The organism is Bradyrhizobium sp. CW1 (genome assembly GCF_023100665.1).
Lineage (GTDB): Bacteria > Pseudomonadota > Alphaproteobacteria > Rhizobiales > Xanthobacteraceae > Bradyrhizobium > Bradyrhizobium canariense_D.
The window spans coordinates 1,896,080-1,952,738 of sequence record NZ_CP064684.1; the positions used below are offsets into that span (position 1 = coordinate 1,896,080).

Here is a 56,659-nt window from a genome sequence, read left to right on the forward strand (position 1 = left end):
AGATGCTCGGCCGCCAGATTGTAGAGCGATGGCATCACCAGCCGATGGGTGAGGTCGCCGGTGACACCAAAGATGACGAAGGCGCAATTTTCCGGCTTGCGCTTGGCTTGCGGGTCTTTTGTCACGAACTATTGGCCTTCGTTCTGCTAATTGCTATTTCGGCTTCGAAGCAGTCGGCTGCTTCGGCTCCTTGTGGCCGCCAAAACCGGCTCGCATCGCTGAGAGAATTTTCTCGGCGAAAGTGTGTTCCTTGCGGGAACGGAAACGTGCGAACAGCGCCGCGGTCAGGACTTCGGCCGGCACGGCCTCGTCGATCGCCGCGTTCACGGTCCAGCGTCCTTCGCCGGAATCCTCCACGAAACCCGAATACTCCGCCAGTGCAGGGCTATCCGCGAGCGCGGTCGAGGTAAGGTCGAGCAGCCAGGACGGGATCACGCTGCCACGCCGCCACACCTCGGCGATATCGGCGAGATCGAAATCGTAACGATGATCCGCCGGCAAGGCCTCGATGTTGGCGTTCTTGAGGATGTCAAAACCTTCGGCGTAGGCCTGCATCAGGCCGTATTCGATACCGTTGTGGATCATCTTGACGAAATGACCGGCGCCGACGGGGCCGGCATGGATGTAGCCCTGCTCGATGCGGGGATCGCGCCCCTCACGTCCCTCCGTGCGCGGAATGTCGCCGGCGCCGGGCGCGAGCGCGGCGAAGATCGGATCGAGCCGATCGACCACCTGTTTCTCGCCGCCGATCATCATGCAATAGCCGCGGTCGAGGCCCCAGACGCCGCCGGAGGTGCCGACGTCGACATAGTGGATGCCGCGCTCCTTCAGCGCCTTGCCGCGGCGGACGTCGTCCTGCCAGAACGTGTTGCCGCCGTCGATGATGACGTCGCCGTCCTGCATCGCAGCCGCGATCGTGTCGATCGTGGTCTCGGTGATGTGGCCGGCCGGCAGCATCACCCAAGCCGTGCGCGGCCGCTCCAGTTTCGCAATGAACTCTTCGAGCGTCGCCGAGCCTGTCGCGCCGTCTGCGGCAAGGCCCGCGACGGCCTTGGCGTCCTTGTCATAGACCACGGTCGAATGTCCCTGGCGCATCAGGCGGCGAACGATATTGCCGCCCATCCGGCCGAGGCCGATCATGCCGAGTTGCATTTGAGGAATTCCCTTAGTTCAGTGCGTCGTTAAGCGCCGCATTGAGCGCCGCGAGACCCTTCTTGAGCCCGCCCTTCAAGTGGACCCGCAGCGCGCGCCGGCCGCGCTCGGTAAGCACGTCGAAGTCGCCGCGTGCCTGCGCGGCCTTGATCACGCCGAAGCTGGCCTTCTGGCCCGGCACCGGCAGGTCCCTGGCATCGTCGGCGGTGATCTGGAGGAACACACCGGTGTCGGGGCCGCCCTTGTAGGCCTGTCCTGTCGAGTGCAGGAAGCGGGGGCCGAACTCGGCGCAGGTCGCAACGTGTCGTTTCTCGCGCACCTCGAGCCGCATGGTCTGGAGCGCGTCGATCGTCGCCTTGTCGCGCGCGATGTAGCCGAGCAGGGCGACATAATCGCCATGGTTGGAGCGCGACAGATGCGCCTTCAGCCACGAGGTGAGGTCGCCGTTGGCGCCGGCGGCGCGCAGGGCTGCGGCATTGGTCTCGTCGGTGTAGAGATCGGCCTCGGTGGTGCTGACCACCGGCTGCTCGGCCGGCAGCGCGCCGGTCTTTTCGAACGAGGCGGTGAGCTCTCGGGTCTTGATCTTGGCCGCTTCCACGTCCGGCTGGTCGAACGGGTTGATGCCGAGGATGCTGCCCGCGACCGCCGTTGCCATCTCGAAGCGGAAAAACTCCTGGCCGAGATGGTCGATCGACTTCATCACGATGCGCACGACGGGATGGCCGGCCGCTTCGATCGCAGCAAGCTGCGAGTCATGGGCGGCGTCCGCTTCGCCCTCGATACGGATGTCGATGAAGAGCCGGTCATTGTCGTAGACCGCCGGCTCGCCCAGCGGCTCGCCGTCGATCGGGATCAGGCCCTTGCCGTCCTTGCCGGTCGATTCCGCGATGAGCTGCTCGGCCCAGGCGCCGAAATCGGCAATCTTCTTCGACGACAGGATCGTCACCTTGTCGCGGCCTTCGAGCGCTGCATGGCCCATGGCAAGGCCGAGCTGCACGCCGGGGTTCTCGGCCGGCGGCACGTCCGGTCCGCAGGAGCGGGCCATCGCAAGCGCGTGCTTGATGAAGGTCTTGATATCGACGCCCGCGGTTGCCGCCGGCACCAGGCCGAACGGCGAGAGCACCGAGTAGCGTCCGCCGATGGAGGGCTCGCCGTGGAAGATGCGCGCATAGCTTAGCGTCTTCGCCGCCGTCTCCAGCGACGATCCGGGATCAGTGACCGCAATGAAGCGACGGCCGGTCTTGACCTTCGGTCCGACCGCCTGCGCGACGCGCTCGTGGAAATAATCCTTCATCGCATTCGGTTCGGTGGTGCCGCCGGACTTGCTGGAGACGATGAACACGGTGTTGGCGATGTCGATCCTGGCCTCCATTGCCCGCACCTGCGCCGGATCGGTGGAATCCAGCACGTGCAGCTTCGGGAACCCGGGCTTCTTGCCGAAGGTCTCGGCCAGCACCTCCGGCCCGAGGCTTGACCCGCCCATGCCGAGCACGACGGCGTCGGAGAATTTCTGGCCTTTCACGCGGCTGGCATAATCCTCATAATCGGCGACGTCGGCCTTGGCGGCGCTGTCGAGCCAGCCGAGCCATTTGTCCTCGTCGGTGCCGGTCCAGACCGATTTGTCCCGTTGCCACAGCCTGCGGATCTTTGCCGACGCGCGCCATTCCTCGGTGCTCTTGGCCACGGCCTTGCCGAGGCCGTCGCCGAGCGAGAGCAGCTGGCGGTCGATCGCAGGCCCGAGCACGGTGGCGCGCTTGTGGGCGACAGCGCCATAGAGCTTGTCGGCGGCGTCGGCGAACTGCTTGACGCCGTCCTTGACGAGTTCCTCGGTGATAGCATCGAGCGAGACGCCGGAGCGCTCCAGTTCTTCCAGCACGCGCCTGGCGTCGTCGACATTCTCTTCCAGGCTGTCCCGCGGCGTGCCGTGGTCGCGGAACGCATCCAGTGTCGCCGGCGGCACGGTGTTGATGGTGTCGGGACCGATCAATTCCTCGACATAGAGGACGTCGCTGTAGTGCTTGTTCTTGGTGCCGGTCGAGGCCCACAGCATGCGCTGCGGCTTGGCGCCCTTGGCCGCGAGCTTGTCCCAGCGCGGACCTGAGAACAGGCGCTTGTAATCCTGGTAGGCGACCTTCGCATTGGCGATCGCGACCTTGCCCTTCAGCGCGGCGAGCCGTTCCTTCTCACTCGGGTCGTTGGCGCGGGCGATCTTCTCGTCGAGCTGTTTGTCGACCACCGAGTCGATACGGCTGACGAAAAAGCTCGCCACGCTCGCCACGTGCAAGGGGTCGCCGCCGCCTGCGACGTATTTCTCCAGGCCGGCGATATAGGCCTCGGCAACCTGCAGATAGACGTCCCTGGAGAACAGCAGCGTGATGTTGATGCTGATGCCGTCGCCGATCAGGGTCTCGATCGCCGGCAGGCCCTCCGGCGTCGCCGGCACCTTCACCATCAGGTTCTTGCGGTTGACGTCCTTCCAGAGCCGCCGCGCCTCGGTGACCGTGCCGGCGGTGTCCATCGCCAGATAGGGCGAGACTTCCAGGCTGACATAGCCGTCGCCGCCCTTGAGGCGGTCATAGACCGGACGCAGCACGTCGGCGGCGTTCTGGATGTCCTCGACCGCGACGGCCTCGAACAGGTCGGCGACCGACTGATCGCCGCGCTTCAACGCCTTGCCGATCGGCGCGTCGTACTCGTCCGAGCTGCCAATCGCTTTCTCGAAGATCGAGGGGTTGGAGGTGACGCCCTTGACGCCGTCGGTATCGATCAGCCGCTTCAGGTCGCCCTTGGCGATGAAGCCGCGGGCCAGGAAGTCCAGCCAGACGGCTTGTCCGTGCTTTTCCAGTTCTTTGACGGGATTCATGATGCTAATTTATCTCCAAGCCTGCGGGCGAGGGGTTTCCGCGCCGGTCCTGACGCGCTATCCTCTAGCTTACATGCTTCCTTGAGGGAACCAATCAAGGGTATGGGCGTCATATCCTCCAGTGTAACTCCGTCGCGATCATGGCGATCCGCGTAGAGGGAGCCGAGTTGCGTAAAAGGTCGTTGGCCGTGAGGAATCGGCTAGGCCCTTGTTGTGTAACGCCAGCTGCCTCGCCTCGCCGCCAGCGGCTGCGTGGAGTACTCATCAGCGGATTCCGGTCCGCCTGATGCATCGTGGCTCGGTCGCGAATGGCCATGCTGGGGGAAAGCATGCAAGCACATCATGACCGTCTGGCGCTCGCTGTCACAGACAGCCCCCAGTCGGTCACGTCGACCGGATGCGTCGATGCGTCCCACGATCTCGAAATCGGTCCATGTACGACCCAACTGCGGTTGCTGATCGTTGCGGGTTTCGCCATGACGCTGCTCAGCGCAACGCTCGCCTTGGGCTGGTGGAACGCTTTTGGCGATTACGACACGACGGTCGGCTATGCCGGCGTGGTGGCGTTCGCCGCGATGACCGGCCGGCTGATCTGGATGCTCCCCGCCGAGCGGGCATCGGTGGTGATCGTCACCCCCTATGGCATTCGCGACCTTCGCATCGGCAATGAATTTCTGCTGTGGGACTCGATCGCGGAGATTTCGGCTGAAGAACGCCGCGGGCGCAAGGTGATCGTGCTGACGCCGACGCCGGCCTTGCAGAGGCAGCTCTGCAGCATCCGCGGCTTGGCCCGCGGTGTGACGGACGATCGCATCGTCATCCGGTCGGAGGGCCTGGCGACCGATTTTGATACACTGCTGCGCGTTTGCCGCGACTGTCACGCCGCCGGCGGTCCACGCACCGCATTGCAGCAGGAAGATGAACGCGCCACGCAAGGCTTCGCCGCACAAGCGTCATAAGATCGCCGTTCGCAGACGGCTATGATGCGGCGCCGGATGAACGCATCCCCGGTAATGCCCGGATGTTGCGAGCGAGTGACATTTTCTGGAAATGAGCCAATATAGACAAAGATTCGCTCAAATATCAGGCAGGTGCCTGTTCGTAACTCACCCTGTGCCTACGTTGTGCGTTGCGCCGAGAAGGCGCCCGGGTGTCGAATGATCGTCATGTGCTCACGCTGATTCGAGAGTGGCGCTAAGGAACGGTCCGGTCGCTGCTTTCGTTCAATTGTGTAGCGGAACTCACGCGGAGAGGGATCATGTACAACGATTCTCTATTCAACGCTTTCGCTAAGTCGTTCGAGGCGAGAAGCCAACACGACATGTCGATGGCGGAGTATCTGGAATCGTGTCGAAGCGATCCCATGAAATACGCAAACGCGGCCGAACGACTGCTAGCAGCGATCGGTGAGCCCCAGACGATTGACACGGCCAAGGACCCACGCCTTGGCCGTATTTTTTTGAACCGCACGATCCGCACCTATCCGGCCTTCGCCGGCTTCTACGGCATGGAAGAAACCATCGAGCGCATCGTCGGTTTCTTCCGTCACGCGGCGCAGGGCCTCGAAGAGCGCAAGCAGATCCTGTATCTGCTCGGTCCGGTCGGCGGCGGCAAATCCTCGCTCGCCGAGCGGCTCAAGTCGCTGATGGAGGTGCATCCGATCTACGTGCTCAAGGCCGGCGACGAGCTCTCGCCCGTGTTCGAAAGCCCGCTCAGCCTGTTCGATCCGGATCAGCTCGGCCCAATGCTGGAAGAGAAATACGGCATTCCGCGCCGCCGTCTCACCGGCCTGATGAGCCCGTGGTGCTACAAGCGGCTGGAAGCCTTCGGCGGCGACATTTCCCAGTTCCGGGTTGCAAAGATCCAGCCGTCGCGGCTGCGCCAGATCGGGATCGCGAAGACCGAGCCGGGTGACGAGAACAACCAGGACATTTCCTCGCTGGTCGGCAAGGTCGACATCCGCAAGCTCGAAACCTACGCGCAGAACGATCCCGACGCCTACAGCTATTCCGGCGGCCTCAACCGCGCCAACCAGGGCGTGCTCGAGTTCGTCGAGATGTTCAAGGCGCCGATCAAAATGCTGCACCCGCTGCTCACCGCGACGCAGGAAGGAAACTATATCGGCACCGAGAATATCGGCGCGATCCCCTTCACCGGCGTCATCCTTGCGCACTCCAATGAAGCCGAGTGGTCGAGCTTCAAGGCCAACAAGAACAACGAGGCCTTCATCGACCGCATCTGCGTGATCAAGGTGCCGTACTGCTTGCGGATCACGGAGGAGCAGAAGATCTACGAGAAGCTGATCCAGGGCTCCGAGCTCGCGGCCGCGCCTTGCGCGCCCGCGACGCTGGAAACGCTGGCGCGGTTCTCGGTGATGTCGCGCCTGCGCAAGCACGAAAATTCCACGATCTACGCCAAGATGAGGGTCTACGACGGCGAGAGCCTGAAGGAGACCGATCCGAAGGCGCGCAGCGTCCAGGAATATCGCGATGCCGCCGGCGTCGACGAGGGCATGGACGGTGTTTCCACCCGCTTTGCCTTCAAGATCCTGGCTGCGACCTTCAACCACGATCCGCAGGAAGTCGCCGCCGACGCCGTGCATCTGATGTACGCGCTGGAGCAATCGATCAAGCGCGAGCAACTGCCCGAGGAAGTCGAGAAGCGCTACCTCGAATTCATCAAGGCCGACCTTGCGCCGCGTTATGCCGAGTTCATCGGCAACGAGATCCAGAAGGCTTATCTCGAATCCTACTCGGATTACGGCCAGAACCTGTTCGACCGCTACGTCGACTACGCCGATGCCTGGATCGAGGACCAGGATTTCAAGGACGCCGACACCGGCCAGCTGCTGGATCGTGAGCTTTTGAACCAGGAGCTGACCAAAATCGAGAAGCCGGCGGGCATCGCCAACCCGAAGGATTTCCGCAACGAGGTGGTCAAATTCTCGTTACGGTCGCGCGCCCAGAACGGCGGCAAGAATCCGACCTGGATCTCCTACGAGAAGATTCGCGATGTGATCGAAAAGCGGATATTCTCCCAGGTTGAGGACCTGCTTCCGGTCATCTCCTTCGGGTCGAAGAAGGACGGCGAGACGGAGAAGAAGCATGGCGAGTTCGTCGCACGCATGGTGGAGCGCGGCTACACCGAGCGTCAGGTTCGCCGGCTCGTCGAATGGTACATGCGCGTGAAGCAGGCCGGTTGAGGCGGATGGAAAAGTGCCGATTCACATTATTGACAGGCGCCTGAATCCAGGCGGCAAGAGTCTCGAGAACCGGCAGCGGTTCTTGCGTCGGGCCAAATCCCTGGTGCAGGGCGCCGTCAAGAAGACCTCGCAGGAACGCGACATCAAGGACGTCCTGGAGGGTGGCGAGGTCACCATTCCGCTCGACGGCATGCACGAGCCGCGTTTCCGCCGCGACGGCGGAACGCGCGACATGGTGTTGCCCGGAAACAAGAAGTTCATCGAGGGCGACTATCTCCAGCGCTCCGGCCAGGGCAGTGCCAAGGATTCCGGTCCGGGCGAAGGCGACAGCGAGGACGCCTTCCGCTTCGTGCTCAGCCGCGACGAATTCGTCGATCTCTTCCTCGATGACCTCGAACTTCCTGATCTCGCCAAGCGCAAGATCGCGCAGACCGAGAGCGAGGGCATCCAGCGCGCCGGCTACACCACGTCGGGCTCGCCATCCAACATCTCGGTGAGCCGGACGGTTCGGCGCGCAATGGCGCGCCGTATCGCGCTCAAGCGTCCCAGCAAGGAGGAGATCGAAGAGCTTGAATCCGCCATCGCTGCCTGCGCAGATGAGGACGAGCGTCTGCTGCTGCTAGCCCAGCTCGAAAAACTGAAGGCGAAATCCAAGCGCATTCCCTTCATCGATCCGCTCGACATCCGCTACCGCCGCTTCGAGACGGTTCCAAAGCCCGTTGCCCAGGCTGTGATGTTCTGCCTGATGGACGTGTCGGGCTCGATGTCCGAGCACATGAAGGATCTCGCCAAGCGCTTCTACATGCTGCTCTACGTATTTCTGAAGCGCCGCTACAAGCATGTCGACATCGTCTTCATCCGCCACACCGATCGCGCCGAGGAGGTGGATGAGCAGACCTTCTTCTATGGCCCGGCTTCCGGCGGCACGCTGGTCTCCAGCGCGCTGCAGGCCATGCACGAGATCGTGCGCGAACGCTTCAGCCCGTCGGACTGGAATATCTACGCTGCGCAAGCTTCCGACGGCGACAATTCCTATTCCGACGGCGAGCTCGCGGGCATGCTGCTGACCGACAAAATCCTGCCGGTCTGCCAGTTCTTCGCCTATCTCGAGGTCGGCGAGTCCGGCGGCAGCGCCTTCGATCTGTCCGACTCCTCGCTCTGGACCCTCTACGAGCGCTTGCGCAACAGCGGCGCACCGCTCTCGATGCGCAAGGTCAGCGAGCGCAGCGAAATTTTTCCGGTGTTCCACGATCTGTTTCAGCGCCGCGACACTGCCCAGGAGAAAGCCGCTCCATGACGGAACGCTTGTTCGAAGGCGCCGATTGGGATTTTCACACCTTGCAGCGCATCACGGATGCCTGCGAGGAGGTGGCGACGAAAGATCTCGGGCTCGACGTCTATCCGAACCAGATCGAAGTCATCACCGCGGAGCAGATGCTGGACGCCTATTCGTCGGTCGGCATGCCGCTGTTCTACAAGCACTGGTCGTTCGGAAAGCACTTTGCGTATCACGAGGCCTCATACCGCAAGGGCCTCATGGGCCTCGCCTATGAGATCGTGATCAACTCCTCGCCCTGCATCTCCTACCTGATGGAAGAGAACACGGCGACGATGCAGACGCTGGTGATCGCGCACGCCGCCTTCGGCCACAATCACTTCTTCAAGAACAACTATCTGTTCAAGCAGTGGACCGACGCCGATGGCATCCTGGACTATCTGGATTTCGCCAAGAACTACGTCATGCAATGCGAGGATCGCTACGGCCGCGTGGAGGTCGAGCGCACCCTCGATGCCGCGCATGCGTTGATGTCGCATGGGATCGACCGCTATCCCGGCAAGAAGAAGCTCGACCTCCGCGCCGAAGAGAAGCGGGCAGGGCGCCGCCGCCAGCACGAGGAGGAGGTCTTCAACGACCTCTGGCGCACCGTGCCGGCGGGAAAGAGCAAGACCCGGTCCGCGCTCAGCATCGAACGCCGCCGCAAGCTGCTCGGCCTGCCGCAGGAGAACCTGCTGTATTTCCTCGAGAAGAGCGCGCCGCGGCTGGCGCCCTGGCAGCGCGAGCTGTTGCGCATCGTCCGCCACATCGCGCAATATTTCTATCCGCAGAGCCAGACCAAGGTGATGAACGAGGGGACGGCGACCTACGTCCACTATCGCATCATGACCAAGCTGCATCAGCAGGGCCGCATCAGCGACGGCAATTTCCTCGAATTCCTGCAGTCGCACACCAATGTCGTGTTCCAGCCCGAATTCGATGACCAGCGCTTTTCCGGCTTTAATCCCTATGCGCTCGGCTTCGCCATGATGCAGGACATCGAGCGCATCGTCACCAGGCCGGAAGACGAGGACCGCGAATGGTTCCCGGACATCGCCGGCAAGAACGACGTGATGGGCGTGCTGCGCGACGTCTGGGCCAACTACCGCGACGAGAGTTTCATCGCCCAGTTCCTGAGTCCGAAGCTGATGCGGCACCTCCGCATGTTCCACCTGCATGATGACCCCGAGGAACGCGCCGGCATCCGGGTCGACGCCATTCACGACGAGCGGGGCTTCCGCCGCGTTCGGCGCGAGCTGGCACGGCAGCACGATGTCGGCTACATCGACGCGAATATTGAGGTGGTCGACGTCGATCTCTCCGGCGACCGGCGGCTGATCCTGCATCACCATGTCATCAAGGGCGCGCAGCTCAACGAGACCGACGCCAAGCGCGTGCTCCAGCATCTGGCCGATCTCTGGACCTACGACGTCGCACTGATCGAGGTCGACGCCAATGACAAGGTGCTGCGCGAATATGTCGTGAGCCCGCGCCCGATCTCGGCGGTGGCCTGACGCTGCTGACTATGCGGAGCAATACGGCGAGATGCGCGTTGATGCGCCCTCGCCCCTTGTGGGAGAGGGCGGCGACGCTCGGAGACACAAGCTCACTGCGGTGAGGGGTATCTCTCAACGTTTCCCGTGTCGATAGAGACCCCTCATCCGGCGCTTCGCGCCACCTTCTCCCACAAGGGGAGAAGGAAAGCGTTCGTGGCTCCACAACGGCTGTTCTATCCGGAACGTTTCGCCGGCTTCTTCTTGGACGCATTCAGCGCCACGGCTGCGCGGATCAGCGCCTTCAACGCCTTCTCGTTGATCTTCTCGCCTTCGCGAATATCGATCGCGCGCCGCACGTTGCCGTCGAGGCTCGAGTTGAACAGGCCGGCTGGATCGTCCAGCGCTGCGCCCTTGGCAAACGTCATCTTCACCACGGCCTTGTAGGTCTCGCCGGTGCAGATGATGCCGTCGTGCTCCCACACCGGAACGCCGCGCCATTTCCATTCCTCGACGACGTCAGGATCGGCCTCCTTGATCAGGCCGCGGATTCGTCCGAGCATGTCGCCGCGCCAGTCGCCGAGCTCCTTGATCCTGCCGTCGATCATCCTGGATGGCGAAGCGCCATCCGCCTTCGTCGCGCTGCTGTTTTTCACGGTGACGGCCTTCTTCATGTTCACGCCTCTTGTCGGGCGCCGCGGCGGCGGCCGAGATATGGCAGCGCGAACATGTAGAGTCCGGTCGCAAGCAATGGGATCAATGGGACGAAGGCGAGCAAGCCGATCCACGTCGCCTGGACTTGCAGCGTCAGGGCGACGATGTTGGCGATGACGGCAAGCGTGAAAGCGATCGACAGCCAACGATGGATCTGTCGAACCCACATGTTTCCGGTCAATGAAACCTCCTCTTGAGATGATTGAATGAAGGCCGGCGGCCGAGCTAGTCTGCCCTTGCCAGCAGCTCGTCCAGCTTGGCGAGAAACTGCTTCCAGCCGGCATGCGCGCCGCCAAAAGCCTGCTTCTGCGTCGGGCTGAAGCCCGCTTGCTCGACGCGCAGATGCGTGCCTGCGCCCGCCGGCGTCAGCGTGAAGGTCACGACACTCTTGAGATCGAACGCCGCGTCGTCATGCGAGAAATTCCAGGTGTAGGCGAGCGTCTTCTGCGGCTCGATGGTGAGGACCTCGCAGTCCAACACGCCGCCCCACTCGCCGCGAAGGTTGAAGCGGTGGCCCACGGTCGGCTTGAAGTCGTTCTTCATCAGCCATTCCTCGATCAGATGCGGCTGCGTCAGCGCGCGCCAGATCCGCTCTGCCGGAAAGGCATATTCGCGCTCGACGACGACAGATCGGGTTTCGGTGGGGGATTCGTTCATTGGTCCATCCTCTTCAGGAGATCGTCGAGCGCATCGAGCCGGTTCTGCCAGAATCCGGTCATCTGGCTGGTCCAGTCGATCAGCGGATTGAGCGCGCCGGGCTGGGCGCTGTAATGCGTCTGCCGCCCTTGATGCCGGTCGCGCACCAGACCAGCCTGCTTCAGCGCGCCGAGATGTTTTGAGACTGCGGGCTGGGAAACGCCCGACAGTGCTGTCAGGGCTCCGACCGTCTGTTCGCCCTCGCGGCACAATCGCTCGAAGATCGCCCGACGAGTGGGGTCGGCGAGCGTCCTGAACAGAAGGTCGTGGGCGATGGCGGGCATAAAATCCATAACCTGCAAGTTATGGATATATTCATAACCCTGGGGTTATGGGTACGTCAAGGGGGATGTCGAGCGCGCGCTCCTACGGCCGCAGATAGAGATAACCCTGCGACTGGAGCTCGGCCAAACGGACGACGCCACCCTTCTCCGCGCTGACGAAGCCCGGCAGGAGATCCGTGAGCGTGACGTTCTGCGCCTTCATCGTGTTGCCGCAGGCGGCAAGCTCGACGCCATCCTTGGAAAAATCGCCGACGCGCTTGCTAATGTCAGGGTTGGCCTGCGCCGAGTGAAACGCCTTCAGTGCCGGGCCGTGGATCACCAGCGCGATCGTCACATGGTCGGGGCCGCCGACGCCATCGATGTGGTTCTGGATGTTGCCGAGGACGAAGTTGACCTTCTCGGCATCGCTCAGGTGATAGACCACCTTCAGCTTGTTGCCCGTGCCGGCCTCGGTCGCGGCCTTCGCGCTGGAGGCGCCAAGTGCCGCGCCCAGGCCTGAGACGGCGCTCCACAAGATGTTCCGGCGGTTCATGACGATCTCCCCTCGATTGTGCCGGACACATATCATTTGTGGCGGAGCGCGGCGAGTTCCTTGCGGTCGGTCACGAGCGAGGCGCATTCCTTATTGTCCGTTCGATCTAGGCGGAAAATCCCGTCGTCGGCCCCGGCGACCAGTGACAGTTCGGCATCGTCGTCCGGCTTGTTGTTCTGCCAGACCCTGACCCGCGCCAGCCGCACGATCGCCGATTTGTCGTCCTTCGAGAGCGCGACGCCGATGCCGCCGCCCTCGCAGTCGACGCCGCAACCGAGGCGGATTTCGGTGCCGTCCTTGGTGAACACAGCGTGATGACAGGAGCCGCTGGAATCGAAATCGCCGGAGCGGTGACGATATCTGAAGCCGAGGCGGAAGGAGTTGTGGAACTGCTTGTCTTCGGTGTCCATCTCCGCCGAGATCAGCAGCTTCATCGAGGCGACCTTCTGCTTCGGATGGTGCGCCAGATGCTCGGCATCGTAGCGGCGCACGAAGCAGGCATAGGCCTTGTTGCCGGGTTCGCCGGCATACATGCGCGCGTTGAAGGTTTCGGCTTCGGCCTTGATGGCCTCACGGATATCGTCGGCCTCCTCGGCGTGAGCGGCGCCGCCGAGCGCGGCAAGGAAGACGGCCGCAACGAGAAAAGACTTCATGATGGCCTCGCGTGCAGCAGCTGAGCTGTACGCTGTAGACGCAGCCCCGGTGCGACGCGTTCAACGTCCGCACAGCTGACAGCATCATCGCAGGGCGGAGCGAGGTGATTAGTTCCACGCCGGGCATTAGTCGTCGGTGGGGTCCTGAAGGTTCATTCGACGTGACGCCTTCGCCTTTCGGAACTCGGCGCCTGCGATTCCACGGACATTGCCCGATTCCATCGATGTGATAGCCTTCACAGACGATCGCCTTTGGCAGTCGTAGGCTGGGGTCTGCCTTTGCAAGTTTGTGGAGTCCCCGCAATGGGCGAAATTCGCAACTTCAGATCCGGGAATGACGAGCCGCCTTCGCACGGCCCTATGCCTCGTCGCCTCGCGGCCATCATTGTCGGTGACATCGCTTCCTACAGCCGCCTGATGCAGGCCGACGAAGAGGGCACGCACGTCCGCGTCAAGCGGATCGAGCGGGATCTCATCCAGCCCAGCATCGTCGAGCACAACGGAAGTCTGGTGAAGACGACGGGCGATGGCTTCATCGCGATTTTCGACAGTCCGGTCGAGGCCGTCCGATGCAGCATCGTCATCCAGCAGAATCTCATCGGCCGCAACGCCTCGCTTCCGAAGAACACCCGGATCGAGTACCGGATTGGCGTCAATCTCGGTGACGTCATCGTGGAGCCTGACGACGTCTACGGCGACGGCGTCAATATCGCCACGCGTATCGAGGGCATCGCCGAGCCAGGCCAGGTCTTTATCTCCGGCGCGATCTACGAGCAGATCAAGCACAAGGTCGTGTGCGGTTACGAGTCGCTCGGGGACCGCAAGGTCAAGAACATCACCGATCCCGTGCGCGTTTATAAAGTGCTGCCGGATGCAGACGCGGTCGGCAGGACGCGGGGGCGGCGCGAGAATGCCCTGATCTTTCTCCTGGGTATCACGCTGTCGGTGATGGCCGCCGGCGTGCTGTGGTATCTTCTGGCTCAGGCGCCGGGCAGGGTAGGCGAGCAGGCCGCCGTCACTCCCGCCTCTCCTGCCGCATCGCCGAGCCCGCAGCCTCCGCCGCGCGAAGCGGCGCCGCAGACGCCGCAGCCTTCTCCCTCGTCGGCTTCATCATCTCCATCGCCCGCTCCGGCGCCAAATCAATCGACGAGTCAATCGGTAAGTCAATCGCCGATTCCCGTCCGCGAACCCGAGATGGTCGCCATTCGCGGCGGCAGCTTTGCGATGGGAAGCAACGACGACCCGACCGAGCGTCCCGTCCATCAGGTGACGGTGAAGCCGTTCTCGATCAGCAAATATCCCGTGACCGTGCAGGAATGGAACGAGTGCGCCGCTGCAAAGGCGTGCAGCTTCACCGCCATCGGCAAGGACGATGCGCCGGTCAGCAATGTGAGCTGGACCGACGCGCAGCAATATGCGGCCTATCTCGCCAAGGCGACGAAGAAGACGTATCGGCTTCCGAGCGAAGCCGAATGGGAATATGCCGCGCGGGGCGGAACGCAGACCAGATATTGGTGGGGCGACAAGCTGCAGCCGGGCATGGCCGGTTGCAAGGATTGCGGTGATCTCGCGGCCGAGCAGCCAGCGAAAGTCGGCAGCTTCAAGCCGAACCCGTTCGGGCTCCACGACATGGGCGGCGGCGTCGATCAGTGGGTCGAGGACTGCTGGCACAAGACCTATCAGGGCGCGCCCACCGACGGCTCGGCATGGAGCAGCGGGGACTGCAGCGCTCATGTCCTGCGCTCGGGCTCCTGGAAGAACGATTCGAGATATGTGCGGCCGTCCAACCGCGATGGCTACGACACCAATGTTCGTTACCCCACGCACGGATTCCGCGTGGCGCTCAGTCCTTAAGTGGTGGAGTTGGTTTGATGCAGATCCTTCGTTGCGTCGCGCTGGCGGCGGCGCTCGCATTGCTTCCGGGGGCAGCCTTTTCGCAGGGCAAGGCAGCGCCCAAGGACGCAAAGCTCTATTTCATCACCCCGCGTGACGGGCAGAAGGTGCGCGGCGGATTCTGGGTCCGGTTCGGCTTGCGCAACATGGGAGTGACCCATGCCGGCGACGAGTACCAGAACGCCGGTCACCATCATCTGCTGATCGACGTCAACGACCCCATCGATCCCAAGGAGCCGATCCTGCAGGACAAGTCGCATCTGCATTTCGGGGCAGGGCAGACCGAAACGCTGCTCGAGCTTCCGCCCGGGACGCACACGCTTCAACTCGTGCTGGGCGATGCCAAGCACTATCCGTTCGAGCCGCCCATCGTGTCGGAGAAGATCACCATACGCGTCCGGCAGCCGGCCGCGGCACGATAGGCAATCACCGCAGGCTGGCGTTGAACTTGTCCAGCGCCGCCGAGCCGGGGCAGAGCGTGTCGGCTTCCAGCGTGTTGAGCGGCGTTTCGACCGTGTTGAGATGCTCGTGCAGGTCTTCCGCGTCGGGATCGACATAGAGCAGGCCGGTGACGATCTGTCCCTTGGCGGCGTGCTTTTGCAGGAAGGTTTGGGCGCCGAGCCGGTCGTGCGGATCGTAGTCGGCATCGATCTTGCGCAGCGCGATCCTGCTGCCGTCATGCTGCTCGACCATTTGCACGGTGCCGGGTGCGTAATCCACCGCAATCGGATCGCGGCTGACCAGCACATCGAGCCGGTTCACCGCGTCATTGTGCTCGCGGACATAGTCGAAGCTCTTGGTCGAGCCGGCATGGTTGTTGAAGGCGATGCAGGGGCTGATGACGTCGATGAACGACGCGCCCTTGTGGCGGATCGCGGCCGCGATCAGCGGCACGAGCTGGGTCTTGTCGCCGGAGAACGAGCGCGCGACGAAAGTCGCCCCCAACTGCAGCGCGATCGCGACGAGGTCGATGGCGTTGTCGGTGTTGGTGACGCCCTTCTTGGACTTCGAGCCGCGGTCGGCGGTCGCCGAGAACTGGCCCTTGGTCAAACCGTAGACGCCGTTGTTCTCGACGATATAGGTCATGTTGACGCCGCGCCGGATCGAATGCGCGAACTGGCCGAAGCCGATCGAGGCGGAATCGCCGTCGCCGGAGACGCCGAGATAGATCAGGTCGCGATTGGCGAGATTGGCGCCGGTCAGGACGCTGGGCATGCGGCCGTGCACGGAGTTGAAGCCGTGCGAATTGCCGAGAAAATAGTCCGGCGTCTTCGACGAGCAGCCGATACCCGAAATCTTGGCGACCCGGTGCGGCTCGATCGAAAGCTCATAGCAGGCCTCGATGATGGAGGCCGTGATCGAGTCATGGCCACAGCCGGCGCACAGCGTCGAGATCTTGCCCTCGTAATCGCGATGGGTGTAGCCGAGCTCGTTCTTCTTCAGCCCGGGATGGTGGAATTTCGGCTTTGCAATGTAGGTCATGACACGGCCTTGCGGAGCGGGGTCACCTTGATGTGATCCTGGTGGTCGCCAATGGCTTTTGCGATGAAGCGGGCGGTGATCGGCGAGCCGTCGTAATGCACGATCGGCACCAGCCGCACCGGGTCGATGCCGTTTTCGTTGACGATGAGCTGGCGCAGCTGGCTGTCGCGATTCTGCTCGACTACATAGACGAAATCGTGCTCGGCGAGGAAGCTCGCCACGCTGGAGTGGAACGGGAAGGCGCGGATGCGCAGGCGGTCGAGCTGATGCCCGCGCGCTTCAAGCAATCCGATCGCCTCGTCCATCGCCGGCGTGGTCGAGCCGAAATAGATCACGCCGTATTTGGTTGGCCGTTCCGCATTGGCCTGGAGCGGCCGCGGCACCAGATCCTGCGCGGTCTCGAACTTGCGCATCAGGCGCTGCATGTTGTCGGCGTAGACCGAGCCTTCTTCGGAGTAACGCGCATAGCGGTCACGCGACGTGCCACGGGTAAAATAGGAGCCCTTGGTCGGATGCGTGCCGGGATAGGTTCGGTAGGGGATGCCGTCGCCGTCGACGTCGAGATAGCGGCCGAAATCGCGGCCTTCGTCCAGCATCTCCGCGGTCATCACCTTGCCGCGGTCATATTGCTTGGCGTCGTCCCATTTCAGCGGACGGCAGAGCCGGTGGTTCATGCCGATGTCGAGGTCGAGCATCAGGAAGATGGTGGTCTGGAGCCGCTCGGCGAGATCGAAAGCCGCGGCCGCGAACTCGAACGCTTCGGCGGGATCCTCCGGGAACAGCAGCACATGCTTGGTGTCGCCATGTGAAGCATAGGCGCAGGCGATGATGTCGCATTGCTGGGTACGGGTCGGCATGCCGGTCGAGGGACCGGCGCGCTGGATGTTCATGATCACGGCCGGGATTTCGGCGAAATATGACAGGCCGATGAACTCGGTCATCAGCGAGATGCCGGGGCCGGAGGTCGCGGTGAAGGCGCGCGCGCCGTTCCAGGAGGCGCCGATCACGATTCCGATCGAGGCGAGCTCGTCCTCGCCCTGCACGATGGCGTATTTCGCCTTGCCGGTTTCCGGGTCGTGCCGGTACTTCTTGCAGTGCGCGGTGAAGGCCTCGGCCACGGACGAAGACGGCGTGATCGGATACCACGCGCACACCGTGGCGCCGCCATAGACGGCGCCGAGCGCGGCGGCGCTGTTGCCTTCGATGAAGATGCGGTCGCCGACCTTGTCGGACTTCTTCACCCGCAGCCCGGTCGGGCATTTCAGGTTTTGCAGTGCCCAGTCGCGGCCGAGATGCAGCGCGTGGACGTTGGACGAGAGCAGCTTCTCCTTGCCCTTGTACTGCTCGCCGATCAGCTGCTCGATCAGCTTCGGATCCATGTCGAGCAGCGCCGAGAGCGCCCCGAGATAGATGATGTTCTTGAACAGCTGGCGCTGGCGCGGATCGGTATAGGTCGAGTTGGTGATCGCGGTCAGGGGGACGCCGATCACGGTGATGTCGTCGCGGAATTTGGTCGACGGCATCGGCTTGGTGGAATCATAGAACAGATAGCCGCCGGGCTCGATGCCGGCGACGTCCTTGTCCCAGGTCTGCGGGTTCATGGCGACCATCATGTCGACGCCGCCGCGGGCGCCGAGATGGCCGTCTTCGGTCACCCGCACCTCGTACCAGGTCGGCAGGCCCTGGATGTTGGAGGGGAAGATGTTACGGGGGCTCACCGGAACGCCGTGGCGCAGGATCGCGCGCGCAAACATCTCGTTGGCGCTGGCCGAGCCGGATCCGTTGACGTTGGCGAAGCGGACGACGAAGTCGTTTACGCTGCTGATCGGCTTTTTGTCGGACATGCTGAACCTGCGTGAGTCATCTCGATCAAATATTTCTGCATGTCCCAGGCGCCGGTGGGGCAGCGCTCGGCGCACAGCCCGCAATGCAGGCAGACATCCTCGTCCTTCACCATCACCCGCCCGGTCTTGAGGTCGCTGGAAACATAGAGATCCTGGTCCGGATGCAGCGAGGGTGCTTTCAGGCGCTGACGGAGATCGCCTTCCTCGCCGTTGTCCGTGAAGGTGATGCAATCCATCGGACAGATGTCGACGCAGGCATCGCACTCGATGCAGAGCGAGGTCGAGAACACGGTCTGGACGTCGCAGTTCAGGCAGCGATGAGCTTCGCCCAGCGCCAGCTTGACGTCATAGCCGAGCTCGACCTCGGTGCGGATGTCCTTCAGCGCGATCACCTTGTCGCGATGCGGCACCTTGTAGCGCTTGTCGTTGGAGATGTCGTTGTCATAGCTCCATTCGTGGATGCCCATCTTCTGCGAGGAGATGTACACGTCGGGCAATGGCCGCTCGGTGATGTCCTCGCCCGAGAGCATTTTGTGGATCGACAGCGCGGCGTCATGGCCCTGCGCCACCGCCCAGATGATGTTTTTCGGCCCGAACGCGGCGTCGCCGCCGAAGAACACCTTCGGGTTGGTCGAGACGAAGGTTTGCGGATCGACCTTGGGCATGTGCCATTTATCGAACTCGATGCCGCAGTCCTGCTCGATCCAGGGGAAGGCGTTCTCCTGGCCGACCGCGACCAGCACGTCGTCGCATTCGATGGTCTGGTCCGGCTCGCCCGAGGGCACGAGGTTGCGGCGGCCCTTGGCGTCATATTCGGCCTTCACCTTCTGGAAAGTGATGCCGATGAGCTTGCCGTTGTCGTGGACGAAGGCTGTGGGCACGAGGAAGTTGAGGATCGGGATGTCCTCGTGGAGCGCATCTTCCTTCTCCCAGGGCGAGGCCTTCATTTCCTCGAAGCCGGAGCGTACGACGACCTTCACCTCTTCGCCGCCGAGGCGACGCGCAGTGCGGCAGCAATCCATCGCGGTGTTGCCGCCGCCGAGCACGATGACGCGCTTGCCGATCTTGTCGGTATGACCGAACGAGACCGAGGACAGCCAGTCGATGCCGATATGGACGTTGGCGGCTGCTTCCTTGCGTCCGGGGATGTCGAGCTCGCGGCCGCGCGGTGCGCCGGAGCCGACGAAGATTGCGTCGTACTTCTCCGCGAGCAGCGCCTTCATGCTCTCGATGCGATGGCCGCCCTTGAAGTCGACGCCGAGACCCAGGATGTAGCCGGTCTCCTCGTCGATGACCGAATCCGGCAGGCGGAATTTCGGGATCTGCGAGCGCATCATGCCGCCGGCTTGGGCATCGGCGTCGAACACGGTGCAGTGATAGCCGAGCGGCGCGAGATCGCGGGCGACCGTCAGCGAAGCGGGACCACCCCCCACGAAGGCAACGCGCTTGCCGTTCTTGGCCGAGGGGCGCGGCAAGCGCTGCGTGATGTCGTCCTTGAAGTCGGCGGCGACGCGCTTCAGGCGGCAGATCGCGACCGGCGTCTCCTCGACGCGTCCGCGGCGGCACGCCGGCTCGCATGGACGATCGCAGGTCCGTCCCAGAATTCCGGGAAACACGTTCGATTTCCAATTGATCATATAGGCGTCGCTGTAGCGGCCTTGGGCGATCAGTCGGATGTATTCGGGAACGGGAGTGTGCGCAGGACAGGCCCATTGGCAATCGACCACTTTGTGAAAGTAGTCGGGGGCCGCAATATCGGTCGGTTTCATTCCTACCCTGTCCGCGCAGGCTCAAAGACCCCGCGGCCTTTTCTTGAGCTTGCGAACGCTAACGCGCGGCGATCTGGTTTCTGAATGACGTCATTAGGTTAGCTTATTAGAACCGCTCCGAAGTACAACGGCAAATTTCGCGCTTCCCCTCTTTCATGGGAGCTACGCGCGCACAGCATTAACGGCCGTGCGCAGTATGTGGCGGTGCAGCATGTTGCGATGCGTCCGATGGCTTAGTTGCGCGCGATGTCGCTCTTCGCGAGGTCCCACATCAGGCAGTAGGAGCCGACCGACACGGGAAGCGGGAATGGCGAGGCGGCAGGGCCGGTGAAGCGCTCGGCGATCACGGACGAGACCGCGCCGACATGCGTGCCGTCGATCAGCACGAACCAGTCGCGCGCGCCTTCGTTGCGCACCGCCGGAATATCCGCGGTCGCGCCTGATAGTTCCGGCTCGCTTTCGAGCAGATGCATGGAGATGATGCCGTCGTGTTTTTCCGGCGCCAGCCGTTCTTGCAGTGCGTCACGCCACGCGACTGCATTGTCCGGCGTCGGCCGCAGCCGCACGAGGCCGAGCGCCGCGCCGCGTCCGGTACCGTTGCTGATCGTGATGCGGGCGACCACGCGGAGCATGTCCTTGAAATGCGCCATGCTCCGCCGCGACCATTCGGTCTGATTGGCGAGCCTCGCCCGGTAGGCGGGACTGTCGAGCACGTCGAGCGTCGCGGTTGAATACAGCGAGAGATATTTGGGATTGGCGGCGTGCGCGACATAGCGCCGCGCTTCGAGAAAGCCCTCGATCGCAACGCGCTCTTCCAGATGCTCGCGATCGTACCAGCGGTTGAAATCGGGTTCATTTGGAACGTCGATATTCATCGACGTGAGCAACATGCCCTTCCCGGCGAGTGGCATTTTCTTGTCCCGCTATCGCGAAATCTTCGAAGCGATATCTGCGATCGACTTCATGACCGCGTCCCGCACGCCGGTATCATAGAGCGAATGGCCGGCTTCTTCCACGATGCGAATCTCGGAACCCGGCCACACTTTCGCGAGCGCCTGCGATGTCTCGGGAGGGCACAACAGATCGTAGCGGCCCTGGACGATGATGCCGGGAATGCCGTCGAGCTTGCCGGCGTTCCGCAACAACTCGTTCTCCGTCATGAAGCTGTCTTGGACGAAATAATGCGCCTCCATGAACGGCGTCGCCGGCAATGTGCGCCACACGTTCAGCGACGCCAGATCCAGCCGTGTCTTTGCCGCCTTGTGCTCCGACAAGGCGCGTTCGGTATCGTGCCAGGCGCGCGAGGCCGGGCCATGCACCGCCGGATCGGGATCGAGGATGCGGCGATAGTAGGCTTCCACCGGTTGCGCGCGCTCCTCGACCGGCAGCACGCTCAGAAAATCGTCGTAGAGCGCGGGGTAGAATTGCGACAGGCGCGAGGTGAAGGCGATCTCGACTTCAGCACGCGTGCCGAGAAAGGTCGCGCGCAGCGCAATTCCGGAGACGCGCTCGGGATGCGCCTGCGCATAAGCCAGCGCCAGCGTCGCGCCCCAGGAGCCGCCGACCACCATCCAGCGCGCGACGCCGAATTTCTCGCGGATCTTTTCCATGTCCGCGATCAGATGCTGTATGGTGTTGTGCTGGCGCGATCCCTTCGGCCGGCTGCGACCGCAGCCGCGCTGGTCGAACAGCACGGCATGGAAACGGTCGGGATCAAACAGGCGGCGGTGGTCGGGCTGGCAGCCGCTGCCGGGGCCGCCATGCAGATAGACCGCGGGGATGCCGTCGGTGCGGCCGACGCTCTCGACATAGAGTTCGTGGCCGTCGCCGACGTCGAGCATTTCGGAGGTCAGCGGTGCAAAGGGATCGGCGCGCTTGACTGAGCTGGCCGCGTCGGCGTCAGGCACCATTCTCGGATTCCAGGGTGCCGCCGGCGAAATTGCGATAGAGGAAGCGGTTGGTTTCGCCCTCAGCCTCGCGCTCGGCCTGCTTGAAGATGGTCTCGTGCAGCGGCGACAGCGCGCAGGCGGGATCGGTGTTGGCGGCGTCGCCGGTCAGCGCAAAGGCCTGGCAGCGGCAGCCGCCGAAATCGATCTCCCGGAATTCGCAACTCTTGCACGGCTCCTTCATCCAGCCGGTGCCGCGGTAGCGGTTGAAGGCGTCCGAGTTCTGCCAGATCCAGGCGATCGAATGGTTGGAGCGCACGGATTCGAAGTCGAGCCCGGTGATGCTCTCGGCGGCGTGGCAGGGCAGCACCTTGCCGGCCGGCGAAATGTTGAAGAACTGCCGACCCCAGCCGCCCATGCACTTCTTCGGCCGCAGCGCGTAATAATCGGGCACGACATAGTCGATCGTGAGCCGGCCCTTCAGCCGCTCGCGCGCCTCCTCGACGATGCGGGTGCACTCGTCGAGCTGCGCCACCGTCGGCATCAGCGCGGCGCGGTTCTTTAGCGCCCAGCCGTAATATTGGACATTGGCGACCTCGAGCCGGTCGGCGTCGAGGTCCACCGACATCTGGATGATATCAGACAGCTGGTGCAGGTTTTGCCGATGCATCACCGCATTCACGGTGAGCGGCAAATCGAGCTCGCGCGTCCATTTTGCGACTTCGAGCTTCTTGCGGTGCCCGTTTTTGTAGCCGCCGACGCGGTCGGCGAGGGCTTCTTCAACGCCCTGAAAACTGATCTGGACGTGGCAGAGCCCGGCATCGGCAAGTTCGCTCAGCCGCTCGCGCGTCAGCAGCACCGCCGAGGTGATGAGGTTGGTGTAGAGCCCGACGTCGCTCGCATGCTTGACCAGTTCGACCAGGTCTTTGCGCGCCGTCGGCTCGCCGCCGGAGAAATGCACCTGCAGCACGCCGATCTCGGCGAGCTCGCTCAATACCTTCTTCCATTCCTCGGTGGTCAGCTCCTTGCCCGAGCGGTCGAGCTCGACCGGGTTGGAGCAGTAGGGACATTGCAGCGGGCAGCGATGGGTGATCTCGAGCAGCACGGCGAGCGGAATGCCGAATGTCTCTGCCGTCGAGCGGCTCTTCTCCAGCACCGCGAGGCTGTCGCTGGCGTCGGGCGGGATGGTGGGATTGCCGAGCACATCGCTCATGACGTCTTCTCCCGGGCCTCCGTGAGAAAGCCCTTGTCGGCGAGATCCTGCAGCATGACAATGACGTCGGCCAGGATCGCCTCGCGCGGCGCGGCGTATTTTGCCGCGAGTTGGTCGGACATTTCGCCGACATTGCGCTCGCCGTCGCAGAGCTGCAAGACCTCGACCGCGATCTCGTCCGGCGCCAGCACGCGTTCGGGCGCCAGGATCACCCAGACTTTTCGCGTCTCGTCATATTTCAGCTTGGCGTGCCGCGGCAGAACCGGCCGGCTGGTCTCGCTGACGCTGATGTGACGCGGCTCGGCCATCGCTCGTTCCTTAGCTCGCCTTTTGGTGTTCTTGGGGCACGAACGCGCCCGGCGGAATGTGGCCCTCGACATAGGCGTGCTGGAGTGCGTCGAGCTGCACCCATAGCACGTTGGTCTTGAAGATCAGCGCATTGCAGACGGACGCGCGTTGCTCGGGCGTGGTGGCATGCGCCTTGACATAGTCGAGCGCAAACCCGGCGTCGCGCGGCGCCTGCGCCAACCGGCGGTTGAAGTAGCTCATGATATCAGGATTGACGAAGTCGTAGTGCTCCAGCATCCCGGAGATGCGCTCTTCGTGCAGGTTCGGCGCGAACAATTCGGTGAGCGAGGACGCGATCGCCTCCAGCGGCGACTTCTCGCGGCAATAGTGCACATAGGCTTCCACCGCAAAGCGCGTCGCCGGCAGGATGCCTTCGGTCGATTCCACGTAAGCTGTGTCCAACCCGAGGCCTTCGGTCAGCTTCAGCCAGCGCTCGATACCGCCTTCGGAGCCGATGTCGCCGTCATGATCCTCGATGCGGTGGCGCCATTCCAGCCGCGTGGCGCGGTCGCGGAAGCGCGAGATCACCACCGCGTCCTTGATCGGGATGGTGCTCTGGTAATAGTAGCGGTTCAGCGCCCAGGCCTGCACCTGGCCCTTGTTGAGCTTGCCGCCATGCAGCAGTCTATGGAACGGATGCAGGCTGTGATAGCGCGTCGCACCGATGTGACGCAGCGCCGCCTCCAGCTCCTCGGCGCTAGTGAGCCTGATGTCCTTGCCGATCGAGAGCGCGGTCATTCCAGTCAGTGACGCGGCATTCACAGCACGATCTCCGTTCCGTCCGCGGGTATCTGCCAGCCCGCCGCTTCAGCGGCCTTGCGCTCCGGGGAAGCGGGCAGCAGCGCCGGATTCGAATTATTGATATGCAGAAATATCTTCCTGTCGAGTGTGAGGTCGGCGAGCCGCGCGATGGCGCCGTGGTCGCCGGACATCGCGACGTGGCCCATGCTTTTGCCGGTCTTGTGGCTAAGCCCGGCCTTGATCATCTCGTCGTCCTGCCACACCGTGCCGTCGAAGAACACCAGCGCAGCGCCGTCGATCTCGGCCTTGAGCGCGTCGGTGACCTCGGCGCAGGCGGCGATGAAGTAGAAGCATTTGCCGGTTGCTTTGTCGGTGATCTTCAGCCCCAGCGTATCGCCTTCGCCGCTGTCGCCGCCCGGATGCGTCTTGCCTTCCAGGTACCAGGCCGATTTGCCCGAGACCGCGAAGGGCAGCACCTCAAGTCCTGAGCGCGCCCCGTCCGGCAGCCGCGGCTCGAACGGCTCATTGATGTCGACCGGCAGGCGCTGCACGTTTTTCTCGTTCAGCACATTGAAGATGCTGTTCGCCTTCAGGATCGCCAGCACCTTCTCGTGCGCATAGACCGTGAAGGGCGAACCCTCGCGCATCGACAGCAGGCCGGCCACTGCGTCCACCTCGCTGTTGGTCAGGATCACGCCTGCGATCGGCGTATGGCGCAGCGCGCCTGCCTTCGGATGCAGCTGTGGCGTCGCATTCAATTGCTGGCGGAGGTCGGGGGAGGCGTTGATCAAGAACCAGTGCTCGCCGTCGCCGCTGAAGGCGACCGAGGCTTGGGTCCGTTGCAGCTCTTGGCCGTTATCACGGGCCGTCCGGCAGCCCTCGCAGCCGCAATTCCATTGCGGCACTCCGCCGCCGGCTGCGGCGCCCAGGACGACGACGCGAAGCATGATCCGTCTCCTGGAGGCAATGTCGCGAGGTGGACCTCACGCAAACACAAATCCTGTCTTCCGGACATGCATCGTGACCGAAAGATCCACCTGCGCAGAACGCGAACTCACCAACCGCTTACTTGCGGGTGGCGCTCACATACATGTTGATTTCCATGCCACAGGGCACTTCGACGATCTTCGGGGCTTTCCAGGCCATTTTCGGCTCTCCATTTTCGAGAATTCGGACGTATCCGCCCAATCCTTAAGTTAGTGTGGGTGGAAAAGTTCGCCAGTGAAATTTTCCCGAGAAAGCCATGTTGCGGCGCAAAAAATGCTGCCGGAACGATACTTGCTGGTGATGCTGCCTTGCGCCCGGCGCATTCGGTCGCGAACCCTCTCCTGATAAAGCGGTTGTGAGTGCAGTGCAGCTTTCAATCCGGTACAGGCGACCCAACTGGAACTTCGTGATGCCCAGATATTTCTTCAACACCCGTATCGGCGACGAACTGATCGTGGATCCTGAGGGAGAGGATTTGCGCAATCCCGATCGCGCCTGGGAGGTTGCCCGCCAGATGATTCTGGAGGTGCTGAGATCGGAAGGCACCCAGCCGGCCCTGCTTGAGGCCGTCATCGAGGTCACCGACCGGGAAGGCGAGATCGTGCTCGAATTCCCCTTCACCGAGGCACTCCTGGACATTCCGGACCAGTCCGCCACCCGGCATTAAGGCTTGCTCTCGCCACCGTCGCAATGGCGGAGGAATCCCTGCGAAATCCGCATGGCTTTGCCGCGTTCCCGGGGCTAAAAGACGCCGGTTACACGGAGCAAGTCATGCAAGATCTCTGGCGCCTGTCGGCGGCCGACCTCGCCGATCTCGTCAAAACCAAAAAGGTCTCCGCCAGGGAGGCCGCGCAGGCCGGCCTCGGCCGGCTCGACGCGGTCAATCCGAGCCTCAACGCCGTGATCGACCACCGGCCCGAGGACGTGCTCAAGCAGGCCGACGCCGTCGATGCCGCCATCGCCAGGGGCGAGGACCCCGGCGTGCTGGCCGGAGTGCCCGTCACCATCAAGGCCAATGTCGACCAGGAGGGCTTTGCCACCACCAACGGCCTCAAACTCCAGCGCGACCTGATCGCGCGCGAGGACAATCCGGTGGTCGCCAATTTCCGCAAAGCCGGCGCCGTTCTGCTTGGGCGCACCAATTGCCCGGCCTTTTCCTATCGCTGGTTCACCACCAACCTGGTCCACGGCGACACCAAGAACCCCCGCGACGCCTCGCTGACGCCGGGCGGCTCGTCCGGCGGCGCGGGCTCGGCGGTCGCGGCCGGCATCGGCCATATCGCCCATGGCACCGACATTGCCGGCTCGATCCGCTATCCCGCCTATGCCTGCGGCGTGCATGGCTTGCGCCCGACCTTGGGCCGCATCCCGGCCTTCAATCCGGCCCTGCCGGAGCGCCCGATCGGGCCGCAGATCATGGCGGTGTCGGGGCCGCTGGCGCGCACCGTCAACGACATCAGGATTTCGCTCGCGGCCATGTCGGCCCGCGACATCCGCGATCCCTGGTTTGTGCCGGTGCCGCTGGAAGGCCCCGCGCGGCCGAAGCGCGCCGCGCTCTGTCTCGACCCGGACGGCCTGGCCAGCGCGCCCGAGGTGAAGGCCGCCGTCATCGACGCCGGCAAGCGGCTCGAACGGGCCGGCTGGACCGTCGAGACAATCGAGAACACCCCGCCGATGCGCGAAGCGGTCGAGTGGCAGATCAAGCTCTGGCTCGGCGACGGCTATGAGGCGCAGCTCGAGATGGCCGAGCGTGAAGGCGATCCCGGCGCGCTGGCGTGCCTGCGTGGCAACCGTGCCAGGGTCACGCCGATGGACCAGGCCAATTACGCCAAGGCATTGACCCGCCGCGCCACGCTGACCCGCGACTGGATGCTGTTCTTCGAGACCTATGCCGTGCTGCTGACGCCGGTCTCCGGCGAACTGCCGTTCCCCGATCATCTCGACCGCAAGGACGACTCTTCCTTCAAACGCGTCTGGGAAGCGCAGTTGCCGCAGATCGCCATTCCCTTCATGGGCCTGCCGGGCCTCGTGGTCTCCACGGGCCTCGTCGGCAAGGCGCCGGTCGGCGTGCACATCGTGTCGGGCCGCTATCGCGAGGATCTCTGCCTGCTCGCAGGCGAGGCGATCGAGGCGGGCGGCGTGCCGCCGTCGCCGATCGATCCCGTAGGTTAGCGATGTCCGCGATCTACGACTTCAAGGCCAACTCGCTTCTCGGCGAAGAAGTGCCGATGCGCAGCTTCGAGGGGCAGGTGCTGCTGATCGTCAACACCGCGAGCAAATGCGGCTTCACGCCGCAATATCGCGGGCTGGAGGATCTGCATCGCGACCTGTCCCCGCGCGGCTTCTCGGTGCTCGGCTTTCCCTGCAACCAGTTCGGTGCGCAGGAGCCAGGGCAGGCGAGCGAGATCCAGGCGTTCTGCTCGACCAATTACGACGTCACCTTTCCCCTGTTCGAGAAGATCGACGTCAACGGCAGCAATGCCCATCCGTTGTATGAGTACCTGAAACGCCAGCAATCCGGCCTGCTGGGCGCCTCCATCAAATGGAATTTCACGAAATTCCTGGTGGACCGCGCCGGCAAGGTGGTTTCGCGCTATGCGCCGACCGCGCGGCCCGAAGGATTGCGGCAGCAAATCGAGACCCTGTTATGAGCGAGACAATCATGAGCGACGAATTTCCGGACCGCCTCTCGGTCGATCCGAACAGCCCCTTTTACAATGCGGACATCCTGGCGCGCGACGTCGGCATCCGCTTCAAGGGTGTCGAGAAGACCAATGTCGAGGAATACTGCATCAGCGAAGGCTGGGTCCGCGTCACCGCAGGCAACGCCAAGGACCGCCACGGCAACCCGCTGACCATCAAGGTGCACGGCCCGGTCGAGCCGTATTTCAGGGATAAGAAGTAGTTTTGGAATGCGAAGCGTGCTTGGGGCACGCCGTCATGCCCGGGCTTGTCCCGGGCATCCACGTTCTTCGAGCGGCTAAGACGTGGATGGCCGGGACAAGCCCGGCCATGACGAGAGGAGGGAGCCCGCAGAAAGCCAAACCCCATGTCCGTCCGCATCGTCGACGTCCGCGAGATCACGAAGCCGATCTCTTCGCCGATCCGCAACGCCTATATCGATTTCACCAAGATGACGACGAGCCTCGTGGCCGTCGTCACCGACGTCGTTCGCGACGGCAAGCGCGTCGTCGGCTACGGCTTCAACTCCAACGGCCGCTACGGGCAGGGCGGCCTGATCCGCGAGCGTTTTGCCTCGCGCATCCTGGAGGCCGATCCGAAATCGCTGCTGAACGCGGCCGGCGACAATCTCGACCCCGACAAGGTCTGGGCCGCGATGATGACCAACGAGAAGCCGGGCGGTCACGGCGAGCGCTCGGTCGCGGTCGGCACCATCGACATGGCGGTGTGGGATGCGGTCGCGAAGATTGCGGGCCAGCCGCTGTTTCGCCTGCTGGCTGAGCGTCACGGCGTCAAAGCCAATCCGCGCGTGTTCGTCTACGCTGCCGGCGGCTACTACTATCCCGGCAAGGACCTCTCGATGCTGCGCGGCGAGATGCGAGGCTATCTCGATCGCGGCTACAACGTCGTGAAGATGAAGATCGGCGGTGCTGATATCGAGGACGACCGCACCCGCATCGAAGCGGTGCTGAAGGAAATCGGCAAGGACGCGCAGCTCGCCGTCGACGCCAACGGCCGCTTCGATCTCGAGACCGGCATCGCCTATGCCAAGATGCTGCGGGATTATCCCTTGTTCTGGTACGAAGAAGTCGGCGATCCCCTGGATTACGCGCTGCAGGCAGCCCTCGCCGAATTCTATCCGGGCCCGATGGCAACAGGCGAAAACCTGTTCAGCCACCAGGATGCCCGCAATTTGATTCGCTACGGCGGCATGCGCCCCGACCGCGACTGGCTGCAATTCGATTGCGCGCTGTCCTACGGCCTGTGCGAATACCAGCGCACGCTGGAGGTGCTGAAAACTCATGGCTGGTCGCCGAGCCGCTGCATCCCCCACGGCGGCCACCAGATGTCGCTCAACATCGCAGCCGGCTTAGGCCTTGGCGGCAACGAGAGCTACCCCGACCTGTTCCAGCCCTATGGTGGCTTCCCCGACGGCGTCCGCGTCGAGAACGGCCACATCACCATGCCGGAGCTGTCAGGCATCGGCTTCGAAGGCAAGTCGGATCTCTACAAGGAGATGAAGGCGCTGGCGGAGTAGGGGGCGCGACGGCCACGCCATGCTTTCCGCTGTCATGCCCCGGCTTGACCGGGGCATCCAGTACGCCGTGGCGAATGTGGCGAGAGCGAGCGCTTCAACGGAGGCCTCTGGAATACTGGATCGCCCGGTCAAGCCGGGCGATGACACCGAGATTGTGGACGAACCAACGCAATCAGCCGAGGTCGTCCCTTACGACAGTCGCATATCCAACAGCCGCCGCCCTTCGCCCTTCAAGAGCTTCTTCACCGCGCTCGAGGCCACGACTTCGCCGTCATTGGCGTAGGCTTCGTGGTTCTTCTCGATGTCGTCGAGGCGGTAGAGGTAGTTGACCATCACGCCGGCGGACTCGCGCACGCCCTTCGGCGAGAGATCGCCTAACCAATTGATGCGCTCGAGGCGGGCGCCATTGCCGAGATGGAAGCGCGCGACGGAGTCGATCAGCTTGCCTTTGGGTGTGCGCGCCTTCAGGAAATAGTGCGCCGCGAGCGGTTCGATCACGCCACGTAGCAGTGTCGTTGTCTCGGGGTTCTCGAACCATTTGGGATCGTCGAGGCGCTTCAGGATCTCGCGGTCCTCGTCCGACAGCGGCAAATCCTTGTCCTGCTTCACCCATGGCATGAAGCCCGGCACCGGCGACAGCGTCACGAAATTGTCGAGCTTGGGCAATTCGCGGCGCAGCTCCTCCACCACCTGCTTGATCAGGAAGCTGCCGAAGGAGATGCCGCCCAGACCGCGCTGGGTGTTGGAGATCGAGTAGAACACGGCGGTACGGGCGCGCTCGATCGGGACGGATGGGCGATCGACCGCGAGCAGCGGCGCGATCGCGCCGGGGATCGTCTCGGTCAACGCGACCTCGACGAAGATCAGGGGCTCGTCCACCATCGCGGGATGGAAGAAGGCGTAGCAGCGGCGGTCGACCGGATCGATGCGGCGGCGCAGATCGTCCCAGTCGCTGATCTCGTGCACGGCCTCATAACGGATGATCTTTTCGAGGATGTTGGCCGGGGTCGACCAGTCGATCCTGCGCAGCACGAGAAACCCCCTGTTGAACCATGACGAGAGAAGATGCGAAACGTCGCGATCGAGTGCGGCGAGATCGGCGTGCCTGTTCATCATGTCGAGCAGGTCGGCGCGCATCTTGACGAGATCGCCGGTGCCGCCGGGTGCGCGGTTGAGGCGGCGGATCAGCTCCTGCCGGCGCGGCTCGGAGGCGAAGTGCAGGGCGCTGGCATCCTCGTCGGCCGGCTTGGCGCGCCATGTCTCGATCGCCTTGGACAGGCGTTCCCGATCCGGGCCGAAATCGCGCACCAGGGCTTCGAAAAAGGCGCGACGTCCCGCCGCATCCAGGTCCTGGTAGATGTCGAGCACCTCACGCGCCATGGCGGTGCCGGAAGCTTCACCCCGGCCCGACAGCAGCGCGCCACAGAGCTCGATCAGCCCATCGGCGTCCGGCTTGGTGTCGGCAGAATCCCCGCGGCGAAGCAGCGTGCGGCCGCGCTCGGAGATGGTAGTAAGTAAGTCGGAGAAGAAGGCGTTGGCCATCGGGGCTTTCGTGTCGGGTTTGTGCGGTGCGGGAATCTTACACGGGATTTGGGCGGAATCCGATCACAATCAAGCGGGGGATTTTGGCAAGTTTAGCGGGGCTATGCGCCCCAAGTGAGTTGTCATGCCCCGGCTTGACCGGGGCATCCAGTACGCCGCAGCTTTTCGCTTCTAGCCGCGCCGTCTCGGAGTACTGGATCGCCCGGTCAAGCCGGGCGATGACACCGAGTGTGTGGCAAACTCCGTCGGCGTCCGTCCCGTCACCTGACGGAACGCGGCCGAAAACGCCGGTACGCTGGCATAGCCGAGCTGGGTCGCGAGCTGCTTCACGGACACATTGGCATCGGTGGACAGCCGCTGGATCGCCGCCGCAATCCTCGCACGCTGGCACCAGCTCTTGAAGCTCAGCTGCGTCTCTGTCGAAAACAGCCGCGACAGTGTGCGCGCGGAGGTTCCGACCTCGCGCGCCAGCGCGTCGATGTCGTGCAGGCCGGTGGGATCGTCGAGCACGATCATGGCCGCGCGCCGGCAGCGCGGCTCGTGTGGCAGCGGCACGAAGGTCGCGGAATCCTCGGCCCGGACCAGTTCCAGCATCACTAGCCGAACCAGCAGATCGGTCCGCTCCTCGGTATTTTGCGCGTCGAACAGCGCGAGGATCGCCTGGTTCAGCAGCGGCGACACCCGCACCACGAATTCCTTGGTCAGTCCCTCATGGCGCTGCGCGCGCTTCAGCCAGGCCAAGTCGAAATACAGCGTCCGCATCTCGATGTCGGCGAGCAGATCGATGGCGTGCTGGAGCCCGGCGGGGACCCAGACCGCGCGGTCCGGCGGCACCAGCCAGCGCCCTCCGGGCGTCGTCACCTGCATGGTGCCCCTGGCGGCATAGATCAGCTGTGCCTCGCGGTGCATATGCGGATCGATCCGCATGCCCTTGGGATAGTCGCGTGCGACCAGATGCACGCCCGCGGGCGAGCGATGATTGCTCCGGACCGCCCGGAGGATTGGCGTCTCGACGACAGTCATTGGCAGCATCCCGTCATGCCCAAGACATATAACTCATTTCGGAGCAGGAGAGGATTCCCATGAACAGCCCCAGCCGGGTGATCAGTTTCGTCAACGCGGGCCATTTCATCGACCATTACGCGATGCTGATTTTCGCCGCCGCGGTGATCATCATGGGACCGGCGCTCGGCATGGCCTATTCGGAACTCCTGCCTTACGCGACGCCGGGCTTCGTCGCCTTCGGCGCGGGCTCGCTGCTCACCGGCTGGCTCGGCGACCGCTGGAGCCGTCGCCACATGATGCTGATCTTCTTCGTCGGCATCGGCGCCTCCATGATCTCGGTTGGCTTCGTGCAGACCCCGGCCCAACTCGGCGCGGCGCTGTTCGCGATCGGCATTTTTGCCTCGATCTATCATCCCGTCGGCACTGCCATGATCGTCTCCTACGCTGACAGGCTCGGCCGCGAGATGGGCATCAACGGCGTCTGGGGCAATCTCGGCGTCGCTTCGTCGGCGCTGGTCACCGGCGTGATCGGCCAGTATCTCGGCTGGCGCTTCGCCTTCATCGTCCCCGGCATCGTCACCATCCTGATCGGCATCGCGTTCGCGACGATGGTCGTTCACGAGGACCGCAAGGGCTCGAAGCAGGCGGCAGCGCAGGCGCGGGTCGCCAAGCAGGACATGTGGCGCGTGATCCTGTCGCTGCTGATCGTGGTGATCGCGATCTCCACGACGTTCAACGCCGTCACCGTGGCGCTGCCAAAGCTGTTCGCGGAGCGGCTTGCCGATCTCACCAAAAGCCCGGCGCTGCTCGGCGTCATCGCGGCCTGCGTCTACGTGTTCGGCGCGATGACGCAGTATACGATCGGCCGGCTGCTCGACCGCTATTCGCTGAAGACAGTGGCGCTGCCGCTGTCCTTCATGCTGGCGCCGTTCCTGTATCTCGCCGCGAGCCTGTCCAATCTGCCGCTGATCCTGGTCTCGATCGGCATCGTCATGGGCGCGTTCGGACAGGTCACGGTCAACGACGCCATGGTCGGCAAATACACCAGCGAGGAATGGCGCTCGCGCGCCTATGCCGTGCGCTATTTCATCGGCTTCACCGCGGCCGGCGCCTCGGTCGGCCTGGTCGCCTGGCTCTACGAGCAGGGCGGCTTCGTCACCATGCTGCATGCCTTCGCCGCACTCTGCCTGCTCGCGATCGCAGCCGCGATCATTCTCCCGCGCGAGATCAGGACACCGCAGGCGGTGTGAGGGATCGGCGTGAGGCGCGCGCCCGTTTCAATCCCGTCATTGCGAGGAGCGTAGCGACGAAGCAATCCAGAATCTTTCGGCGGACGGATTCTGGATTGCTTCCGCCTTCGCTAAAGGTTCGGCTGTCAAGTCGCCGCGCCCGCAATGACGTGGGAGTGGCGGCGGCTCGCGTAGTCTGCCGATGATGCCATCATGCCAGTGTTTTGCCCGACGGGGCAAGCATTTTCGGCAAAGCGAAATTAGATTTCGGCAAAGACGAAATTTTCTCCAGTCTTTTCAACCTCATCTCTACTGTGCATGGGGTTGTTTTCGCGTTTTTTTGTTGAGGCCCCTTACCCGCCGCGAAGTCAAGGAACTCCTGTTGCCTGCCGCGGGTTCTATCCCCGTCATCCCGGCACCTCGCCGGGGCAGATGAAGGGGTAAAATTCCTGCATGCAGTGGAGCCTGCTCCGACCGGTCGGCCTTGTCCCCGCGGCGCTTGTCCTCACCACCGTTGCGGCCAGCGCCGAGGGCGGCAAATCGGCCGGTCCCTCGGAATTCCTGCTGGTGGCCCAGATCGTGCTGTTGATCGCGGTCGGCCGCGGTCTCGGCGAGATCATGCAGCGCCTCGGCCAGCCCTCGGTGATCGGCGAATTGCTCGCCGGCATCCTGCTCGGTCCCTCGCTGTTCGGTTGGGTCTGGCCTGACGCACAGCAGGCAATCTTCCCCAAAACGCCCGAGCAGAAAGCGATGATCGACGGCATCGCGCAGTTCGGCATCCTGCTGCTGTTGCTGCTGACCGGCATGGAGACCGACCTCAAGCTGGTCAGGAAGGTCGGCAAGGCCGCGATCGCGATCTCGATTGCCGGCATCCTCGTGCCCTTTGCCTGCGGTTTTGCGCTCGGCGAATTCCTGCCAGATGCGCTGTTGCCGAATCCGCAAGCCCGCCTGGTTGCGTCGCTGTTCATGGGCACGGCGCTGTCAATCTCCTCGGTGAAGATCGTCGCGGTGGTTGTGCGCGAGATGAACTTCATGCGCCGCAATGTCGGCCAGATCATCGTCGCCACCGCCGTCATCGACGACACCATCGGCTGGATCATCATCGCCGTCATCTTCAGCCTCGCTTCGCACGGCGCGCTGGATATCGCCTCGGTGGCGAAAGCTGTGCTGGGCACGCTGGCCTTCCTCGCGATTAGCTTCACCATCGGCCGCCGCATCGTGTTCCAGCTCATTCGATGGGCCAACGACAATCTCGTCAGCACCGCCCCGGTCATCACGGTGATCCTGCTGCTGATGTGCGCGATGGCGCTGGTCACGCATCTGATCGGCGTCCACACCGTGCTCGGTGCCTTCGTCGCCGGCATTCTGGTCGGGGAGTCCCCGATCCTGACGCGGCAGATCGACGAGCGGCTGCGCGGGCTGATCTCGAGCTTCTTCATGCCGGTGTTCTTCGGTTTGGCCGGCCTGAGCGCCGACCTCACGGTGCTGCGCGATCCCCATCTGCTGATGCTCACCGGCCTGCTGGTCGTGATCGCCAGCGTCGGCAAGTTCGGCGGCGCCTTCGTCGGCGGAACCGTGGGCGGGCTGAACACAAGGGAGTCGCTGGCCCTCGCAAGCGGGATGAACGCGCGCGGCTCGACCGAGGTGATCATCGCCACCATCGGTCTTTCGATCGGCGTGCTCAGCCAGAACCTGTTCACGATGATTGTGACCATGGCGATCGTGACCACGATGGCGATGCCGCCGATGCTGCGCGCCGCGCTGGCAAAGCTGCCGATGAACAAGGACGAGCAAGAGCGCCTGGAGCGGGAAGAATTCGAGAAGCGCGGCTTCGTCGGCAATCTCGAACGCCCCTTGCTCGCCGTGGACGAGAGCGTGAACGCCACCTTCGCTGCCCACATCGCCGGCCTGATCGCCGGCATGCGCGGCTTGCCAATCACCGTGCTGCACATCGGCAAGCGCGCCAAGGATCAGGAGAAGGGCCGCGATGAAGAGGAAAGCGCGGAAACCGTGGTGAAGAAGGCCGCCGAGATCGTATCGGCCCATGGCGATGGCGATGTCGGCAGCGTCGACGTCGTCACCCGGGCAAGGCGTGCGGAGCTCGGCGAGTCCATCGCCGACGAAGCGCGCAAGGGCTTCGATCTTCTGGTCATCGGCGTCGACAAGGTTGCTGCCGCCAAGGATCGCTTCGATCGGAGGATCGAGGACATCGCAGCGAAGTTCGAGGGACCGCTCGCGGTCGTGGCGGCCAAGGGCAAGCACCTGAAGCAGCCGACGCCCGAGGCGCTCAACATCCTCGTTCCGGTCTCCGGCAGCGGCGTCTCCAAGCGCGGCGCCGAGGTCGCGGTCGCGCTGGCGCAGGCGGGATCAGGCTCGCTCCGGGTGATCTATGTCGCGACGACGCGCGACAAGGGCGCGCAGCGCGGCGCCTCGCGTGGTCTGAACCAGGAGGCCGGCATCCTGAAGGACGCCAGCGATCTCGCCGCCCGTTACGAGGTCGACATCACCACGACCTTGCGCGCGAACCGGGCGCCTGAAGCGGCGATCCTGCGCGAGATCGAGACCACCGCCGTCGATCTCGTGGTGATGGGGGTCGATCGCATCCAGGCCGATCATCTCTCCTTCGGCGGCGTCGCCGACGCCGTGCTCAGGCAAGCGAAGGTGTCGGTGCTCCTGGTCTCGAGCGGGGAGGCGCGGCCGACGTCCACGGAGAAAGCCTAGGATTTCACTTCGGCCACTGCCACCGCCTTCGGCGTTTTCTTCGACGCACGCCAGTTCTCGAAGCGCTGCACCACCACGAAGAACGCCGGCACGAACAGCACCGCGAGGCAGGTCGAGGCCAGCATGCCCGAGAACACCGTGATGCCGATCGACTTGCGCGCGCTGGCACCGGCGCCGGTCGCGATCACCAGCGGCACCACGCCGAGGATGAAGGCGAACGACGTCATCAGGATCGGGCGGAAGCGGGCGCGCGCAGCTTCGACCGCGGATTCCAGCACCGGCTTGCCATCGCGGCCGTGCAGCTCGAGCCCGACCTCGACGATCAGGATGGCGTTCTTGGCCGACAGCGCGATCAGCAGGATCAGGCCGATCTGGCAATAGAGGTTGTTGTCGATCTTCAGTGCGTTGAGGATCAGCATGGGGCCGAGCAACGACAGCGGCACCGCCAGGATTACCGAGATCGGCGCGTACCAGCTCTCGTACTGGCCGGCGAGCACGAGATAGACCAGCAGCATGGCGAGCCCGAACACCCAGTAGATCTGGTTGGAGACGGCCTTCTCCTGATAGGACATCGCGGTCCATTCGAAGCCGGTGCCCGGCGGCAGCGTCTTGTCCGCGATCTCCTCCATCAGCTTCAGCGACTGGCCAGAGGAGTAGCCCTGCGCCGGCAGGCCGATCACGGTCGACGATGGATAGAGATTGTAGAGGCTGATCAGCGACGGGCCGGTGGCGGGCGTGATCGTGGCAACCGTGCCGATCGGGATCATGTCGCCGTTCGAGTTGCGCACCATCATGTTGGCGATGTCGCGCTCGGTGACGCGGAAGGCGGGATCGGCCTGGGTGTAGACCTGGAACACGCGGCCGAACTTGTTGAACTGGTTGACATAGGACGAGCCGAGATAGGTCGAGAGCGCCGCGAACACCTGGTCCGTCGTCACGTGCAGCGTCTGGGTCTTGATGCGGTCGATCTCGACGTTGAATTGCGGCACCGAGGAGCGGAACGAGGATTGGACGCGCTGCAGCGCGCTCTGGCTCTGGCCATTGCTGACCATCGCGCCCGTGATGGCCTGGAGCTTGGCGAAATCGCTGTTGCCGTCGCGCAGCTGGACCTGCATCGAGAAGCCGGCCGCGTTGCCGATGCCCTGGATCGGCGGCGGCGGCAGCACCAGCGTGCGCGCTTCCATGATGGCCGCGAGCTTGTCGTTCAGCCCGTAGACCAGTGAGCGCAGATCCTCGCCCGGTCCTTTGCGCGCGTCCCAATCTTTCAGGATAATGTAGGCGACGCCGGCATTGGCAAGGCTGGCGCTGTTGTCCAGCGCGGAGATGCCGGCGATGGTGATGACTTGCTGGACTCCGGGCGTGTCCTTGATCAGCTCGCTCGCTCTGTCGAGCACCTTCTGGGTCCGTTCCAGCGCGGCACCGTCAGGCAGTTGCACGGCGGCGATCAGGTAGCCCTGGTCCTCGATCGGCAGGAAGCCGGTCGGTACCCGGGACAGCCCGTAGCCGCCGATCCCGATCAGCACCAGCGCGATCGCGACCGAGATCGTGCTGTTCCTGCACAGCACGCCGATCAGTCGGATGTAGCCGCGCTCGACGCGGTTGTAGACCGCGTTGAAGCCGCGATAGAAGAAGTTGCGCTGCTCCGGCGGCACCGTCGGCCGCAGCCAGAGAGCGCATTGCGTCGGCTTCAGCGTCGCCGCGTTGATGGCGGACAGAAGCGCGGTCGCCGCGATCACCAGCGCAAATTGCGAATAGATGCGGCCGGTGAGCCCGGCGAGGAACGACGCTGGCAAAAACACCGAGATCAACACCAGCGTGATGCCGACGATCGGCGCGAACAGCTGGTCCATCGCCTTGATCGCGGCGTCATGGCCGTTCATGCCCTGCTCGATGTTGTGGGCCGCGCCTTCCACCACGACGATGGCATCGTCGACGACGATGCCGATCGCTAGCACGATCGCGAACAGCGTCGACATGTTGATGGTGAAGCCGAGCGCGGCCATGGCGGCGAAGGCGCCGATGATGGTCACCGGCACAGTGGTCGCCGGCACCAGCATCGCGCGCCAGTCCTGCAGGAACACCAGGATCACGACCAGCACCAGCAGGCCGGCCTCGATCAGCGTCATGTAGACCTCGTGCACCGAGGCCTGCACGAATTTGGTGGTGTCGAACGGCGTGTCGTACTTCATGCCCTGCGGGAAGGCCTTGGCGAGCTGCGCCATCTTCTTCTCGACAGCCTGCTCGACCTGGAGTGCGTTGGCGCCGGGTGACTGGAACACGCCGATGCCGGTGGCAGGCTGCTTGTTGAGCGAGAAGATCTGGCTGTAGGTCTGCGCGCCCAATTCGACCCAGCCGACGTCGCGCACCCGCGTGACGTCGCCGCTGGTGCCTGATTTGACAATGATGTTCTCGAACTCGGTGGTATCGTCGAGCCTGCCGTTGACGTTGAGGGTGTACTGGAACGCCTGACCCGGCGGCGTCGGCGGTGCGCCGACCTGGCCGGCGGAGACCTGCTGGCTCTGCTGCTGGATCGCCTGGATGACGTCCTGCGGCACCAGGCCCCGGACCTGCAGCTTGTTCGGATCGAGCCACACCCGCATCGAATACTGGCCGGCGCCGAACACGGTGACGTTGCCGACGCCGGGCAGGCGCGAGAGTTCGTCGCGGAGGTTGATGGTGGCGTAGTTGCTCAAATAAAGGCTGTCGAACGTCTTGTCGGGCGAGGTCAGCGTCACGAACAGCAGGATCGACGTCGACCGCTTCTGTACGGTGACGCCCTGGTTCTGCACCGACTGGGGCAATTGCGACAGCGCGCTGGAGACGCGGTTCTGCACCAGCACTTGCGCGAAGTTCAGGTCGGTGCCGATCTTGAAGGTCACGGTCAGCGTATAGGTGCCGTCGGAGCCGCTGTAGGACTGCATGTAGAGCATGTCCTCGACGCCGTTGACCTGTTGTTCGATCGGCAAGGCAACTGTGTCGATCACGGTCTTGGCGCTGGCGCCGGGATAGCGTGTGGTGACCTGCACTGTCGGCGGCACCACGTCGGGATATTGCGCGATCGCGAGGTTGAACAGCGCGACGCCGCCGATCAGGATCATCAGCAGCGCGATGACGTTCGAGAGGACCGGCCGCTCGATGAAGAACTTTGAGATCATGGCAGGCGCTCCTACTTACTTGGCAGACGCCTGCGGCTGCTCGATCTTCGTCACCTGCGGCTCGATCTTCTGGCCCGGAATCACCCGCAGCAGCCCTGCGATCACCACGCGATCATCCGGCTTCAAGCCGCTTTCGATCACGCGCAAACCGTTGTCCACGGGACCGATCTGCACCTTGCGCTGCTCGACAACGTTGTCGCCATTGACGACGAGGAGATAGCGGCCGCCCTGATCGCTGCCGAGCGCGGTGTCGGGCACGAGCAGGGCGTCCTTCTCCTGAGTGAAGGGCACGCGAACGCGGACGAAATAGCCGGGCAGCAGCACCCGCTTGTCGTTGGGGACAAGGCCCCGCACTGCGAGCGTGCCCGTCGACTGGGTGAGGGTCGGGGCGACATAGTCAAGCTTGCCCTCATGCGGATAACCGGCCTCGGTCTGCAAACCGACTTGAATCGGAAATTGCTTCATGTCTGCGGCGGTGAGCCCGCGGCGGGCGGCCTCGGCACGGATGCGCAGCACGTCCTGCTCGTTGACGGTGAAATTCACATAGATCGGGTCCATCGCGACGATGGACGCGAGTTGAGTTGGAGAGGAGACGCCGACGAGTTCGCCGACCGAGACCATGTGAGCGCTGACGATGCCGTCGAAAGGCGCGGTCACGTTGGTGTAGCCGTAGTTGACCTGGGCGAGCTTGGTGTTGGCCTCGGCCTGCTGGAGATTGGCCTGCGCGTTATCGCGCGTCGATGTCGAGGTGTCGAGCGTGGCCTGCGAGACGGCCTGGCGCTGCACCAGCTCAGCCTGCCGTTTGTAGTCGGCTTCCGCCTGCCGGACTGAGGCCTGCGCGCCGGCCTCGGCCGCCCGCGCCTGGTCGAGCTTGAGCTTGTAGGTCTCGGGCTCGATCGTGAACAGCTGGGTGCCCTGCTTGACGAAGGCGCCGTCCTGGTAGTCGATCGATTGCAGGAATCCCTGCACGCGCGCGACGAGATCGACATTCTTGAACGGCGCGGTGTTGCCGGTGGCCTCGACATACCGCGTCACCGGGCGCTGCACCGGCGCGGCGACGTCCACCTTGGGCGGCGGCGGAGCGACGAAACTGTTCTTGTCCTCGCAGCCGGCGAGCGCGGCCACGGCCATCGCGGCGGCCAGTGCCTGCCCGACATGTCTCCACGCTTCGTTGCGCCGTGCGGGAGATGCGGGATTCGCGCAGGTCATTCGGTGGCCCCCGGTTGCTGTCTATCGAGGGAGGCTACCAACAAATGCCCGGACGTGGAACACCATAGCCATGGCAGTCGTCGGCCTTGCGCTGCGGACCGCGCTGTGGCCTTTGGCAGTTTTGCCATCACAAACCGCTTTTTATCGCGCACCCGATCGACCAGAACTATGTCACAGGCCGAGCGACGGCGCGCGAAGCGGTCGGGACGAACAAGAGAAGAATACAAGAAGAAAAGGTCGGGAGATCATGACATGCCCACGTCGGTCCTTAAGTCGGTCCTTGCCGGCCTCATTCTCGCAGCGGCGGTCGTCATGCCCGCGCTAGGCGATGGACTTAAGGACGAGATCGCACCGACCGGCAAGCTGCGGGTCGCGATTGCGATCAGCCTGGCTGGCGGCGCGTTCTGGTCCACCAAGACCGGAGACGGCTATGCCGGCGTGCCGGTCGATCTCGGCAGGGAGATGGCCGGGCAACTCGGCGTGCCCGTTGAATATGTCGTGTACCAGAATTCAGGGCAGATCACTGACGCGGCATCGAACGGCAACTGGGACGTCACCTGGTTGCCCAAAGATCCTGAGCGCGAGAGCAGGATGATGTTCGGCCCGATCTACGAGGTCGCGGACGCCACCTACATCGTCAAATCAGGCTCGAACGTCACCAATTTCGCCACGCTCGATCAGGGGGGCATCAAGGTCGCGGCCGTGAACGCCACGACCACGATGCGCGGCGCGGCCGCGCATCTGAAGAATGCGAAGGTCACGGGCTATCAGACCTATGACGAGATCTTCGGCCTCCTCAGCAGCGGCCAGATCGATGCGTTTGCGCTGTCGCGCGACCAGCTCAACAAGATGGCGCAGAAGATCCCGGGCACGCGCGTGCTCGACGAGACCTTCAAGAAGACCGTCACGGCGGTCGCTGTACCGCTCGGCCACCCCCAAGCGCTGACCTTCGTCACCAAATTCATGAACGAGGCGGTGACGAATGGCACCTTGCGCAAGGCCTACGACAGCAATGGCCTGAAGGACGCGCCGATCCGCACCGAATAGGACGGCGGCGCAGGATGACTGCGCCGCGCTCCGGCCCTACGGCTCCGCGGTGCGGATGCCCGCGGGGCTCACTTGCATCTTGAGCGTGGATGTCTTGTTCAGCGCCTTGCCATCGAACGAGAAGGCGATCAGCTCGTTTTCGACCATGCACTGGGCCACGACATATTTGGACTCCTTGGACCACACCATGCCCTGGCACCAATGGCCGATCTTCGCTTCCGTCACCGGCGTAAGGTCAGTGCCCGAAATCTTGTAGACCTTGAGCAGGCCGAAATCGTTGAAGAACGGCGACGCCGACGGCTTGTTCGAACCGTTCATGACGGTCACGGCCACGTAGTTGCCGTCCGGGGACATCTTCACGGCTTCCGGCGTCTGCCCGACGGTGACTGTCGTGACGACGCGGATCGGTTTCGCCGTCATGTCGATCAGGCTGATCGAGTCGTTGTCGCCGCTGCTGGCGCCGACATTGCCGACGATGGCGGCGGCGCTGCCGGTGACATCGATGTCGTAGGGGCGGATGCCCGCGGAGAGATCGCGCTTGGCGTACTCGACCTTGCTCCCGTCCACAGTCAGAAGCGAGATCTTGCTGTCTCCGTCGCGCGTGACCAGCGCGGTCGCGCCGTCATGGGAAAAGACCGCGTGGCTGGGGCCTGATTTGGCGTCGCCGAGCTAGATCTTGCCGACGGGCGCAAGCGTGCCCCCGCTGATGGTGAAGACCGAGACCGTTCCTTCGCTGCGGTTCGCAACCAGCGCCAGCGTGCCCGCGCGGTTGATCGAAACGCCGGCAGCGCCCGCGCCGGCTTGCAAGGTCGCCAGTACTTTGGGCGGCGTGGATTTCAGGTCGATGACCGAAAGCTTGTCGTCGGGCACCGTCTTGGTCGGATCCGCGGGATCGAGCTTCATCGCGCCGGTAACGAGGGCGAACGCGCCATCCGGCGCAATTGCCACGCTCGGCGGCGGTCCGACGACGCTGGCCGGGGCGGGCACCTCGCCTAGAAGTTTCAAGGCACCGTCGGTGAAGTCGATGACGCTCACCGTGTCCGGCAGTGGTTGCTTGCGCACCAGGGCGCTGCCGTTCTCGAGCACCATCTTGCCGTCATTGGCCGTGACGACGATCTCGGCGTGCGCGGCGAAATTGGCGAGGCCCGCCAGGGATGTTGAGATCAAAGCACATGCGGCACGGCGCGTGCGCTTGCGAAGAGCGGCTGTCATATGTCCCCCCGAGATTTGTTCTTGTCCGGAGAAGCTAAATGCACCGGGCGCAGGACGCAATGACCAGGTGGCGAGCGTTTGCCTTTGAAGACGCCGACGGACGGCTACAAGGCGGGAGCTAGCCTCTCAGTCGCGTGCCACGCGGCGAGGCCCCTCAGCGTGGCTTGATCTCCGCGTATTTCGCCATCGCCTTCTCGAACTTCCGCTTGAACAGCCACATCGCGCCAAGGATTTCCCGGAAGCTTGCCGAGGTGCGCGCCCGGTCGGCCTGTCCGAATGCGAAGATGCTGTTGTTGCGCAGGTGCTTCATGATCGTCGGACTGGACACCCTGTAGTTCAGGAGATCGCCGGACCTGAGCGCCGCCCGCGTCGGCGTGGGAACGATCTGGATCAGCTCGAACAGCTTCATTTGGTCGATCGGGTCGGGCAGCGTCTTCACGATTCCTGGGATCTCCCGGAAAATATCCGCATGCGCGTTCATCAGGCCGTCGCGCACGTTGGTCCAGTGATTGAAGCGATGATCGGTGCCGCGGGCCCGCGCCTCCTCCTTGTCGTCGCGCGCGCTCAACCCGGGATCGGCGGCCGCGATCTCGCCCTTGATGGCGTCCCATTTCCTATGGCCGTTGCGGTCCTCGGACGGGCCGGTCTGGAAGCTGCCCATATAGGTGTTCGAGCGCCCGTTGCGGACGTTCTGCTTGCCGTTGGTCTCGGCGAAGAACAGCCCCAGACTGATCCGGCCCGCGGCTTCGGCGTGGTCAGGCGCCAACCCCTTGGCGCGTGCGATCGCGACCGCGAGATCCACCACGTCCTTGAACGGTGTCGCCGAGTTCTGCGCGCCGGCCGGCGGCGCTTCCATGATCTCGAACAGCTTTGAGTATTCGTCCACCAGCGGTTCGATGTCGGCATCGAAATAGGCCGGCGGGATCTCGAACTTGTTGGGCCTGCCGGTCCGCGACGGCATGACGTCGGTGAGATCCTTGTAAGCACTGATCACGGCGACGCGTGCCAGATAGAGCGCCTGGCCCGGCAGGTTCGGCAGCGGCTGTTTGGCGTCGATCTGGCGGCGCCGCTCGGAGAGAATCGCTTTGAAATCGCCGAGCGCACGCTCGTAGGTCGCAACCGCCTCCGATTGCCTGGCCGTGAGCGTTTGCGCCAGGCTCGGGACGAAGGTCGCAAGGATCAGCCCAAGCGCCGTTATGACTGCGGCGGCGCGATGTCGTGCTCTCATGGCCGGTTCCCTGGGCCTGTCGATTCGATGGCCAAGGGGATCGTAAGCATCGGAGGCGAGGGCTGGCGAGCGGCAAATCCCACTCGGCCCGAATTCGCGGCCTCACGCCGCTTGGTAATCCGGCGCGGAGGCGAGAAACCGCGCATAGGCGTCCGCGTCCGGCGGCCGGAAGTGGCCCGCGAGCCCGCCGCGCTTCTGCTCCTTGGCGCCGATGTCGGCCATCAGCTCGTCGAAGTGACGGTAGTGATAGGGCGCGACGCAGAGGCCGCCATAGACGCCCGCAGCCGGCCGTTCGACCCGCTTGAAGTGCAGCATCATCTCGATGTTGTCGCGCATCTGTTGCGCGGTCGGCTGGCGTGCGAGCTGTCCGTCGGCGTAACGGACCAGCCAGTTGGCGGCGAGGTCGGCGCAGAGCACGGTGCAGAACGAGGAGTTGAAACCGACGAAACCGAGCTCCGGCAGGTCGGGATTGGCGATCAGGCGATAGAGCCGGTACTGCCCATCCGCATCGACCAGTTTTGCCTGGTACGCGGCGGGCAGGAATGGCACGCCGAGCTTGTAGCCGATCGCGAGCACCGCGACATCGGCCGCCACGCGCTCGCCGCCGCTCATCACGATGGTGTCACCGTCGTAATGATCGAAGCTGCCGAACACGGCCTTGATGCGGCCGTCGGCTACCATCGGATGGAAGCCGGGTGTTGCGATCGGCACCGAGCAGTTGACTCCGTCCTCGATCCGCTCCTTCGGCACCATGTTGCATTGCTTCAGCTTGAGCTGCGCCTTCAACAGGCTTTCCAGCCCGCGCCAGTTTGCCCAGACGAACGGTGCTGCGATGCGATGCGCAAGGCGCGACATCGCGCCGATGCCCCAGCCCGGAAACATCTCCTCCTGCGCACGGATGTAGAGGATGCGCTTGAAGTTCACGAGACCGCCGATGAAATAAGGAATGCGCCAGACCGGCTCGCGCATCACGATCGTCACCTCACGCGCGCCCGCTTTCACGGCGTTCACCGCGATGTCGGTTGCCGATTTCGATCCGCCGAGCACGACGACGCGCCGTCCTTTCACCACTTGAGGATCGTTGTATTTCGATGAATGCAGGATCTGCCCGCCCTGTGCTAGAAAGCCGTCTTCGCCTGGGCAGTGCAGCTCCCGCGGCTCGTTGAACTGTCCGGTGCAGACCGCGACGAAGTCGAAATCCTCAGCTGTGCTGGCGCCGCTCTTGTCCGAGAGCGCGAGCGTCCAGCCTGGTCTGCCGTCGGCGCGTCGCGCCATGCCCGACACGCTGGTGTTGAAACGCAGCATACGGTCGAGGCCAAAAATTCGTGCGTAGTCGGCGAGGTAGGCGTGGACTTGCGATCCGGTCGGCCATTCCGGATAGGCTTCGGGCATGGCGCGGTCGGTGTAGCGGTAGAGCTCCTTCGGGCTCTGGGTCTGCACCTCCGGATAGGAGCGCGCCGGCTCCCAGACGCCGCCGAGATCGGCGCTGCGTTCAATGATGGTGACCCGGTGACCGCGGGTCGAGAACGCCTTTGCGGCGGCAAGGCCGGAGACGCCGGCGCCGATCACGCAGACATGCTTTGGGTTGACCATGGGATTGCTCGCGAGCTCGAATGTTCTGGGCACAGCAGGCCGCGTTCGGCCGCGCTGCGCCGCCGCTGGACCTGCGACGAAACAGAAATGGGAGTGGGGCGGCCGCCTAGTCGTTGGCTTCAGGCGGCAGGAAGTCGACCTCGTGCAGGGCCGAGATGCGCACGACCTCGGCGGGGTCGGCCAGATTGTGGAGCTGGTTGAACAGCGCCTCCAGCTTCTGCATCGGCGAGACCCAGAACAGCGCGCGGGCCGGCTTGTCGGACTTGTTGAAATAGCCGTGCGGGATGCCGCGCGGCAGGCGCACGAGATCGCCGGCGTTGGCCTTGACCCATTTGCCGTCGAGCTTGAGGTCGAGCGTGCCCTCCTGCACCAGGATGAATTCGTCCTGGGTCGGATGGATGTGCACTGGCACGAACTGGCCCGGCTCGCTGTTGGTCTCGAAGGCAAAGGTGGAATCGGTGACGGCCTTGGGAAAATAGACCTGGCCCAGAATATTCCAGGTCTTGCCGCCATAGCCCGTGCCGTTCGCGGTAATGCCCTTCTCGAGTGCAGTCATGGCTCGCCTCCATCGTGGATCCCGACGAGGGTGGAGCTTCGGTCAGGCGCGGGCTGCTGTCTATCCGCTAAACGAATCCGGACACGTCCTGTGCCGTGCGGCACGACGTTTTTGCGACAGGGCTCTTTCCGGGGACGGGGAACTATTATAGGTTTAAAATATTCCGTGATGCCAAGCGTGGTCGGCGATGTCCGCAGCCGAGCTGGAAATGAGCACGCCTCGATCCGCGGCCGAAAGGCTCGCGGCTTTCGCCCGCGTCACCACCGACGACGCCGACGAGGCGGCCGAGCAGGTCGGGCGCATCTTCTGCCCGCATGATCTGACGCCGATGCGGAGGTCGGGCTTCTCGGCCAGGCACAATTGTGCCGCCTTCGACGGCTTTTCCATCAACTATGTCGCCTATGGCGGATCCGTCACCATCGATCCCGGCTGCCTCGACCGCTTCTTCCTGGTGCAGATCCCGCTCGCCGGCACGGCCCGTATCCGCGCAGGTACCCGCGAACTCGACACAGCGCCGGAACGGACGGCGTCGCTGTTGTCGCCGACCATCCCGACCCGGATGATCTGGACCGAGTCGGCGCAAGCGATCCTGCTGCTCGACCGCCGCATGGTCGAGCAGCGCGCAGCGGCATTGTCGGGCAGGGCGACCGGCGCGGTCGAGTTCGACCCTACGCTCGACCTGAACGTGCCGGCCGCGCGCGGCCTCGCGGCGAAGCTCGTCGAGCTGATGATGCTCGCCGAAGGTCTCGGACCGTCCGGCAGGCTTTCACCGGTCGCGACCGCGGGCTGGCGCGAGGCGCTGCTTCATTACCTCCTCGACGGCCAGCGGCACGGCCTGTCCGACGCGATCAGAACGTTCTCGGGCCAGGGCGAGCGTCTGCCGCGCGCGCTGCACACTGCGCGGGACTGCCTCGCGGCGAATGCCTGCGAGCCGCTCGACGTTGCGCACCTCGCCTGTGAGTCCGGGATCGGCATCCGCGCGCTACAGCTCGGTTTCCGCCGTCATTTCGGCGTGTCGATCTCGCAGATGCTGCTCGACATGCGCCTCGCCAATCTCCACACCCGGCTCACGCAAGCCGAGCTGGACACTTCGATCACCGAGATCGCCTTCGATCTCGGCTTCACCCATCTCGGCCGCATGGCCGGCGCCTATCGCGAAAAATTCGGCGAGACGCCGTCAGCGACGCTGCGGCGGAAGATGAGCTGATGCGCCGGCGGCTTCCCGATGTCGGTTGGGGAGCGCGCGGCGCGAAGACGCGGCATCATTTGAACGTCGTCGCCTGAGTAACATCGCCCCAGCAATACTGATTGTCGCAGTCTTTTAGCTTGTCGTTGATTGACCATTCAACCATGCCACCCGCGTTGGAATTCGCAGCGGATGGCCTAGGTCTTCCGCGACCTTGTCGCGCCATCGCGTTCAGCCGCCTGCCTGCGCAGAAAGCCTTCGAGATCGGCCTGCACGGAATAGGGCGTCGGGATCGGATCGCCCGCGTCGTCGACAGCGGTGTCGAGAGAGCGGCGCAGCATGCGCGCGAGCTCGGCCTTGCGGTAGGGCTTTGTCAGAAGCGGTGCGCCCTTGGTGGCGCGCCCCTGCGCATGCGGGGCGTCGTAGGCATAGCCCGACGTGAAGAGCACCCGCAGCGAGGGGCGCGATGCCACCATCTCGTCGGCGAGCTCTCGTCCGTTCAAGCTGCCGGCCATCACGATGTCGGTGAAAAGCAGGTCGAAGGGCGTGCCTTCGGCCGCGATGGCCAGTGCCTCGGCTGCATTGGCGGCCGAGATGACCTTGTAGCCGAGGCTTTCGAGCTGAACCGTGACGTACTGGCGGACGTCGCGGTCGTCCTCGACACAAAGAATGGTTTCCGTCCCGCCCACGACCTTGCGCTCGTCATAGCCGGTGGGGCGAAGCGTGCTCGCCTCCGCCTTCGGCAGATAGATCGTGAAAGTCGTGCCGCGTCCTTCTTCGGAAGCGACCTTGATTCCGCCACCGGACTGCTTGATGAATCCGAACACCATGCTGAGCCCGAGCCCGGTGCCCTTCCCGATGTCCTTGGTCGAGAAGAAGGGATCGAAGATCCGCTCCAGAATGGCCGGCGGAATGCCAGTGCCGGTATCGCCTATCTCGATCTCGACATAGTCGCCGGCATAGCCGGCCCCGACCGCCACGGCCTCGCGGACGCCGAACACGACGTTGCGCGTCGTCAACATCAGTCTGCCGCCGTCCAGCATCGCGTCGCGGGCGTTGATCGCGAGGTTGAGAAGCGCCGAGCTCAATTGGCCGCGATCGACGAGGGCGAGCCAAATGTTGCCGTCGAGCCGGGTCACGATCTCGATCTTCTTGTCGAAGGTTGCCAGCAGCAGCTTTGCGAGCTCTTCGAGCAGCTCGTTGATGTCGCTCTCGGCCGGCTTGAGCGCCTGCTTGCGGGCAAAGGACAACAGGCTCGACGTCAGCGCGGCGCCGCGATCGGCGGCGTCGCTGATCAGCTTGGTGATGGTCGCGAGCGGCGGATTATCCTTCACGGCGTCGGCGAGGATCTCGATCGTGCCCGTGATCACGGTGAGCATGTTGTTGAATTCGTGCGCAATGCCGCCGGTGAGCTGACCGATCGCCTCCATCTTCTGGGCCTGGATCAGCTGCTCCTCGGCGGCGCGCTTCTGGGTGACATCCTTGACGAAATTGTTGATGAGGGTGCGCCCCCCGATGTGGAGCGCCGTGCTGGAGGCCTCGATCAGGATCTCGTCGCCGTCCCGGTGCAGCAGGGTCGCTTCGAACCGGATGCCGATCGGCGTATCCGACAATTCCGGCAGCAGCCGCATCATGCGTTGCCTGAAGCCGTCGCGCAGCGGCTCGGCGATGAGGAGATTGACGACGTCCGTGCCGAGCGCCTCCTTGTGCGTCCATCCCGTCAGGGCCTCGGCCTGAAGGCTCCATTCCAGCACGATGCCGTTCTGGTCGGTCTGAACGAAGGCATCGAGCGCGGTCTTGATGACCGCTTGCGTCATCTGTGCGCTGGCCCGCGCCTGCTCGGTCAGTAGCGCGGCGGCCCGTTTTTCCTGCGCCGTTTCGATCGCGCGCGTGCACAGACGAGCGAGCAGGACCGCAATGGCGCCGCTTGCGAGCATGGCGACGATCTGGGCAATGCCGAACCCGGTTCCGGTCGCGGCATAGGAGACGAGGAGAGCCGCCGCGGTCACGATGACCTGCGCGGCCATCGCGAGTGTCAGAAGCCGCCTGAGTTTCATGGTCTCACACCAACGCGTCAGTGGCAGACCCTCGTGTCCGCCCTGTCAATGACCGGCTCCACGTGAGCTACAGATGTGAGCTACAGATTCCGCGCGGCAGCGTCGAGGGGCAATTTGCGGTGGTGCCGGGCTGGCGGCGCTTTCAACCTGCCGGCGAATCGGTCTGGCGCAGCGTCGTCACCCAGATCACGCGGGCCGTCTGCTGGGTCGGGTTGTCGAACATGTGCGGCACGATGCTCGGAAAGCGAAAGCTGTCGCCGGCGTCGAGCAGATGGGCCTGGTTGTCGAGCCACAGCCGCAGGCTGCCTGAGAGGATGTAGCCCGCCTTCTCGCCGGTGTGCTGCAGGAAGTCGGTGCCGGACGAGGCGCCGGGATTGAGCGTGAGCTCGTAGAATTCGAGCTGGCCTTTGTCTGCCGGCGTCAGCGCTTCCTTGACGACGCCGCTGGCGGTGAGCCGCAGCAGGCGCCGGCCGTTCTTGCGCACGATATAGCGCTGCACGTCGGCGGGATCGGTGGTCTCGAAGAAATAGGAGATGGGAACGTCGAGCGCGATGCTGAGCAGGCGCAGCGTGCGTATCGACGGCATGGCGCGCGCGCGTTCGAGCTGGCTGATCATGCCGTTGGAGAGGCCGGTCTTCTTGGCGACGTCCTGGATCGACAGGCCCGCGCGCTGCCGCAGCAGCCGCACGGTCTCGCCGAGGCGCTGGTCGACGGCATCGTCGGCTTCGGTCGGCGGGGCATCCTTCGGATCGTTGATCTCGCCGCGACCATCCATGTCGCTCTCCCATGCATCATCTCAGCCCGGACAATGACGTTCCGGAGCTTCAGTCGGAGTGAAAAGGTCGCGCATCCTAGCAATATGATTGACAGCTGTATTTAGTCGTGATGAACTTTTGATAGAAAATTTAGAAGCACTAAAGCCCATTCCTGTCCCTTTGCCGGGGTCTCGGGGCCCGGGAGACGGTGCCGCGTGCGACAACGGAGAGTGGTCATGGCGGACGACACCGGGAAGTTCGGCGTTGGGGCACTGCATCTCGGCAATCCGAATCGCCGTCAGATCTTTCAGCTCGGGGCCGGCGCCGCGGCGGGATGGACGCTATCGGGCAACGCATTTGCGCAGACAGAACGCCCGACCAATCCGCCGGACAAGCCGCGCGGACAGGTGATCGCGGCGCTGTCGCAGGAGCCGACGGTCTTTCATCCCCTGATGCCGGGCATCGAAGTCGATCAGGGCATCTGGTGGCAGGTGTTCTCGCCGCTCTGGTTCATCGATCCCGACGGCAAGTTCGTTCCCGACCTCGCCCGCGAAGTCCCGACGGTCGAGAATGGCGGCCTCTCGGCCGACGGCCTGACCTGGAAGATCAAGCTCCGCAGCGACGTGAAATGGCACGACGGCACGCCGTTCACGGCCGAGGACGTGAAGTTCTCGCTTGAGCTGATCAACAACCCCGATTTTCGCGCGCGCAGCCGCGTCGGCCATAGTCTCGTCAAGGACATCAAGATCGTCGCGCCCGACGAGATTCACTGGCGCATGGAAGCTCCCTATTCGCCCTATATGTCGATCCTGGGATCGCTGACCTTCATCGTGCCCAAGCACATCCTGGAGAAGGTGACCGATCCGAACGCCTCGCCGTTCCACAATGCGCCTGTCGGCACCGGACCGTTCCGCTGGGGCGAGCGCGTGCCGGGCGACCACATTCAGTTGAATGCCCATACCGGCTATCACGCCAAGGGACCCTACGTTGAGCGCGTGGTGTTCAAATACATTCCAGACCTGACCGTGCTCTACACCCAGTTCCGCACCGGCCAGGTCGATTACACCGGCCTGCAAGGCATTCTGCCGAACTTCGTGCAGGAAGCGAAGACGCTGAAGGGCCGCAAGATCTTCGTCTCATCCACGTCGTCGGTGGAGCACATCGCGCCCAATCTGGAGTTCGGCGCGTTGGCGGACCGCACGGTGCGCGAGGCGCTGTATCTCGCGATCAACAAGCAGGCGATCATCGACGCGCTGAACTACGGCTTGCCGACGCAGACCGAAAGCTTCGTGCCGCAACAGGCCTGGTCGTTCCAGCAGGGACTGCCGCAGCACAAATACGATCCGGCCAAGGCCAACACGCTGCTCGATGCGGCCGGTTGGGTCCGCGGCGCCGGCGGCGTGCGCGAGAAAGGCGGCGTCAAGCTCGAATTCACCAATTCAACGACGTCGGGCAATGCGGTGCGTGAGCAGACCCAGCAGCTGCTGATCCAGGACTGGCGCGCGATCGGTGCCGCGATGCGCGTCAACAACATGCCGGCCGCCGTGATCTGGGGCGACTTCTGGCAGCAATCGAAATTCAATTCGGTGATCGTGGGAGTGAATTTCATGCTCGGCAGCGACCCCGACGTGACGCCCCGCTTCGGCTCCGGCGCCATTCCTGCCAAAGGTGGCCGCGGCTACAACACCTATCAGTATCGCAACCCGGAGGCGGATCGGCTTCTCGCCGAAGGTGCCAAGCAGTTCGATCTGGCGCAGCGCAAGACGACCTATGGCGCTCTGCAAAAGCTCATCCGCGACGACCTCGCGATCCTGCCGCTGTTCCAGGGCTTCATCGCCGAAGGTGTGAAGGAAGGGCTGCAAGGCTTCCGTCCCAACATCAACATGTCGATCAACTGCTGGAACATTCGCGAATGGTATTGGGCCTGATGGTTCAGGCGCGCGAGATCGCCTGAGATGGCCCGTTACGTCGCCAATCGCCTGGCGCAGGCGATCATGCTGCTGGTGATCGTGTCCGCGATCGGCTTCGCCATCCTGCATCTGGCGCCCGGCGGTCCGCTCTCGCAATTCGCGGCGTCCGCGCAGATGACGCAGGAGGATCTCGACCGCGTCACGCGGCAACTCGGCCTCGATCGTTCGCTGCCGATCCAGTATCTCGATTGGTTCGGCCGGATGCTGAGGGGCGATTGGGGCCGCTCGTATCGTGACGGCGAGGCGGTGCTGGCGGTGATCTCGTCGCATCTCGGCGCCACGCTGGAACTGATGGCGACTGCGACCATCATCGCGGTGCTGCTCGGCTGCTGGATTGGCGTGCTCGGTGCGCTGCGCCGCTATTCGCTGTTCGATTCGCTCGCAACCGTCGGCGCCATGATCGCATTGTCGATCCCGACCTTCTGGTTCGGCCTCGTCACCATCTATGTGTTCTCGGTGAAGCTCGGCTGGCTGCCGGCCGGCAACCGGCAGACCGTCGGCGATGGCTCCCTGCTCGATCTGCTCCATCATCTCATTGCGCCGGCGCTGGTGCTGGCGCTGGTGGAGACCGCGATGTGGGGCCGCTTCATGCGCTCCTCGATGCTCGAAGTCATCAACCAGGACTACATTCGCACCGCGCGCGCCAAGGGCATGCCGGAATGGCGAATCCTTACGGTTCACGCCTTGCGTAACGCGCTGCTGCCGATGATCACGATGGGCGGCCTTCAGTTTCCGACGCTGCTCGGTGGTGCGCTGGTCGCTGAAACCGTGTTCACCTGGCCCGGCATGGGCCGGCTGTTCCTCGATTCCATCGGATATCGCGACTATCCCGTGGTGATGGGCATTCTGATGTTCTCGGCGATCATGGTGCTGATCGGGTCGCTGCTGGCCGACATCCTCTATGCGGTCGTCGATCCGCGCATCCGGGTGGGCTAGGGATGACGACCGTAGACTTGTCCAGCGCTCAACCCGCACCCGGCCAGGCCGCGTGGCGGCGATTTCGTCGGCACCGGCTTGCACTTGCAGGCGCGGTGATCATTCTCGTCCTTGTTCTCGGTTCGGCATTCGGCCCGTACCTCCTGCCGTTCGACGACACCTACATCGATATCATGAAGCGGTTCGCACCGCCGCTGTCGGGCGCGCACATCCTCGGCACCGACGAACTCGGCCGCGACGTGCTGGCGCGGCTGATGATGGGCGCGCGCGTCTCGCTGTCGATCGGCTTCGTCGCGATGGTGATGGCGATGGCGGTGGGCATCGTCGTCGGGGCCTTCGCCGGCTTCTATGGCGGCGTGGTCGGCGCGGTGCTGATGCGGCTCGTCGATGCCATGCTCTGCTTTCCGACCATCTTCCTGCTGCTTGCGCTCGCGGCGCTCATCGAGCCCGGCTTCATCACCACCACCGTGCTGATCGCGGCAACCGCCTGGATGTGGGTGGCCCGGGTCGTCGAGGCCCAGGTGCGCTCGCTGCGGGAGCGCGAGTTTGCGGTTGCTGCACTCGCGTTCGGCTCGTCGAATCTGCGGATCATGTTCCGCGAGCTCGTACCCAATGCGATCGCGCCGATCGTGGTGGCGGCGACGCTGAACGTGGCCAAGGCCATTCTGCTCGAATCCTATCTCAGCTATCTCGGTTACGGCATCCAACCGCCGGCCGCGAGCCTCGGCAACATGCTCAATAACGCGCAGATCTATCTCACCAGCGCGCCCTGGCTCGCGATTGCACCGGGCCTCGCCATCACGCTTGCGGTGACGAGCTTCAACTTCCTCGGCGACGGCCTGCGCGACGCGCTCGATCCGCGGATGAACATCCCATGATCTGCAAACTAGCGACGAGCCGAGCTGTCTCGATCGAACTGAATATCTGGAGTTTCCCATGTCCCCGCCGCTCACCCGCATAAACAGTGACGAGCGCCTGCCAGCGCAGGTGGATGTCGTCGTCATCGGCGGCGGCGTCATTGGCGTCTCCGCGGCCTATCATCTCGCAAAGAAGGGCCTCTCCGTCGCCTTGGTCGAGAAGGGCCATGTCGGCGGCGAGCAGTCGAGCCGCAATTGGGGCTGGTGCCGCCAGCAGGGCCGCGCGCGTGAGGAGATCCCGCTGGCCCGCGAGGCGCTGCGGCTGTGGGAAGACATGCAAAACGATGCCGGCGTCGATGCCGGCTTCCGCCGTACCGGCGTGCTGTTCCTGACCAAGAGCAAGGACGAGCTCGCCAGCTGGGAGCGATGGGCCGCAACGGCGCGCGAGATGCAGGTTCACTCGACCGTGCTGACGCCGGCGGAGGTCGCCGAGCGCCTGCCCGGCAATGCCGAGACATGGGTTGGCGGATTGCACACGCCGAGCGACGGGCGCGCCGAGCCCTCAATGGCCGTGCCGGCGCTTGCGACCGCCGCGCGAAAGCACGGCGTCACGATTCATCAGGGCTGCGCCGCGCGTGGGTTGGAGACGCAAGGTGGACGGGTGAGCGCCGTCGTCACCGAGAAGGGCACCGTTCGCACGCAATCGGTGCTGCTGTCCGGCGGCGCCTGGTCGTCGCTATTCTGCCGTCGCCACGGCATCGAGCTGCCGATCGGCCTCGTCAATGCGACCGCGTGCCGGACCACGCCGGGGCCGGAGATCACCTCCGGTGCGCTCGGCACCGATTTCTATTGCATCCGCCGCCGCCTCGACGGCGGCTTTACCCTGGCGCTACGCAACCGCGGCACGGTCGAACTGTCGCCTGATCTGTTCCGGTACGCGCGAACTTTCTGGCCGACCTATCTGCATCGCAAGAATGGGTTGAAACTGTCGTTCGGCAAATCCTTCTTCGACCAGCTCATGCGCGGCACGAACTGGAGCTTGGACAAGCCGTCGCCATTCGAGACCGAGCGGGTGCGCGATCCCGCGCCTGACATGTCGCTGGTCAATGCCGCGCTGGCTTCGCTGATCAAGTCGAACCCTGAATTGAAGGACATCGAGATCGCGGAAGCCTGGGGCGGGACGATCGACTGCACGCCGGATACCATTCCGGTCATCTCGCCGGTCGATGCCATGCCTGGCTTCTTCCTTGCCACCGGCTTCTCCGGCCACGGCTTTGGCATCGGTCCTGCGGCCGGCAAGCTCGCGGCGGACATCGTGACGGGCGCGACGCCGCTGGTCGATCCCGCGGCCTACAGCCACAAGCGCCTGATCGACGGCCGCCGGCTCGCGCCGGTCAGCCCGTTCTGAGAGTTTTGGCGGCATGACGGTTCTCTACAAGGCCAACATGGTTCGGGGCGCTGAATGGGCGGGCTTCTTCGCCGAGCGCGCGCCGGATGTGCCATTCCGGCTCTGGCCCGACATCGGCGATCCCGCCGACATCCGCTATCTCGTGGCGTGGGTGCCGCCCGACGACATCGCGACGACTTTCCCAAATCTCGAGCTGGTCTTCTCGGTCGGTGCGGGTGTCGATCAGTTCGACGCGAAAAAACTTCCAGCGCACATTCCGCTCGTTCGCATGCTGGAGCCTGGCATCGCCGAGACCATGGTCGAATACGTCACCATGGCGGTGCTCGCCCTGCATCGCGATCTCCTGCACTTCATCGCCCAGCAGAAGGCGCAGGTCTGGCGCGAGATCCGGATCACGCCGGCGAAGCGGCGGCGCGTCGGCGTGATGGGTCTCGGCCAACTCGGCCAGGCCGTGCTCGAACGCCTCACGGCTTTCGACTTTCCACTACTCGGCTGGAACCGATCGATGCGCGAGATCGACGGCGTCACCTGTTATACGGGCATGGGGACGTTGCCGGATTTCCTTGCGCAGACCGACATTCTCGTCTGCCTGTTGCCTCTGACGGATGAGACCCGCGGCATCCTCAATGCGGACTTGTTCGCGCGCCTGCCGCGCGGCGCGTCGCTCGTCAACGTCGGGCGTGGCCCGCATCTGGTCGAAGCCGACTTTCTCGCGGCGCTCGACAGCGGCGCGTTGTCGGGTGCTGTCCTCGATGTCGCCGAGCCGGAGCCGCTGTCTGCGGGTCACCCTTTCTGGAGCCATCCGCGCATCCTGGTCACGCCGCACAATGCCAGCATGACGACGCCGGATACGGCGGTCGATTTCGTGCTGGATGTGATTGCGCGCCACCGCCGCGGTGAAGAATTGCCGGGGCGTGTCGATCGTAGTCGCGGCTATTAGGACACTGGCATGAGCATGGGGGCAAGCGGAGCTGATCAAATCGCTGCCAACGCGCAGTCGCCGGTGCTGTCGGTTTCCGGCCTGACGACGTCCTTCCTGCGTGAGCGGCGATGGATTCCCGTCGTCTGCGACGTGTCGTTCGATATTGCCTCGCGGGAAACCGTGGCGATCGTCGGCGAGTCCGGTTCGGGCAAGAGCGTCACTGCGCTCTCGATCATGCGGCTCATTCCGAAGGAGAACGGCCGCGTCGAAGGCAGCGTCCGGCTTGCCGGTCGCGACCTGCTGACGCTGCCCGAAGCGAGCATGAAGGATGTTCGTGGCAACGAAATCGCCATGATCTTCCAGGAGCCAATGACGAGCCTCAATCCGGTGCTGACCATCGGCTTCCAGATTGCGGAAGCACTGATCCAGCACCGCGGCCTGTCGCGCGCGGCGGCGGAGGTCGAGACCATATGCCTGCTCGACCGCGTGCGGATACCTGCGGCGAAATCGCGCTTCCACGAGCATCCGCATCGCTTCTCCGGCGGCATGCGCCAGCGCGTAATGATCGCGATGGCGCTGGCCTGCAAGCCGAGGCTGCTGATCGCAGACGAGCCGACCACCGCGCTCGACGTCACGATCCAGGCCCAGATCCTGGAGCTTCTGAAGGAGCTTCAGCAGGAAGAGGAGATGTCGATCCTCTTCATCACCCACGACATGGGGGTGGTGGCCGAGATCGCGGACCGCACCGTGGTGATGTATGGCGGCCAGGCAGTGGAAACCGATGC

50 protein-coding genes and 1 pseudogene (2 of these 51 cut by a window edge) are annotated in these 56,659 nt (G+C 64.0%); 21 read left to right on the forward strand and 30 right to left on the reverse strand.

Features of this window, described 5'->3' with window-relative positions; all coding sequences use genetic code 11:
* The 3 genes in view from zwf to IVB54_RS09220 are tightly spaced (at most 28 nt apart) and all read right to left on the reverse strand, a layout consistent with a single transcriptional unit that may run on beyond the window.
* Positions 1-125 carry the start of a glucose-6-phosphate dehydrogenase gene (gene zwf, locus IVB54_RS09210; RefSeq protein ID WP_018454061.1) on the reverse strand. It extends 1,387 nt beyond the left edge of the window, so 125 of the gene's 1,512 nt are visible here — the first part of the coding sequence; it begins with the start codon at positions 123-125; its stop codon lies off the left edge, out of view.
* 28 nt (positions 126-153) lie between these two features.
* Complete coding sequence (gene gnd / locus IVB54_RS09215) at positions 154-1,152, reverse strand: phosphogluconate dehydrogenase (NAD(+)-dependent, decarboxylating) (RefSeq protein ID WP_247295021.1); 999 nt, start codon at positions 1,150-1,152, stop codon at positions 154-156.
* A gap of 13 nt (positions 1,153-1,165) precedes the next feature.
* Positions 1,166-4,015, reverse strand: a complete 2,850-nt coding sequence (locus tag IVB54_RS09220; RefSeq protein WP_247361128.1) for a bifunctional transaldolase/phosoglucose isomerase — start codon at positions 4,013-4,015, stop codon at positions 1,166-1,168.
* A gap of 308 nt (positions 4,016-4,323) precedes the next feature.
* Between IVB54_RS09220 and IVB54_RS09225 the strand changes: the two genes are divergently transcribed.
* The 4 genes from IVB54_RS09225 to IVB54_RS09240 all read left to right on the forward strand — a co-directional run bounded on the left by IVB54_RS09225 (position 4,324) and on the right by IVB54_RS09240 (position 10,046).
* Entirely contained in the window at positions 4,324-4,974 is a 651-nt protein-coding gene (locus tag IVB54_RS09225) for a hypothetical protein (protein WP_085351899.1), read from the forward strand.
* Positions 4,975-5,273: 299 nt separating this feature from the next.
* Complete coding sequence (locus IVB54_RS09230; RefSeq protein ID WP_018454065.1) at positions 5,274-7,217, forward strand: PrkA family serine protein kinase; 1,944 nt, start codon at positions 5,274-5,276, stop codon at positions 7,215-7,217.
* A 19-nt stretch (positions 7,218-7,236) separates the two neighbouring features.
* Entirely contained in the window at positions 7,237-8,514 is a 1,278-nt protein-coding gene (locus IVB54_RS09235) for a YeaH/YhbH family protein (RefSeq protein WP_026232663.1), read from the forward strand.
* Complete coding sequence (locus IVB54_RS09240) at positions 8,511-10,046, forward strand: SpoVR family protein (protein WP_007613791.1); 1,536 nt, start codon at positions 8,511-8,513, stop codon at positions 10,044-10,046. The genes IVB54_RS09235 and IVB54_RS09240 overlap by 4 nt, the downstream gene beginning before the upstream one ends.
* 215 nt (positions 10,047-10,261) lie before the next feature.
* On the opposite strand, the gene IVB54_RS09245 is transcribed toward IVB54_RS09240, so the two are convergent.
* From IVB54_RS09245 to IVB54_RS09270, 6 genes are all read right to left on the reverse strand, one after another.
* On the reverse strand, positions 10,262-10,699 hold the full coding sequence (locus IVB54_RS09245; protein ID WP_085352024.1) for a DUF1801 domain-containing protein: 438 nt from the start codon (positions 10,697-10,699) through the stop codon (positions 10,262-10,264).
* Positions 10,700-10,701: 2 nt separating this feature from the next.
* A complete protein-coding gene (locus IVB54_RS09250; protein ID WP_085385331.1) occupies positions 10,702-10,920 on the reverse strand; it encodes a hypothetical protein in 219 nt (72 codons plus the stop codon).
* Positions 10,921-10,964: 44 nt separating this feature from the next.
* Entirely contained in the window at positions 10,965-11,396 is a 432-nt protein-coding gene (locus IVB54_RS09255) for an SRPBCC domain-containing protein (RefSeq protein ID WP_085361497.1), read from the reverse strand.
* Positions 11,393-11,719, reverse strand: a complete 327-nt coding sequence (locus tag IVB54_RS09260; RefSeq protein WP_085361496.1) for a metalloregulator ArsR/SmtB family transcription factor — start codon at positions 11,717-11,719, stop codon at positions 11,393-11,395. The genes IVB54_RS09255 and IVB54_RS09260 overlap by 4 nt, the downstream gene beginning before the upstream one ends.
* Positions 11,720-11,801: 82 nt before the next feature.
* Positions 11,802-12,251: a DsrE family protein gene (locus tag IVB54_RS09265; RefSeq protein ID WP_085385332.1), complete on the reverse strand. Its 450-nt coding sequence runs from the start codon at positions 12,249-12,251 to the stop codon at positions 11,802-11,804.
* A gap of 32 nt (positions 12,252-12,283) precedes the next feature.
* Positions 12,284-12,904: a hypothetical protein gene (locus IVB54_RS09270; RefSeq protein ID WP_018454073.1), complete on the reverse strand. Its 621-nt coding sequence runs from the start codon at positions 12,902-12,904 to the stop codon at positions 12,284-12,286.
* A 303-nt stretch (positions 12,905-13,207) separates the two neighbouring features.
* Between IVB54_RS09270 and IVB54_RS09275 the strand changes: the two genes are divergently transcribed.
* Positions 13,208-14,758: an SUMF1/EgtB/PvdO family nonheme iron enzyme gene (locus tag IVB54_RS09275; protein WP_085385333.1), complete on the forward strand. Its 1,551-nt coding sequence runs from the start codon at positions 13,208-13,210 to the stop codon at positions 14,756-14,758.
* 17 nt (positions 14,759-14,775) lie between these two features.
* Positions 14,776-15,219, forward strand: coding sequence for a DUF4399 domain-containing protein (locus tag IVB54_RS09280; RefSeq protein WP_018454075.1), 444 nt, complete (start codon positions 14,776-14,778; stop codon positions 15,217-15,219).
* 4 nt (positions 15,220-15,223) lie between these two features.
* Here IVB54_RS09280 and IVB54_RS09285 read toward each other — a convergent pair whose 3' ends face one another.
* The 10 genes from IVB54_RS09285 to pqqA all read right to left on the reverse strand — a co-directional run bounded on the left by IVB54_RS09285 (position 15,224) and on the right by pqqA (position 25,226).
* Positions 15,224-16,279, reverse strand: a complete 1,056-nt coding sequence (locus tag IVB54_RS09285) for a 2-oxoacid:ferredoxin oxidoreductase subunit beta (RefSeq protein ID WP_085351892.1) — start codon at positions 16,277-16,279, stop codon at positions 15,224-15,226.
* Positions 16,276-18,123, reverse strand: coding sequence for a 2-oxoacid:acceptor oxidoreductase subunit alpha (locus tag IVB54_RS09290; protein WP_085385335.1), 1,848 nt, complete (start codon positions 18,121-18,123; stop codon positions 16,276-16,278). The genes IVB54_RS09285 and IVB54_RS09290 overlap by 4 nt, the downstream gene beginning before the upstream one ends.
* Positions 18,093-19,892, reverse strand: coding sequence for an FAD-dependent oxidoreductase (locus tag IVB54_RS09295; RefSeq protein WP_247295015.1), 1,800 nt, complete (start codon positions 19,890-19,892; stop codon positions 18,093-18,095). The genes IVB54_RS09290 and IVB54_RS09295 overlap by 31 nt, the downstream gene beginning before the upstream one ends.
* A 233-nt stretch (positions 19,893-20,125) precedes the next feature.
* On the reverse strand, positions 20,126-20,803 hold the full coding sequence (locus IVB54_RS09300) for a DUF4286 family protein (protein WP_247295012.1): 678 nt from the start codon (positions 20,801-20,803) through the stop codon (positions 20,126-20,128).
* Positions 20,804-20,815: 12 nt separating this feature from the next.
* Complete coding sequence (pip, locus tag IVB54_RS09305; protein ID WP_247361130.1) at positions 20,816-21,802, reverse strand: prolyl aminopeptidase; 987 nt, start codon at positions 21,800-21,802, stop codon at positions 20,816-20,818.
* A complete protein-coding gene (gene pqqE, locus IVB54_RS09310; protein ID WP_018454081.1) occupies positions 21,792-22,991 on the reverse strand; it encodes a pyrroloquinoline quinone biosynthesis protein PqqE in 1,200 nt (399 codons plus the stop codon). Before pqqE ends, pip begins: the two co-directional genes overlap by 11 nt.
* Positions 22,988-23,299 (reverse strand): pyrroloquinoline quinone biosynthesis peptide chaperone PqqD, encoded by a 312-nt coding sequence (gene pqqD, locus IVB54_RS09315; RefSeq protein WP_247295006.1) that lies wholly within the window; start codon positions 23,297-23,299, stop codon positions 22,988-22,990. Before pqqD ends, pqqE begins: the two co-directional genes overlap by 4 nt.
* A 10-nt stretch (positions 23,300-23,309) precedes the next feature.
* Positions 23,310-24,101, reverse strand: a complete 792-nt coding sequence (pqqC, locus tag IVB54_RS09320; RefSeq protein WP_247295004.1) for a pyrroloquinoline-quinone synthase PqqC — start codon at positions 24,099-24,101, stop codon at positions 23,310-23,312.
* Positions 24,098-25,027: a pyrroloquinoline quinone biosynthesis protein PqqB gene (gene pqqB, locus IVB54_RS09325; protein ID WP_085361488.1), complete on the reverse strand. Its 930-nt coding sequence runs from the start codon at positions 25,025-25,027 to the stop codon at positions 24,098-24,100. Before pqqB ends, pqqC begins: the two co-directional genes overlap by 4 nt.
* A gap of 118 nt (positions 25,028-25,145) precedes the next feature.
* A complete protein-coding gene (gene pqqA, locus IVB54_RS09330; RefSeq protein WP_007595659.1) occupies positions 25,146-25,226 on the reverse strand; it encodes a pyrroloquinoline quinone precursor peptide PqqA in 81 nt (26 codons plus the stop codon).
* Positions 25,227-25,476: 250 nt separating this feature from the next.
* On the opposite strand from pqqA, the gene IVB54_RS09335 reads away from it, so the two are divergent.
* The 5 genes from IVB54_RS09335 to tarD all read left to right on the forward strand — a co-directional run bounded on the left by IVB54_RS09335 (position 25,477) and on the right by tarD (position 29,286).
* Positions 25,477-25,734, forward strand: coding sequence for a hypothetical protein (locus IVB54_RS09335; RefSeq protein WP_007613759.1), 258 nt, complete (start codon positions 25,477-25,479; stop codon positions 25,732-25,734).
* Between the two features lie 104 nt (positions 25,735-25,838).
* On the forward strand, positions 25,839-27,239 hold the full coding sequence (locus tag IVB54_RS09340; protein ID WP_085395718.1) for an amidase family protein: 1,401 nt from the start codon (positions 25,839-25,841) through the stop codon (positions 27,237-27,239).
* A gap of 2 nt (positions 27,240-27,241) precedes the next feature.
* Positions 27,242-27,718, forward strand: a complete 477-nt coding sequence (locus IVB54_RS09345) for a glutathione peroxidase (RefSeq protein WP_018454085.1) — start codon at positions 27,242-27,244, stop codon at positions 27,716-27,718.
* Positions 27,715-27,972: a DUF3297 family protein gene (locus tag IVB54_RS09350; protein WP_007613756.1), complete on the forward strand. Its 258-nt coding sequence runs from the start codon at positions 27,715-27,717 to the stop codon at positions 27,970-27,972. Before IVB54_RS09345 ends, IVB54_RS09350 begins: the two co-directional genes overlap by 4 nt.
* 144 nt (positions 27,973-28,116) lie before the next feature.
* Positions 28,117-29,286, forward strand: a complete 1,170-nt coding sequence (gene tarD, locus IVB54_RS09355) for a D(-)-tartrate dehydratase (protein ID WP_085361487.1) — start codon at positions 28,117-28,119, stop codon at positions 29,284-29,286.
* 189 nt (positions 29,287-29,475) lie between these two features.
* On the opposite strand, the gene IVB54_RS09360 is transcribed toward tarD, so the two are convergent.
* Together IVB54_RS09360 and IVB54_RS09365 are read right to left on the reverse strand one after the other, a co-directional pair.
* Positions 29,476-30,828, reverse strand: a complete 1,353-nt coding sequence (locus IVB54_RS09360) for a malonyl-CoA decarboxylase (RefSeq protein ID WP_085351884.1) — start codon at positions 30,826-30,828, stop codon at positions 29,476-29,478.
* A gap of 171 nt (positions 30,829-30,999) precedes the next feature.
* The gene (locus IVB54_RS09365) at positions 31,000-31,851 is read right to left on the reverse strand and encodes a helix-turn-helix transcriptional regulator (RefSeq protein ID WP_026232669.1); all 852 of its coding nucleotides are present in this window, start codon (positions 31,849-31,851) and stop codon (positions 31,000-31,002) included.
* Between the two features lie 59 nt (positions 31,852-31,910).
* On the opposite strand from IVB54_RS09365, the gene IVB54_RS09370 reads away from it, so the two are divergent.
* The gene (locus tag IVB54_RS09370) at positions 31,911-33,083 is read left to right on the forward strand and encodes an MFS transporter (RefSeq protein ID WP_018454089.1); all 1,173 of its coding nucleotides are present in this window, start codon (positions 31,911-31,913) and stop codon (positions 33,081-33,083) included.
* Between the two features lie 432 nt (positions 33,084-33,515).
* Positions 33,516-35,783, forward strand: coding sequence for a cation:proton antiporter (locus tag IVB54_RS09375; RefSeq protein ID WP_247295001.1), 2,268 nt, complete (start codon positions 33,516-33,518; stop codon positions 35,781-35,783).
* Here the strand turns inward: IVB54_RS09375 and IVB54_RS09380 are convergent.
* Both IVB54_RS09380 and IVB54_RS09385 read right to left on the reverse strand, forming a co-directional pair.
* Entirely contained in the window at positions 35,780-38,938 is a 3,159-nt protein-coding gene (locus IVB54_RS09380) for a multidrug efflux RND transporter permease subunit (protein ID WP_247777172.1), read from the reverse strand. The genes IVB54_RS09375 and IVB54_RS09380 overlap by 4 nt on opposite strands.
* 15 nt (positions 38,939-38,953) lie before the next feature.
* Positions 38,954-40,147, reverse strand: a complete 1,194-nt coding sequence (locus tag IVB54_RS09385; RefSeq protein ID WP_247294996.1) for an efflux RND transporter periplasmic adaptor subunit — start codon at positions 40,145-40,147, stop codon at positions 38,954-38,956.
* 252 nt (positions 40,148-40,399) lie between these two features.
* Between IVB54_RS09385 and IVB54_RS09390 the strand changes: the two genes are divergently transcribed.
* Positions 40,400-41,194: an ABC transporter substrate-binding protein gene (locus IVB54_RS09390; RefSeq protein WP_247294993.1), complete on the forward strand. Its 795-nt coding sequence runs from the start codon at positions 40,400-40,402 to the stop codon at positions 41,192-41,194.
* A gap of 36 nt (positions 41,195-41,230) precedes the next feature.
* Here the strand turns inward: IVB54_RS09390 and IVB54_RS09395 are convergent.
* The 5 genes and pseudogenes from IVB54_RS09395 to IVB54_RS09415 all read right to left on the reverse strand — a co-directional run.
* Positions 41,231-41,839, reverse strand: a pseudogene (locus IVB54_RS09395) (YncE family protein); the annotation flags it as partial.
* A gap of 24 nt (positions 41,840-41,863) precedes the next feature.
* On the reverse strand, positions 41,864-42,406 hold the full coding sequence (locus tag IVB54_RS09400; protein ID WP_240544095.1) for a hypothetical protein: 543 nt from the start codon (positions 42,404-42,406) through the stop codon (positions 41,864-41,866).
* 154 nt (positions 42,407-42,560) lie between these two features.
* Entirely contained in the window at positions 42,561-43,634 is a 1,074-nt protein-coding gene (locus tag IVB54_RS09405; RefSeq protein ID WP_018454095.1) for a hypothetical protein, read from the reverse strand.
* 102 nt (positions 43,635-43,736) lie between these two features.
* On the reverse strand, positions 43,737-45,227 hold the full coding sequence (locus IVB54_RS09410) for an NAD(P)/FAD-dependent oxidoreductase (protein WP_085351881.1): 1,491 nt from the start codon (positions 45,225-45,227) through the stop codon (positions 43,737-43,739).
* A gap of 106 nt (positions 45,228-45,333) precedes the next feature.
* A complete protein-coding gene (locus tag IVB54_RS09415) occupies positions 45,334-45,783 on the reverse strand; it encodes a cupin domain-containing protein (RefSeq protein WP_018454097.1) in 450 nt (149 codons plus the stop codon).
* 187 nt (positions 45,784-45,970) lie between these two features.
* On the opposite strand from IVB54_RS09415, the gene IVB54_RS09420 reads away from it, so the two are divergent.
* Entirely contained in the window at positions 45,971-46,990 is a 1,020-nt protein-coding gene (locus IVB54_RS09420) for an AraC family transcriptional regulator (protein WP_018454098.1), read from the forward strand.
* 176 nt (positions 46,991-47,166) lie between these two features.
* Here IVB54_RS09420 and IVB54_RS09425 read toward each other — a convergent pair whose 3' ends face one another.
* Positions 47,167-49,026: an ATP-binding protein gene (locus IVB54_RS09425; RefSeq protein ID WP_247777173.1), complete on the reverse strand. Its 1,860-nt coding sequence runs from the start codon at positions 49,024-49,026 to the stop codon at positions 47,167-47,169.
* Between the two features lie 142 nt (positions 49,027-49,168).
* Entirely contained in the window at positions 49,169-49,801 is a 633-nt protein-coding gene (locus IVB54_RS09430) for a cupin domain-containing protein (RefSeq protein ID WP_018454100.1), read from the reverse strand.
* Between the two features lie 216 nt (positions 49,802-50,017).
* On the opposite strand from IVB54_RS09430, the gene IVB54_RS09435 reads away from it, so the two are divergent.
* The 6 genes in view from IVB54_RS09435 to IVB54_RS09460 are tightly spaced (at most 58 nt apart) and all read left to right on the forward strand, a layout consistent with a single transcriptional unit that may run on beyond the window.
* Positions 50,018-51,709, forward strand: coding sequence for a peptide ABC transporter substrate-binding protein (locus IVB54_RS09435; RefSeq protein ID WP_085351879.1), 1,692 nt, complete (start codon positions 50,018-50,020; stop codon positions 51,707-51,709).
* A 27-nt stretch (positions 51,710-51,736) separates the two neighbouring features.
* Positions 51,737-52,687: an ABC transporter permease gene (locus IVB54_RS09440; protein WP_204512119.1), complete on the forward strand. Its 951-nt coding sequence runs from the start codon at positions 51,737-51,739 to the stop codon at positions 52,685-52,687.
* Between the two features lie 2 nt (positions 52,688-52,689).
* Positions 52,690-53,565 carry an ABC transporter permease gene (locus IVB54_RS09445; protein WP_085361475.1) on the forward strand — a complete coding sequence of 292 codons (876 nt, stop codon included), beginning with the start codon at positions 52,690-52,692 and terminating at the stop codon, positions 53,563-53,565.
* A 58-nt stretch (positions 53,566-53,623) separates the two neighbouring features.
* Complete coding sequence (locus tag IVB54_RS09450) at positions 53,624-54,952, forward strand: FAD-binding oxidoreductase (RefSeq protein WP_247294987.1); 1,329 nt, start codon at positions 53,624-53,626, stop codon at positions 54,950-54,952.
* A gap of 13 nt (positions 54,953-54,965) precedes the next feature.
* Positions 54,966-55,892, forward strand: coding sequence for a glyoxylate/hydroxypyruvate reductase A (locus IVB54_RS09455; protein ID WP_204512117.1), 927 nt, complete (start codon positions 54,966-54,968; stop codon positions 55,890-55,892).
* 9 nt (positions 55,893-55,901) lie between these two features.
* A protein-coding gene (locus IVB54_RS09460; protein ID WP_204512116.1) for an ABC transporter ATP-binding protein crosses the window boundary here: on the forward strand, positions 55,902-56,659 show its start. The gene runs 1,111 nt beyond the window's last position; only the first 758 of its 1,869 coding nucleotides appear in the window; it begins with the start codon at positions 55,902-55,904; the stop codon falls past the right edge of the window.

What these genes read in the sequence shown, in the direction of transcription:
- IVB54_RS09290 (WP_085385335.1), bottom strand. Translation starts at nt 18,123, where the DNA reads ATGTCCGACAAAAAGCCGATCAGCAGCGTAAACGACTTCGTCGTCCGC.
- pqqD (WP_247295006.1), bottom strand. Translation starts at nt 23,299, where the DNA reads ATGGCCGAGCCGCGTCACATCAGCGTCAGCGAGACCAGCCGGCCGGTT.
- IVB54_RS09455 (WP_204512117.1), top strand. Translation starts at nt 54,966, where the DNA reads ATGACGGTTCTCTACAAGGCCAACATGGTTCGGGGCGCTGAATGGGCG.
- IVB54_RS09300 (WP_247295012.1), bottom strand. Translation starts at nt 20,803, where the DNA reads ATGCCACTCGCCGGGAAGGGCATGTTGCTCACGTCGATGAATATCGAC.
- gnd (WP_247295021.1), bottom strand. Translation starts at nt 1,152, where the DNA reads ATGCAACTCGGCATGATCGGCCTCGGCCGGATGGGCGGCAATATCGTT.
- pip (WP_247361130.1), bottom strand. Translation starts at nt 21,802, where the DNA reads ATGGTGCCTGACGCCGACGCGGCCAGCTCAGTCAAGCGCGCCGATCCC.
- IVB54_RS09360 (WP_085351884.1), bottom strand. Translation starts at nt 30,828, where the DNA reads ATGGCCAACGCCTTCTTCTCCGACTTACTTACTACCATCTCCGAGCGC.
- IVB54_RS09240 (WP_007613791.1), top strand. Translation starts at nt 8,511, where the DNA reads ATGACGGAACGCTTGTTCGAAGGCGCCGATTGGGATTTTCACACCTTG.
- IVB54_RS09245 (WP_085352024.1), bottom strand. Translation starts at nt 10,699, where the DNA reads ATGAAGAAGGCCGTCACCGTGAAAAACAGCAGCGCGACGAAGGCGGAT.
- IVB54_RS09430 (WP_018454100.1), bottom strand. Translation starts at nt 49,801, where the DNA reads ATGGATGGTCGCGGCGAGATCAACGATCCGAAGGATGCCCCGCCGACC.
- IVB54_RS09280 (WP_018454075.1), top strand. Translation starts at nt 14,776, where the DNA reads ATGCAGATCCTTCGTTGCGTCGCGCTGGCGGCGGCGCTCGCATTGCTT.
- IVB54_RS09445 (WP_085361475.1), top strand. Translation starts at nt 52,690, where the DNA reads ATGACGACCGTAGACTTGTCCAGCGCTCAACCCGCACCCGGCCAGGCC.
- IVB54_RS09435 (WP_085351879.1), top strand. Translation starts at nt 50,018, where the DNA reads ATGGCGGACGACACCGGGAAGTTCGGCGTTGGGGCACTGCATCTCGGC.
- IVB54_RS09400 (WP_240544095.1), bottom strand. Translation starts at nt 42,406, where the DNA reads ATGACAGCCGCTCTTCGCAAGCGCACGCGCCGTGCCGCATGTGCTTTG.
- IVB54_RS09265 (WP_085385332.1), bottom strand. Translation starts at nt 12,251, where the DNA reads ATGAACCGCCGGAACATCTTGTGGAGCGCCGTCTCAGGCCTGGGCGCG.
- IVB54_RS09380 (WP_247777172.1), bottom strand. Translation starts at nt 38,938, where the DNA reads ATGATCTCAAAGTTCTTCATCGAGCGGCCGGTCCTCTCGAACGTCATC.
- IVB54_RS09225 (WP_085351899.1), top strand. Translation starts at nt 4,324, where the DNA reads ATGGCCATGCTGGGGGAAAGCATGCAAGCACATCATGACCGTCTGGCG.
- IVB54_RS09285 (WP_085351892.1), bottom strand. Translation starts at nt 16,279, where the DNA reads ATGACCTACATTGCAAAGCCGAAATTCCACCATCCCGGGCTGAAGAAG.
- IVB54_RS09405 (WP_018454095.1), bottom strand. Translation starts at nt 43,634, where the DNA reads ATGAGAGCACGACATCGCGCCGCCGCAGTCATAACGGCGCTTGGGCTG.
- pqqB (WP_085361488.1), bottom strand. Translation starts at nt 25,027, where the DNA reads ATGCTTCGCGTCGTCGTCCTGGGCGCCGCAGCCGGCGGCGGAGTGCCG.
- IVB54_RS09420 (WP_018454098.1), top strand. Translation starts at nt 45,971, where the DNA reads ATGTCCGCAGCCGAGCTGGAAATGAGCACGCCTCGATCCGCGGCCGAA.
- IVB54_RS09415 (WP_018454097.1), bottom strand. Translation starts at nt 45,783, where the DNA reads ATGACTGCACTCGAGAAGGGCATTACCGCGAACGGCACGGGCTATGGC.
- IVB54_RS09370 (WP_018454089.1), top strand. Translation starts at nt 31,911, where the DNA reads ATGAACAGCCCCAGCCGGGTGATCAGTTTCGTCAACGCGGGCCATTTC.
- tarD (WP_085361487.1), top strand. Translation starts at nt 28,117, where the DNA reads ATGTCCGTCCGCATCGTCGACGTCCGCGAGATCACGAAGCCGATCTCT.
- IVB54_RS09350 (WP_007613756.1), top strand. Translation starts at nt 27,715, where the DNA reads ATGAGCGAGACAATCATGAGCGACGAATTTCCGGACCGCCTCTCGGTC.
- IVB54_RS09365 (WP_026232669.1), bottom strand. Translation starts at nt 31,851, where the DNA reads ATGACTGTCGTCGAGACGCCAATCCTCCGGGCGGTCCGGAGCAATCAT.
- IVB54_RS09340 (WP_085395718.1), top strand. Translation starts at nt 25,839, where the DNA reads ATGCAAGATCTCTGGCGCCTGTCGGCGGCCGACCTCGCCGATCTCGTC.
- IVB54_RS09440 (WP_204512119.1), top strand. Translation starts at nt 51,737, where the DNA reads ATGGCCCGTTACGTCGCCAATCGCCTGGCGCAGGCGATCATGCTGCTG.
- IVB54_RS09410 (WP_085351881.1), bottom strand. Translation starts at nt 45,227, where the DNA reads ATGGTCAACCCAAAGCATGTCTGCGTGATCGGCGCCGGCGTCTCCGGC.
- IVB54_RS09260 (WP_085361496.1), bottom strand. Translation starts at nt 11,719, where the DNA reads ATGCCCGCCATCGCCCACGACCTTCTGTTCAGGACGCTCGCCGACCCC.
- IVB54_RS09425 (WP_247777173.1), bottom strand. Translation starts at nt 49,026, where the DNA reads ATGAAACTCAGGCGGCTTCTGACACTCGCGATGGCCGCGCAGGTCATC.
- IVB54_RS09390 (WP_247294993.1), top strand. Translation starts at nt 40,400, where the DNA reads ATGCCCACGTCGGTCCTTAAGTCGGTCCTTGCCGGCCTCATTCTCGCA.
- IVB54_RS09255 (WP_085361497.1), bottom strand. Translation starts at nt 11,396, where the DNA reads ATGAACGAATCCCCCACCGAAACCCGATCTGTCGTCGTCGAGCGCGAA.
- IVB54_RS09335 (WP_007613759.1), top strand. Translation starts at nt 25,477, where the DNA reads ATGCCCAGATATTTCTTCAACACCCGTATCGGCGACGAACTGATCGTG.
- IVB54_RS09275 (WP_085385333.1), top strand. Translation starts at nt 13,208, where the DNA reads ATGGGCGAAATTCGCAACTTCAGATCCGGGAATGACGAGCCGCCTTCG.
- pqqE (WP_018454081.1), bottom strand. Translation starts at nt 22,991, where the DNA reads ATGAGCGATGTGCTCGGCAATCCCACCATCCCGCCCGACGCCAGCGAC.
- IVB54_RS09385 (WP_247294996.1), bottom strand. Translation starts at nt 40,147, where the DNA reads ATGACCTGCGCGAATCCCGCATCTCCCGCACGGCGCAACGAAGCGTGG.
- IVB54_RS09345 (WP_018454085.1), top strand. Translation starts at nt 27,242, where the DNA reads ATGTCCGCGATCTACGACTTCAAGGCCAACTCGCTTCTCGGCGAAGAA.
- IVB54_RS09375 (WP_247295001.1), top strand. Translation starts at nt 33,516, where the DNA reads ATGCAGTGGAGCCTGCTCCGACCGGTCGGCCTTGTCCCCGCGGCGCTT.
- IVB54_RS09230 (WP_018454065.1), top strand. Translation starts at nt 5,274, where the DNA reads ATGTACAACGATTCTCTATTCAACGCTTTCGCTAAGTCGTTCGAGGCG.
- IVB54_RS09295 (WP_247295015.1), bottom strand. Translation starts at nt 19,892, where the DNA reads ATGAAACCGACCGATATTGCGGCCCCCGACTACTTTCACAAAGTGGTC.
- pqqA (WP_007595659.1), bottom strand. Translation starts at nt 25,226, where the DNA reads ATGGCCTGGAAAGCCCCGAAGATCGTCGAAGTGCCCTGTGGCATGGAA.
- IVB54_RS09270 (WP_018454073.1), bottom strand. Translation starts at nt 12,904, where the DNA reads ATGAAGTCTTTTCTCGTTGCGGCCGTCTTCCTTGCCGCGCTCGGCGGC.
- IVB54_RS09220 (WP_247361128.1), bottom strand. Translation starts at nt 4,015, where the DNA reads ATGAATCCCGTCAAAGAACTGGAAAAGCACGGACAAGCCGTCTGGCTG.
- IVB54_RS09450 (WP_247294987.1), top strand. Translation starts at nt 53,624, where the DNA reads ATGTCCCCGCCGCTCACCCGCATAAACAGTGACGAGCGCCTGCCAGCG.